Here is a 54575-nt window from a genome sequence, read left to right on the forward strand (position 1 = left end):
CGCCCGCCGCGGAAAACAGGCGGCCCAGGACGCGGCCCACGTGGCCGCCGCCAACTACGGTCAATCCGCGCATCAGAAACTCGACCCCGGCTGCTTGAGGAATTCAATTTCCTCCGGCGTCGACTCGCGGCCGAGGATGGCATTGCGGTGCGGGAAGCGCCCGAAGCGGCGAATCACCTCGTAATGCTTCTTCGCGAAGTCCAGCATGCCTGCATAGCCCGTCGAATCCGCAGCGAGCATCTCGAACAGATCGACACAGCGCATCTGCATCGACAGGTTCTCCGAATGCTCAAGCGGCATGTAGGAAAACGCACGCTGGGCCGGCGGCAAGGTCTGGTTGGCGCCTGAATCATCCAGTGCCTTGGCCGCCTCCAGCGCCAGTTCATCGCCGGCAAAGGCCTTCGGCGTGCCGCGATAGACGTTGCGCGTGAACTGGTCCAGCACAATGATGCGCGCCAGCGTACCCTGCGTACCTTCATCGTCCCACTGCCGCAGCCCGCCCAGCAGCCCCTCTTCGACCACATCGCCGAATTGCTGGAAAATCGCGCGGTCGAATGCATCGTCCTTGCGCCACCACTCGGGGCGCTGCATATTGTGGCCCTTGGCGCCGATCGGCAGGAACCAGAAATCGAGAACGTCTTGTGAATGGATGACCAAACCTGTCTCCTAGTTGCGTGCGTGGGTGACCTGGAAGCTGTCGATGCCTTCGTAATGGGTCATCTCTTCCGCGATGCGCGACAGCGGCGAACCGCTGCGCTTGCTCAATGCCAGCGCGACAAAGCGCCATTCCAGTTTGCCCTGGTCCATGCCGATGGTCAGCGAGCCGCCGGCGATCTGGTAACCGCGTTCCAGCGCCATGGCGCGCAACTGGTCTTCCTTCGGCTCAAAGCCCGGCTTGAAGCGCATGGTGATTGCGATTGCGTGGCGCGACGGCAGCCACGCCTCAACCTTGGACAGGAAGATCATCGACATCGCGCACAGGAAAGCCAGCCCCATGGCGCCCAGGTAGAAGCCCAGCCCCACCGACACGCCAATCACCGACGAAGCCCAGATCGACGCAGCTGTCGTCAGGCCCGAGATATTGAAGCCCTCGCGCATGATCACGCCCGCGCCCAGGAAACCGATGCCGGTTACGATACCCTGCACCACGCGGGTCGGATCGGTGCCCACCAGCTCGGACATATGGCCGCCGAACCACAGCGACGGGTAGCCGCATACCACCGTCAGCGCGGCCGACGCCATGCACACCAGGCCATAGGTACGCATGCCCGCCGCTCGGCCGTGGTACGAGCGCTCATAGCCGACCAGCAGGCCAAGCAGGAGCGCACCGCCGATATTCATCAAGATCACGAGGTTGGTCGCCAGTTCGCCGGACGACCAGTAAGCACGCAGGAACTCTATGCTGGGCATAGCCGCCTCACTTTATGGTTTTGGTGTTTTCTTGGCTGCGAGCTGCTTTTCGAATGCTACATCGAGTTTGCTGACGCGTTTCACTTTTTGCGGTCCTTGCGCGTTGACGAAGGCGACAAAATCGTCCAGCTCCATCGGCGCGCAAAGCGGCGGCTGGCCAGGTCCTTCCGTCAGGAAGAAGTGGCCGCTGCCGGTCATGGTCAGCGAATAGGCCTGGTTGCCGGAGCGCTCTTTCAGGCGGGCCAGCGCGTTGGATGCTTTGGTGGAGCGGCTCATATTGCCTCGGTCTTTTCATTCAGCCAGCGCAGCGCGTCGCCGCTGACATGCCTGGACAGTCGTTGACGCACTGTGGCGTGATATTCATTCAGCCAGCGCACTTCGTCTTCGCGCAGCAGGGATTTGTCGATGCAGCGCGTATCGATCGGGCACAGGGTCAGGGTTTCAAAGCGCAGGAATTCGCCGAATTCCGATTCCGGCGCCGGCACGTTCAGCACCAGGTTTTCGATGCGGATGCCCCACTTGCCGGGTCGGTAGATGCCGGGCTCGTTGGAGGTGATCATGCCCGGCTCCATTGCGGTATGCGCATCCGGCGGGGTGGAAGGCGAAATCGACTGCGGGCCTTCATGCACGTTGAGGAAGAAGCCGACGCCATGGCCGGTGCCGTGGCCGAAGTCGATGCCGGCCGCCCACAGCGGCGCACGGGCGATCGCATCCAGCATCGGCGACTTCACGCCGCGCGGGAATCGGGCGACGGATAGCGCCAGCATGCCCTTCAGCACCAGGGTGAAATCGCGCTTGTGCTCCGCACTGATGGCCCCCACCGGCACCACGCGCGTAATGTCGGTGGTGCCGCCAGTGTACTGGCCGCCGGAATCGAGCAGCAGCAAGCCATCGCCTTCCACTACGGCGCTGCCTTCCGCCGGTGCGCGATAGTGCATGATCGCGCCGTTGGCATTGAAGCCTGCGATGGTGCCGAAACTTGGGCTGACAAAGCCGGGACGGCGGCGGCGTGCTTCCAGCAGATGCTGGCCGATGGCGTATTCAGTCAGCGGCTCGCGCTTCTGGTCAGCCAGGGTTTGTTCCAGCCAGCTGAAGAATTCGCACAAGGCCGCGCCATCCTGCTCCATCGTCGCCCGCACATGATCGGCTTCGCGTGCGGTCTTGCGGGACTTGGCGAAGGTGGTGGGATTGACCGCTTCGATTATCTTCACGCCCTCGGGCACGGACTGGCGCGTGCCGAAAGTAATGCGGCGCGGGTCCAGCAGCAGCGTGCTGCCGGCAGGGATCGTGGCCAGTGCCTGCGCTGCTGCTTCGTAGGGCTCGACAAAGACCTGGTCGGCCGCCAGCAAGCCCGCCAGGCCTGGCTCAATCTTGCCGGCGCCGACGAACAGCATGGCGCGCTCCCGGTCGACCAGTGCATGTGAAAGGAAGATCGGGTTGTAGTTGACGTCCGAACCGCGCAGGTTGAACAGGTAGGCGATATCATCCAACGTCGAAATGATGTGGTGGGTCGCTCCCTGGCGCGCCATTTCGGCCCGCAATGCCGCCAGCTTGGCCGCGCGGGTCATGTCGGCATAAGGACGCTGGTGCTCGAAGATCGGGGCATCCGGCAGGTGGGGACGATCGGTCCACACCTCTTCCAGCAGGTCCAGGTCGGTGCGCAGGGCAATACCGCGCGCCTGCAGCAGGCGGGCAATCGACAGGCCCAGAACCGCACCATCCACGGCCAGCACCTGGCCCGGCTTCAGGGTCTCGGCCAGCCAGTCCACATACTGCACACTTGCGCCCGATGATATCTTCATCAGCCGCACGCCGGTACCGGCCAGCTCCGCTTCCGCCTGCGTCCAATAGCGGCCGTCCGTCCAGACGCCGGCAAAATCCTGGGTGACGATGAAAGTGCCGACCGAGCCGGTAAAGCTCGACAGCCATTCCCGCCCCTGCCAGCGCGCCGGCAAATATTCGGACAGATGGGGATCGGAGGAAGGGACCATGCAGGCATCAACCTGATGGCGGCGCATCGCTGCGCGCATGGATTCAAGTCTGGTGCGGATTGATTCTTTCATAGCGCAATCATACCCCGATTGCGCCATAATGCCTGGCTGCCGCTGCTTCCAAGCGGAAATGGAGAGAGAATTGATACCTGAAGATGTGCGGGCCTAAATCATGCGCCGGCTCGCGGCTGCGGAAGCCGAACACAATGTACGCGTCTTGCTGGCAGTAGAGTCCGGCAGCCGAGCCTGGGGCTTTGCCTCGCCGAACAGCGATTACGACGTGCGCTTCATTTATGCGCACCCGCGCGACTGGTACGTGGCAGTCGACCTGGAAGAGAAACGCGACGTCATCGAATACGAGATCGTCGATGAGATCGACATCAATGGCTGGGACATCCGCAAGGCGCTGCGTCTGTTCCGCAAGTCAAACCCTGCATTCGTGGAATGGCTCCAGTCTCCAATACTGTACCGTTCGCACGGCGGTTTCGCAGACAGTGCCCGCGCGCTGCTACCCAAGGTGTATTCCTGCGAAAACGGCACTTACCATTATAGGAGCATGGCAAAGACCAACTATCGAGGCTATTTACGCGCCGATATGGTGCCATTAAAGAAGTACTTTTACGTGCTGCGTCCTCTGCTGGCAGTTCGCTGGCTGGAGCGTTATGGCACCCCCGCACCGATCGAGTTCGGCAAGCTGCTGCATTTGCTGGAAGGCGAGACGGAACTGCTCGATGCCATCGCAGCACTGCTGGAGAAGAAGAAAGGCGCGCCGGAAATGGGACTCTCCGAGCCAGTCCCATGCCTTAACCGCTTTATTGAGACAGAACTCGAGCGGCTTGAACGGCCGGATGTGGTCCGCTTCCGGAGCAGCGACGTGAACGGCGAGCTGAACCAGCTATTCCACGCTGTGCTCGCCGAGCAGGCCTGATCCAGCTACATGCGCGGCACGCCATCACGATTAACCGTGATGGTGCGCCCAGGTTCCGTCGAGAGTTGGGCGCGGTGTTCAGTGCCGCGGAAGTCGTAAGTCACGTCCCAATATTGCGGCGTGCGGCTTGGAATCGATTCGCAGCGCTGGACGTTCTGGGCGTATTGGTTGCCGGTGTTGCGGCCGACGTTGGAGCCGACAGCCGCACCTGCAATCGCGCCGCCGACAGTGGCGATATCGCGGCCGGAACCGCCGCCCACCTGGTGGCCCAGCACACCGCCGATGAGGGCGCCTGCAATGGCACCCGCGGTGCCGCTGCCGCCCGAGGCTTCAACCTGCTGGCGCTCAACCCAGCAGCGCTGTTCCGGCGGGCCGACAACGGCGCGGGCGGAAGTGATCGGCGCTTCATACACGCGTTCGCTCGGCCGCATGCGGTATTCATAATTTGGCTGGGCTGCCGGTTCAGGAGCATACGCCATTTCATCCACTCGACGGCGTGACGACACGGCGCGGATCGACGAGATATTGTCATTCAGGCCCATGCCTTCCAGCGACTCATAACTGCCGCGCCTCAGGATCCTGCATTCGCCTTCGAAGTTGGGCAGCGGGCAAACCTCCCAGCGGCCACGTTCAACCACCACGGACGAAGCGCGGTTATCGAATCCGGCACTGCGCAGGTCGCTGATAGAGCGCGTAACGTTAACCGGGCGGCCGCGCCAGCCTTCCCGTGGATAAAGCGTGATTTGTGCAAGAGCTTGCGCGCTGAAGAGAGCGATCATGGTCGCCAGCGCAGTTCTGATTGGAAAATTCATGATGTCCTCCGATACAGATCAGGTACGTGCAGCATGCCCCGGCTACAAGGGCTGGTCTGTTCGGGAACGCGCGTTACTTAGTAAACTGAACCTCCCGGCTGGGGCACCCGTGCGCGGCATTTCCTGGCAACAACATATAATTACAACAACATTACTCACCTGCGGCCAACTCCATGAAATTGAAAAGCAAATTCGCTGTGCTGGCCATGTCGGCACTGTGCATAACCGTCCCTGCCTGGGCCGCAACCGTCAATCCAGTTGCCGCAAAGACCGAACTGAAGCTGAAAGACGGCGTGAACGACATCAAAACCGGCGATATGGTTGTCCGGATCGTGAAGAGCTATGTCTCGACCGCGACTGCGAGCAGCCACAACGTATATACGGTTTTCATCCTGCCAGAGAAAAATGAGACCCAGTGGCTGCTTGTCACCAATTCAGCCATGGATGGCGATGACTTCAACTTCTCGAACTCCGAATCCGGCGACTCCAATCGCCGGGCAGTGACCTTCTATAAGACCAGCGAGGGACTGTTCGCTGTACAGGCTGAAAAGGAAGGACTGGGCGAACCTGCCAACAACATGAAAAAGACCAGCGTGAAAATCCGTGTGTTCCAGTTCAATCAGAATTGGGACGTCCCCATGTTTAACGGCACCGGTGAAATGAAGTCGAAGGCGCGTTATATGGACGCCAGCGATGCTCTGCAAAAAGAGTTCTTCATCAAGTAAATCTGGAAAATCGCAAATGAAAAAATTCGCTGCACTTGCCGGGCTGGTCAGCGTTCTCGCCACGGCCCATGCTCAAGAAGAACCCGTGGTCGGGATCTGGCAGAAACTCGCGGTTAGCGACAAGGGTTTCAAGCTGGTGGCGCGGACCAACTATATCTTCACCAACAAGCCGCTTGCTAAGGAAACCGTCTTTTCGGCAATCCGGGTTGCAGACCCGCTGGACGTTATCTGCTGCCTCAAGGTGAAGAACCTGAAACCGCTGAAGCTCCAGGATGTGATCGCCAAATACAGCATGGACGAGGAGTTCGTCTCGCACATGAACAACGTCAAAGGCGCCGAGTTCGTGTACGAAGCCGTCCCGGTGGACAAGGCAGAATGGAATCCTCTGATGACCACTATCATGAGCGGAGAAAAGAACCCGGACGATCACTCGCCATACACGGCGCCGGTCATTTCGGCCAAGCTCGGTGCGGCAGATGAAAAGCTGAAGAAATTGGAGCTTGGCCCGACCAAAGCCAAGCTAAAAATCACCTATCCCAAGAACGACGATAAGGCGATTTATCAATTCACGATCAATAACAAGAAGGTCGTCCTCTCCGAAGAAACCTTTCCGCACGATTGAGCAGCCCGGCTCACGCTTCAAAGCGACGCAAGCCGTCCAGGTCGAGAATGCGGATACCGCCGTAGTCCACGCGCAACAAGCCCTGCTTTTCGAGGACTTGCAGCGCCTGGTTGGCGCGCTGCCGCGAGGAACCCGACAGCAGGCCAACCTCTTCCTGCGAAATCTGCACCAGCCGTTCAATGCCGGGATACAGGTGGGAATTAAATAGTGATGCAAGGCACCGTGCAACGCGCGTGTCCGGGTCCAGCAAGCGCTCGTTTTCCACCATGCCGATGAACTGACCCAAACGTTCGTTGAGCTGCATCAAGAGGAACCTGGTGAAGGGTAGGCTATTCTCGAGCAGGTAGTGGAAAGTGACGGCCGGCATGCGTGCAATGCGGCTGTCACGCAGGGTCATGGCGTCATATCGGCGGCATTCATCTTTGAGTAATGAACCTTCGCCGAACCAGCCTCCGGGCGGTACCCCAGTAAATGTGACGCTTTTTCCGTTTGGCGAAAAATTATTCATTTTCACCATGCCCGAAATAATGCCGATCCAATTATCGACAATTTCGCCTTTATGGCAAACGAAGCCTCCTTTGGGAATGAATTCCTCGTAGCAGGTCGCCTCTACCCGCGCTAATTGCTCCTCGGTGAGCACTGGCGCCCAGGTGGAACTGCGTATGGCTTCGATCAGGCTGGGTTCATTTTTCATTGTTGTTGCGTCGCACCATCAAAAGTCGACGAATTGTCTTTGAAATGACAACTTTGCGACATAGCTCACGCTAATATCATCACACAAAAAGCGCACTACTACTAAAAAGCGCAGCTAATAATCCAAGGAGACACCGTGCAGGATAATCTGACGACCTTCCCTCGCAGGCTGCTTCAGCATGGCAAGGAGCGGCCGCACAAGCCTGCGTTCCGCGAAAAAGACCTGGGCATCTGGCAAACCTGGGACTGGCAGCAGGTCAATGCCGAAGTGCGCGCGCTGGCATGCGGGCTGGCCGCGATCGGCTTCCAGCGCGGCATGAATCTCGCCATCATTGGCGACAACCGGCCGCGCCTGTATTGGTCGATGCTGGCGGCGCAATGCCTGGGCGGTGTGCCGGTGCCGATGTACCAGGATGCTCCGGCGGCCGACCTGGCCTTCGTGCTGGAGAACGCGGAAATCCAGTACGCCATCGTGGAGGACCAGGAGCAGGTCGACAAGTTGCTTGACCTGTGCGAGCAATGCCCGGGTATCGCGCACATCGCTTACGAAGACGAGCGCGGCATGCGCAATTACACGCACCAGCAGCTGATGTCCTACGCTCGCCTGCAGGAATTGGGACGCGAGTACGACAAGGCGCATCCAGCTTTTTACGAAGCATCGATCGCCAAAGGCAAAGAGAACGACAACGCGATCATCCTCTACACCTCGGGCACCACCGGCAAACCGAAGGGCGTGTGCCAGACGCATAAAGCTTTGCTGTCGGCGGCCACTGGCGGCATCGGCTTCGACAAGCTGACAGATTCGGAAAACGTGCTGTCCTACCTGCCGATGGCTTGGGTGGGCGATTGCCTGTTCTCCTTTGCGCAAGCGCTGACAGCTGGCTTTACCGTCAATTGCCCGGAATCTTCCGATACCGTCACCACCGACTTGCGCGAGATCGGCCCCTCGTACTACTTCGCCCCGCCGCGCATCTTCGAAAACATGCTGACGCAAGTGATGATCCGCATGGAAGACGCGGGCACCATCAAGCGCAAGATGTTCCATCACTTCATGGAGGTGGCGCGCCGGGTGGGCTCCGATATCCTGGACGGCAAGCCGGTGCCGCTGGGCGAGCGTATCAGTTACGCCATCGGCAATGTGCTGGTGTATGGGCCGCTGCGCAATGTGCTGGGGATGTCGCGCACCCGTGTTGCCTACACGGCGGGGGCTGCAATCGGGCCCGACCTGTTCCGCTTCTACCGCTCCATTGGCGTCAACCTGAAACAGTTCTACGGTTCGACCGAAACCTGCGCCTACATCTGCCTGCAACCGGATGGCGAAATCAAATTCGATTCGGTCGGCAAGCCGGCACCGGGGGTGGAAGTGAAACTGGCGCCCACCGGCGAAGTGCTGGTCAAGTCGCCAACGCTGATGCACTGCTATTACAAGCGCCCCGACGCAACAGCTGAAGCAATCGACGCCGAAGGCTACTTCCACACCGGCGATGCCGGCATCTTCGACAGCGACGGCCACCTGCGCATCATCGACCGCGCGGCCGACGTGGGCAAGATGAGCAACGGCGCCATCTTCGCGCCGAACTACATCGAAAACAAACTCAAGTTCTTCCCCTTCATCAAGGAAGCCGTGGCCTTCGGCCATGAGCGCGACAGGGTAACCGCCTTCATCAACATCGACATGGAGGCTGTGGGCAACTGGGCCGAGCGGCGCGGCATTGCCTACTCCGGCTACACCGACCTGGCCGCGCACGAACAGACTTACGCGCTGGTCAGGGAATGCGTGGAAAAGGTCAACGCCGACCTGGCTCAGGAGGCGTTAATGGCGGACACCCAGGTCCACCGGTTCTTAGTGCTGCACAAGGAGCTCGACCCTGACGATGATGAACTGACCCGTACCCGCAAGGTGCGCCGCAAGTTCATCGCCGAGAAATATGCTGTGCTGATCGAGGCACTGTACGGCGGCAAGGCTTCGCAATACATCGAAACCCAGGTCAAGTTCGAGGATGGCCGCACCGGTATGGTGGCGGCTGACCTGCGGATCATGGACCTCAAGGCAGCATAAGCGAGAAAGCCACCATGCAAATGAATGAACCGGAAGCCATCACGGCTGGACGCAAGATCGGCGACGTGATCCTGGACCTGCGCAATATCTCGCTGTCGTTCGGCGGCGTTAAAGCACTGACCAACATCTCCTTCGATGTGCGCGAGCACGAAATCCGCGCCATCATCGGCCCGAACGGCGCGGGCAAAAGCTCGATGCTGAACGTGATCAACGGCGTGTACCGCCCGCAGCAGGGCGAGATCATGTATCGCGGCCAGCAACGCAAGAATATGGATTGCTACGCGGCGGCCAAGTCGGGCATCGCGCGCACCTTCCAGAACATTGCGCTGTTCAAGGGCATGACGGTGCTGGACAACATCATGACTGGCCGTAACCTCAGGATGAAATCCAACTTCCTGCTGCAGGCGCTGTACTGGGGTCCGGCGCGGCGCGAAGAGATCGAACATCGCCGCAAATGCGAAGAGGTGATCGACTTCCTCGAGATCCAGCATATCCGCAAGACGCCTGTCGGCCGCCTGCCATATGGCCTGCAGAAACGCGTGGAACTGGGCCGGGCCCTGGCCGCCGAGCCGAAAATCCTGCTGCTGGACGAACCCATGGCCGGCATGAACGTGGAAGAGAAGCAGGACATGTGCCGCTTCATCCTCGACGTGAACGAACAATTCGGCACCACCATCGTGCTGATCGAGCACGATATGGGCGTGGTGATGGATATCTCGGACCGCGTAGTGGTGCTGGATTACGGCAAGAAGATCGGCGACGGCACGCCGGATGAAGTCCGCACCAACCAGGACGTGATCGACGCTTACCTCGGAGTGACCCACTGATGGATATCAATTTCTTTGCCGAGGTCCTGATCGGCGGCTTGTTGTCCGGCGTGATGTATGCGCTGGTGGCGATTGGCTTCGTGCTGATCTACAAGGCGTCCGGCGTATTCAACTTTGCCCAGGGCGCAATGGTCTTCTTCGCGGCACTGACCTGCGTAGGCTTCATGGACAAATTCGGGCTCTCGCTGTGGCTGGCGATACCGGCTACAGTCCTGGCGATGATCGTCCTCGGCCTGGCTATCGAGCGCGTCGTATTGCGGCCCCTGGTCAACCAGCCCGAAATCACGCTGTTCATGGCCACTATCGGCCTGGCCTTCTTCATCGAGGGCTTGGCGCAACTTATCTGGGGCTCGCAGGTGCACAAGCTGGATATCCCGATCGAGGACGTGCCGAGCGAGTACCTGATGGAGAAATTCAACATCATCGTTTCCAAGTTCGACCTGACGGCGGCGGCAATTTGCGGCGTGATGGTGGCCCTGCTGGCGGTGATGTTCGCCAAGACCAAAGTTGGCCGCGCCCTGCGTGCAGTTGCGGACGACCACCAGGCCGCGCAGGCAGTCGGCATTCCGCTGCAGCGCATCTGGGGCATCCTGTGGGCGGTGGCGGGCATGGTGGCACTGGTGGCCGGCCTGCTGTGGGGCGCACGCAATGGGGTGCAGTTCGCGCTGACCTTCATCGCACTGAAAGCGCTGCCGGTGCTGATCCTGGGCGGCTTCACCTCCGTTCCAGGCGCGATTGTCGGCGGCCTGATTATCGGTGCCTCGGAAAAGCTGGCGGAAGTGTATATCGGCCCGCATGTGGGCGGCGGTATCGAAGGCTGGTTCCCTTATGTGCTGGCCCTGCTGTTCCTGCTGGTGCGCCCGGAAGGGCTGTTCGGCGAAAAAATCATCCGGAGGATTTAAGCGATGTTCTACCGCGAAGCAGGACAATTCAAAACCAGCTACGAGGCAGACGGCCAGATCCTGCCAATCCGCCAGGACCGTATCGCGCTGTTCACCACCTTGGCCGTCGCGCTGCTGGTGCTGCCGCTGGTGTCGTCGCCTTATATGTTGTCGGCCATCTTCATCCCCTTCCTGATTTTCGCGCTGGCGGCACTTGGCCTGAATATCCTCACCGGTTACGCGGGCCAGCTGTCGCTCGGCACCGCCGCCTTCATGGCGGTCGGTGCGTTCGGCGCATATAACTTCATGCTGCGCGTTCCCGGCATTCCGGTGCTGGTGGCATTCGTGCTGGGCGGCCTGTGCGCTGCAATGGTCGGCATTGCCTTCGGCCTGCCTTCGCTGCGCATCCGCGGCTTCTACCTTGCCGCGTCCACCCTGGCGACGCAGTTCTTCGTGGTGTGGTGCCTGACCAAGATCGGCTGGCTGACGAATTACAGCTCCTCCGGCGTGATCACAGCGCAGAAAATGGAAATCTTCGGCTACGCCTTCGATACGCCGGAACGCAAATACCTGTTGGTGTTGATGGTGGTGGCGATCATGGCCCTGCTGGCCAAGAACATGATCCGCTCCAATGTGGGCCGCTCCTGGATGGCTGTGCGCGACATGGATGTGGCGGCGGAAGTGATCGGCATCCGCCTGATGCGCACCAAACTGCTGGCGTTCGCGGTGAGCTCCTTCTACTGCGGTGTGGCCGGCGCGTTGTACGCCTTCGCCTACCTCGGCACCGTGGAACCGGAAGCCTACAACCTGGACCTGTCCTTCCGCATCCTGTTCATGATCATTATCGGCGGCGTCGGTTCCGTGCTGGGCTCTTTCCTCGGTTCGGCCTTCATCGTGCTGCTGCCTGTATTCCTCAACATCGTTGCTCACGGCCTGGCGCTGCCGACCACCGTGGCATCGAACCTGGAGCTGATGGTGTTCGGCGCCCTGATCATTTTCTTCCTGATCGTGGAACCCCACGGCTTGGCGCGTTTGTGGCAAATCGGTAAAGAGAAACTCCGCCTGTGGCCTTTCCCGCACTGAGCGGCAACTATAAAACCTGGAGACATTACATGAAATCGTTCGTACTTGGCATTGCCGCAGCAAGCAGCATCGTCGCCGGCAGCGCATGGGCACAACCAGCGGAACAATTCGTCGCCCTGCCCTCCTATCGCGTCGGTCCCTATGCGGCGGGCGGCTCCGGCTTTTACGGCGGCATCATCGACTACTTCAACCTGGTCAATGCCAACGGCGGCGTGAATGGCGTGAAAATCAGCTGGGAAGAATGCGAGACCGAATACAACCCTTCGCGCGGCGTCGAATGCTATGAAAGGCTGAAAACCAAGAATGGCGGCGCAACCGTGGTCGAACCGCTGTCGACCGGCATTGCCTACGGCATCCTGGACCGCATCCCGCAGGACAAGATCCCGATGACAACCCTGGGCTACGGCCGCTCCGACGCAGCCAACGGCAAGGTCTTCCCGTATGTCTTCCCGCTGATCTCCAACTATTGGAGCCAAGCCGCAGCGATGGTGAAATACCTCGGAGAGAAGAGCGGCGGCATGGACAAGCTGAAAGGCAAGAAGATCGTGCACCTGTACCACGATTCCGCCTTCGGCAAGGAGCCCCTGCCCGTCTTGGAAGCGATGTCCGCGCAATACGGCTTTGAACTGGTCAAGATCCCGGTCGCGCCACCTGGCAGCGAGCAGCAGTCGCAATGGCTGCAGATCCGGCAGGCAAAGCCCGATTACGTGATCCTGTGGGGCTGGGGCGTGATGAACTCCGTCGCCATCAAGACCGCGCAGCGCAATGGCTTCCCGCGCGAGAAGATGCTGGGCGTCTGGTGGGCCGGCTCTGAAGAAGACACCGTGCCTTCCGGCGATGCCGCAAAAGGCTACACCTCGATGACCTTCAACACCCCTGGCAACTACCCGCTGCTGGATGAACTGCGCAAGAAGGTGTATGCCGGCGGCAAAGGCAACCTGGCCGACCAGGGCCGCATCGGTTCGGTCTATCACATGCGCGGCCTGACCGCTGGCGTGATGTACGTGGAAGCGATGCGCGCCGCGCAGGATAAATTCGGCAAGGGCAAGGCTGTCAATGGCGAGCAACTGCGCTGGGGCTTCGAAAACCTGAACATCGATGAAACACGCCAGAAAGCCCTAGGCGTCTACAACATGTTCCCTACTGTGAAGACCTCCTGCGAAGACCATGAGGGCTCTGGCGCCGTGAAAGTCCAGCAATGGGACGGCAAGGCCTGGAAGGCTGTCACGCCGAACTGGGTGGTGGGCGACAAAGTCCTGCTGCGCAAACTGGTGGATGAATCGTCCGGCAAGTACGCCGCTGAAAAGAAAATCACGCCTGCCTGCATGAAGTGAGCCGCTTATGAGCTACCTGTCGGTAAATAACATCGAGGTCATTTACGACCACGTTATCCTGGTGCTGAAAGGCGTGTCGCTGCAGGTCCCCCAGGGCAAGATCGTTGCCCTGCTGGGCGCCAACGGCGCCGGCAAGTCCACCACGCTGAAGACCATCTCGACCTTGCTGCGCGGCGAGCGCGGCGACGTCACCAAGGGCGAGGTGCAATTCAAGGGGGAGCGCATCGACCAGCTGACGCCCAATGAACTGGTCAAGCGCGGGCTGTCGCAGGTGATGGAAGGCCGTCATTGCTTCGGCCACCTGACCATCGAGGAGAATTTGCTGACAGGGGCTTATACGCGCAGCGCATCGCGTGGCGAGATGAAGGAATCGCTGGAAAAGGTCTACCACTACTTCCCACGCCTGCGCGAACGCCGCAACAGCCAGGCCGGGTACACCTCGGGTGGCGAGCAGCAGATGTGCGCCATCGGCCGCGCGCTGATGGCCAAGCCTTCCATGATCCTGCTGGATGAACCTTCGATGGGCATCGCGCCACAGATCGTGGAAGAGATCTTTGGCATCGTCAAAGACCTGAATGCAAAAGAGAACGTGTCTTTCCTGCTGGCGGAGCAGAACACCAACGTGGCGCTGCGCTACGCGGATTTTGGCTACATCCTGGAGAACGGCCGGGTGGTGATGGAAGGCGAGGCCAGCGAGCTGGCCAACAACGAAGACGTGAAGGAGTTCTATCTCGGCATGTCCGGTGCCGGTCGCAAGAGCTTCCGCGACATGAAATTTTATCGCCGGCGCAAGCGCTGGTTAGCTTGATCAATATGAATCTGACTAAAGCCAAAGAGTTCTGCCGCACCCTGCCCGGCACCACCGAAGACATCAAATGGGAGTGCAACCTCGTGTTTTCGGTCGGCGAGAAAATGTTCGCCGCCATGGATGCCAAAGACAAGGCAAAGGCCATCAGCTTCAAAGTGGACGACGACCGCTTCCTGGAATTGACAGACCGCGAAGGCATCATCCCCGCGCCTTACCTGGCGCGCGCCAGGTGGGTGATGGTGGAAGACTTGTCGAAACTGCCGGATGCGGAAGCGAAAGCGCTGCTCAAGCGCTCACACGAGCTGGTGTTCGCAAAATTGACCAGGAAACTGCAACGCGAGATTGAAGGAGCGGCATGATGGCCGAAACCCTGGACAGCCTCGAGACGCGCCCGCACGCCGAGCGTGAACGCGATCTGATGGAGCGCCTGCCGCTGTTGATAGCGCAAGCGCAAGCGGCACCTGGCTGGGCGCGCATCCTGTCCGGCATCGATGCCCCACGCATCGACAGCCGCGACGCGCTGGCGCAACTTCCGGTCACACGCAAGTCCGACTTGAAGTCTTTGCAGGCGCAGCAGCGTCCCTTCGGGGGCCTGAACAGCACCCCGTCCGGCAAGCTGGGTCGCATTTTCATGTCCCCCGGGCCGATTTTCGACCCGGAAGGCCGCTCGATCGACTGGTGGCGCTTCTCGCGCCCGATGTTCGCCACCGGCGTGCGACCCGGCTGCCTGGTGCAGAACTGCTTCTCTTACCACTTCACGCCGGCAGCCTTCATGGTGGAAGGCGGTGCGGCACGCATCGGCTGCACGGTGATCCCGGCCGGCGCCGGCCAGACCGAATTGCAGGTGCAGGCAATGGCGGAACTGCGGCCGGATACCTATATCGGCACGCCCTCCTTCCTGAAAATCATCATCGAGAAGGCCGCCGAGATGGGCGCCGACATCAGCAGCGTGAAGCGCGCCATGATGGGCGCCGAGGCGCTGCCTGAATCGCTGCGCCAGTGGTTCGCGGCTCATGGCGTGCCGGAAGTGATTTCAACCTACGCCTCCGCCGACATCGGCAGCATCGCTTACGAGACACGCAGCAACGGCAAGCTCAATCCCGGCATGGTACTCGACGAAGATGTGCTGCTGGAGATCGTGCGTCCCGGCTCCGGCGAACCTGTAGCGCCAGGCGAAGTGGGCGAGGTGGTCATCACCCTTTTCAACCCCGACTATCCGCTGGTGCGCTTTGCCACCGGCGACTTGTCCGCAGTGCTGACCGACGCCGCACCGTCGGCATGCGGCCGCACCAATACCCGCATCAAGGGCTGGCTGGGACGCGCCGACCAGACCACCAAGGTGCGCGCCATGTTCGTCCACCCATCGCAGGTGCACGAAATCGCGCGCCGCCATCCCGGCATGGGCAAGGCGCGCCTGGTCGTTTCCGGCAAAATCGCCGATGAAATCATGACGCTGCATTGCGAAACCGACGATCCCGCGCTGGCGGCGCAAGCCACCGAAATCGTTGCCACCATCCGCGACATCACCAAGCTGCGCGGCGAAGTATGCTTCGCGCCGCGCGGCAGTTTGCCAAATGACGGCAAGATCATCGACGATGTGCGCGATTACAGTTGAGATACCGAAGCGTGTGGCGTAAATCCAACTGTTCCTAGGGCGGGCGGCGGAATGGCGGGATAATTGAGCCATTCTTGACCTGCCTCAGAAACATCATGCAAGATTTTCACCACAACCGCGCACGCGCCCTGCTGCAGAACGCAGAAGAGCTTTTCGACAAGGAAACGGTACAGGTGGCGGTCAGCCGCATGGCCGACACCCTGAACGACCGCTTCGGCGATCCTTCCAAACAGGAATTCCCGCTGGTGCTGGGGGTAATGGGTGGCGCCGTGGTCTTCACCGGCAACATCCTGCCGCAACTGACCTTCCCGCTCGAATTCGACTACATCCACGTCAGCCGCTACGGCGACGAAGACCAGGGCGGCAAGGTAGTGTGGAAGGTCGTTCCGCGCCCGACCGTCTCCGGCCGCACCGTGATCGTACTGGATGACATCCTCGACGAGGGCGAGACTTTGGCGCATGTCAAAGAGCGCCTGCTCGAAATGGGCGCCAAGGAAGTCATCATCGTCGTCTTCTGCGACAAGGATATCGGCAAGACCAAGCCGGTGAAGGCCGACCTGGTCGGCATCACGATTCCCAACCGCTTTGTGGTCGGCTTTGGCATGGATGCTTACGGCTACTGGCGCAACCTGCCGGGCCTGTGGGCGATCAATCCGGCGGACCTGAGCAAAGGCTGAGCTCAGGCCGGCAGCCGGATCACAGCATTCAGGCCGCCGTCGGGGTGATTGGCCAGCACCAGCTGGCCGCCATGGCCATCCACGATTCCCTTGGCGATGCCCAGGCCAAGCCCCATGCCCGTGTCGTTGCGCTCACGGCCATGGGACAAGCGCACATAAGGCTCCAGCAGGCTTGGTATCGCTTCTTCCGGAACGCCGGGGCCGTGGTCGCGTACCGCGATTTCCGTCCATCCCTCCATTGAATGCACGCTGATTTGCGCGCGCTCGCCGTAAAACAAGGCGTTGTCCAGCAAGTTGCCGATGGCACGCTTGAGCGCCAGGGGCTTGCCATGCACGGCAATGCCGCTTTCTTCGTACGCCACGTTGTGACCCGCCAGTTGTGCGCTGCGGACCAGGCGACGAATTAGCGGGTCCAGTTTCACTTCGGTGGGGTTTTCGTGGATATCGCTGTCTTTCACGCATTGCAGCGCGCCCTTGACCATCATGTCCAGTTCATCCAGGTCTTCCTCGAACTCGCCGCGCAGGGCATCGTCGTCAAGCAGTTCGGCGCGCAGTTTAAGGCGGGTGATCGGCGTGCGCAGGTCATGCGAAATGGAAATGAACAGGCGTTCGCGGTCCTTGATGTATTTGGCGATACGCTCGCGCATGGCGCCGAAAACGCGCGCCGTGTTGACGAACTCACGGCTGCCCGATTCGGGCAAGGCTGGCGCATGTTCGTCCTTGCCAAATGCCTCGGCGGCATCCGATAGCGCCGCCAGCGGGCGCGTGATCGAGCGCACGACCAGGAAGGAGAGCAGCAGCAGCACGGCCAGCGATACGCCCTGCACCACCAGTTTGTCCGGCGACAGGGGGTCGTTGCTGTTCAGGAAATAGGGATTTGGCATCAACGTCGCGAGGTAGAGCCAATTGCCCGGCTCAAGTTCGGTCTGGATCACCAGGATCGGCGCCGGATCGGGCTTGAGCAGCAGGATATGGCGCACCCACGCTTCCGGCAGCTCGCCAACGCGTACTCCGTCCGGCGACACTGCCAGTTGCTCGGGCCAGGCGAAGTCCAGCCGCAGGCGATTATCCCCTGCCAGGTCCTTGCGCAGCGTGGTCTCCAGCGTTCCGAGCGCAGTCTGCGTCAGCGCGGTCTGCGCAATTTTCTGCACCTCGACCTCATCACGATTCAGCGCAACGTAGAAGCGCGTGCCGCCCATTTCGCGGAACTGCTGGATCAACAGGCTGCGGTAGCTTGGCGGCAGGCTGCGGAAGAAACGGATCGAGGCGGCGGCGCCCTGGCCCAGGTATTGCGCGGCCGATTTGACGTCCGCCTGGGTCTTGTCGCGCAGCTGCAAGGTCCACAGCGCACTCACGGCCACCTGCGTCAGGAGCAGCCCCGCCACCATCACCAGCGACAGGCGTGCCAGCAGCGATTGCGGCCAAAGCCTAAGCATGCGTGACCGCCACTGTGGCGGAAAACACGTAGCCAGCGCCGCGGACAGTCTTGATCAGCATCGGTTGCTTGCCATCGTCGTTAAGGCGCAGCCGCAGGCGGCTGATCTGCACGTCCAGTGAGCGATCTAACGGCCCCGAATCGCGGCCGCGCGTCTCCTCGCACAGCACGCTGCGGTCCAGCACCGTGCCGGGATGTTCGACAAAGTATTTAAGGAGCTGGAAATCGAGCCCGGTCAACGCCAGCGGCACGCCATCGCCATCGACCACCGTGCGTTCCGCCAGGTCCAGCGTGAAGCCGTTGAAGTGGTAAGCGCGCACTGTCGGCGCCGGGTCGGCCCCGGCGCGGCGCAGGATCGCCTTGATGCGCGCCAGCAGTTCGCGCGGGCTATACGGCTTGGCGATGTAATCGTCAGCGCCCAGCTCCAGCCCCACCACGCGGTCGGTTTCGTCGGAGCTGGCGGTCAGCATGATGATCGGCAGGTTGGAGCGCTGGCGCACGATGCGGCACAACGCGAAGCCGTCGGTATCCGGCAGCATCACATCGAGGATCACCAGCGACAGCTGGTCCGCATGCGCGTGCAGCTCTGCCAGGAAACTCTCGCCGTTGTGGGCGAGGATCACCTCGTACTGGTTCTTCTCCAGGTACGTCTTGAGCAGCAGCCGGGTTTTTTGGTCGTCATCGACGATCAGTATCTTGCGTGGCATGTTGGCTTCCTTGCTGTTTGTGGGTGCGCAGATTCAGGGTACGCAGCAGGCTGCCCAGGCGGCGCTGCGTTTCCGCCGCCGTCACCCCGTCATCCATATAGAAGCGATGCAGCTCGGCGATGATGGCGTCGCGGCTCTCTTCGTCAGCCGCCATGCGGTGCACCAGGCTTGGAGCTTGCGCTGCCGCGCCCCGCGCGAAACTGCGCCACGAGGAGCGCGCGCAGCTATCCATGGCGGCAGGACTGGCGTCGCGGCGAACCGGGACCGAACCCTTGGCGCTGCTGTATTGCTGCTGCGCGAGCGGAGACATCACAGCCTTCGCCAGCTTTTCCTGCGCAGCCTGGTGGGCGTAGTCGTTGACGAACATGGCCAGCGTGTCCACGCTGTAGAGATGGTAATTGTCGGTGCCGGGCAGCGGGACGCAGGAGAAATCCGTGTCGATGGCCTGTCCCAACTCATTCAGTTCGGCCTTGGCCCAGTCGCCCATCACGAACATCGCCGCCTCGCCGCGCGAGAAGCGTTTTACCGCCTCGGTCCATGGCTGTTCCTCGCCGGGGCTGAGCATCCATCCCTTCATGGCGCGCAGCCGCTGCAAGGCTTGCGCCAGGCGCGGATCGGCAGCCGCCTGCGGGCTTTGCCGCACAAACAGCTCGCGATAATATTCAGGCCCGCCGGTCGCCAGCAGCAGGTTTTCGAACAAGGTGGCCACCTGCCACGGTTCGCTGCTCTGTACCAGCGGGGCGATTCCCGCGGTGCGCAGCTGGCGTGCGGCTTTTTCGAATTCGGGCCACGTCGCAGGCGGCGCCAAATTGAGGCGTTCGAACAGCTTGCGGTTGTAGAACAGGGTATTAATGCGGTGAATGCCCAGCGGCGCCGCGACCACATGGCCGCGATGCCGGACCAGGTCGCGCACGGTGGGGAAAAGCGCTTTGTTCCAGTTGCCTGTGCTGGCGACACCATCCAGTTCGAGCAGCAGGCCAAGTTCCGCCCATTCACCGATGGAAACGCCGATGATCTGCGTGGCGTCCGGCGCATCGCCTGCCAGGACCCGGCTGCGCAGGACCTTGCCGGCGCCCAGGCCTGCACCGCCCGGAATCGCAGCATCCTGCCAGGTAATGCCTTCATCCCCCAGCCGCGCCGCCAGCACATTGGCGGCATGGCGCTCCCCGGCCGACGTCCACCAGTGCAGCACCTGCAAGGATGGTGCTGCCGCCTGGACGGGCAAAGACATCAGCATCAGGGGAAGTGCGAGCAGGCGCGCCAGGCGCGCAATCTGCAAACGCCGGTGGGACTTGGGCACCTACTACTCCAGCAGATAACGATCCGGCAATTCTATCTCCATGAAGTCATTTTGTGTCCTTTTACCGCATAGAACAGGATCAGCGCATAGCACGGCAGCAGCATCCAGTATGCCGACTGCGATCCGGAGACGTCGGACAGGTACCCGTACAGCATTGGCAGCAGCGCGCCGCCGGCAATCCCCATGATCAGCAAGGCCGAACCGCTGGCCGTGTAGCGCCCCAGGCCGTCCAGCGCCAGCGGCCAGATCGCCGGCCATACGAGGGCGTTGGCGAAACCCAGCATGGCGAGGAACATCACCGTATCCGGCACCGCCGGCACGCCGAACGCGCCAAGCATCGCTTGCGACAAACCGCTGCCGCTCGCCGAGCCCTCGATCACGCCAAAGGAGAACACGATGCCGCACAAGGCCGACAGCAATAGCGCCTGTTTCTGCGACAGCCAGCGCGGAATCGCCACGATGCCGACGATATAGCCCGCCACCATGAAGCCCATGGTGTAGGAAGTCAGGATGCCGAATTTCTCCACATGCAGGTTGTGACCGTACAGGCCGATGGTGTCGCCCGCGATCACTTCCACGCCCACGTAGACAAACAGCGCCAGCGCCCCCAGCACCAGCTGCGGGAATTGCAGCACACCCCAGCGCGAAGTGCCCTCATCGCTGCCGGCCTTCTGCTCCGGGATCTCGCTTAGCGGCGCAAAACGCACGATCAGCGCCATTGCCAGCAGGCCGGCAGCCATCAGGCCGTATGGCAGCACCAGGCGTTGCGCGAGCTGGCTGCGCAGCAAAGCACCATCAACGGCACTCATGGCGGCCAGCGTCGCATCAGAGTATTTGCCAAAATCGGACAGCATCATGCCGCTGAACGCCAGCGGCACCAGTACGCCGGCAGTCTTGTTGAACAAGCCCATGATGCTGATGCGGGTCGCCGCACTCTCGCGCGCCCCAATGCAGACGATGTAGGGATTGATTGCCGTCTGCATCAAGGTCATGCCGCTGGCCAGCGTGAATAGCGCCAGCAGGAACAGCGGGTAGGACGCAGCGCGCGCCGCAGGAATGAACAGCACCGCGCCGAACGCCATCACGGCCAGCCCGATCGACATGCCGGCACGATAGCCGGTGCGCCGCAGCACCGCGGCAGAAGGCAATGCCATCAGGGTATAAGCGATATAGAAGGCGAAAGTGACCCACAGCGACTGGAAATTGTTCAGGTCGCAGGCGATCTTGAGGAAGGGGATGAGCGAACCATTCAGCCAGGTAGCGCAGCCAAGAATGAAAAACATCAGGCCAATGAAAGTCATGGCCACCGCCACGCTGGCGCCGGGCACGGCCTGGGCGCCGGCCATCTCGAGAGTCTGTTCTTTGTGCATGTGAATCCGAAGGGCGAAGATGAAGAAGCGCCCTCCCGGCCGGGAGGGGCGCGTTGCGGCAAATCAGAACTTGCCGCGCAGGCCGACGCTGTAACGCGCGCCGTTTTCATACACACCAACCGGCAAGCCGTCGGTGGTGTTGGTGCGGATCAGCTCATTGCCGATGTTGACGGCGCTGGTAAAGATGCTCAACTGCGGCGTGATATCCCAATTGGCGGTGGCGTCCCACTGGCCGTAAGCGCTGGTCACGTCCTGGCCACCCTGGTCCAGGCCACCATAGGACTTGGAGCGATAGTTGTACGACAGGCGCACGCTGTAGCTGTTCTTCTCGTAGAACACGCTGGCATTCATCTGGTTTTTCGAGTTGCCGATCACGTTCAGCTTGCGGCCGCCTGCCACCGCCCCGGTCTTGGCATCGGTGTAGGTGAAATTGACCACCGTGCCGAAGCCGCTGCTGCCAAACGCTTGCTGCCACTGGATTTCCAGGCCGTTCACCTTGGCGCCATTGTCGGCGTTATGCGGACGGGTTACGGGGCGCTGCACGCCCGCCACATTCTCCATTGCAGTCGAGGTATAGATGAAAGTATCGAGCTGTTTGGAGAAAGCGGTGGCCGACAGCAGCGAGGCATCGGCAAAGTACCATTCGGCACCGAGCTCGAACTGGTTGGCGTGGTATGGCTTGAGCAGCGGATTGCCCGCGGTCGCGGCATTGGTGGTGCCGCTCACCTCGGTACTGGCACTCAGGTCGCTGAAAGTGTTGCGGGCCATGACGCGCGAGGCGGCCGCACGCAGCAGCAGGTCCTTGCGGAAGTCGTACACCACGTTGATGTTCGGCAGTGCGTCCGTGTAGCTGCGGCCTACGCTGCCCAGCACGTAGTTGCCGGTGCCATCCAGGTCCTGGTAAGCATCCGAGGCCTGCTTGGTGCGCACCAGGCGCACGCCGAAGTCGCCGCGCCATTTATCGAAGGCGTAATCGGCACGCACATAAGCCGCCGAAATTTTCTCCTGGATGCGGTAATACTCGCCCTTCGCCTCCTTGTAGACCATGCCTTTGTCGTACATGGCGAAGCCCTTGCTGGCCGCAAGCCCGTCATCCACCCAGGCAAACTGGGTCAGCGAGCCTGCGGTCGCGGCTTCCTGGCTGATCATCGGCGACGGACCGCTCGACAGGTCGGCCAGGGTATAGGGAATCCAGCCGACGCTGCCCGGGCCGACGCTGCCGATGGTGCGGCGGTTCTGCACCTTGTTGTCGCGGTACTTCAGGCCAACCTTGACCGACTTGATATAGGGATTTTCCAGGTCGAACGTCAGGTCGGCCTGGCCGTAGTTTTCCTTGCTTTCCATGCGGCGGATCCAGTCGCGCGCGCTCTGCAGCGTCAGCTTGGTCGGATCGAGGGGGCTCATGTCGAGGTATTTCACCTCGTAAGTATCCGGCGCGATGTTGATGGTGGCGCGCGTATTCCCGGTGAACCAGAAATTGCGGTCATGCTTGCTGCCGCCGGAACCGGAAGTCGTACCGGCCTGCGCATGCAGCTTCCAGTTGTCGCCGTCGTAGCTGCCCTCCAGGTCCAGCACTTTCGACTTCACATAGGCTTCGCGGTAGATCGGCTCGAACGACACGCCATTCACCGGACCTACGGTGCCGCCCACCACCGACTTGCCGCCGTCGGAGTTGTTGATAAAACGCGGGTTGTCCACACGGATATTGTTGTTCGCGTCCGCCAGGCCGCCAATCTGCCACAGGTAATTCTGGTTGCTGTTATCCATCTTCATATCGGAATTGAGGTAATTCAGCGATATGTCGGATTGCGGGGTCGGGCGCAGCTGCAGGGTGATGTTGCCGGTGGTGCGCTGGCGATCCTGGCGGAAGATCGGCGTGCCGCCGCCCCAGGATGCATAGGCATTCGGCGTCACAACGCCATTCTGGTCGACGATGTTGTACTTGGTGGCGTCGGTAAAGTTCTCCAGGCCGTCGCGGCGCATGGTGCGCTCCTGGCGGCTCAGGGCCACCAGCACGCCGAAGGTCTTCGCTTCATTGACCCAGTTCACCAGCCCGGAAAACTGCGGGTCGGTTTTTTTCGGCAAATCACTGTAGGTTGCTTCCGCCGAAACCTGCGCAGTAAACGGCTTCTTGAATTGCAGCGGCTTGCGGGTACGGACGATCACCAGGCCGCCGATGCTGCCTTCATCCAGGTCGGCCGAAGGGCTCTTGAATACATCCAGGCTGCCAACCAGCTCGGACGGCAGGATGTCGTAGTTGAAGCCGCGGCTTTGCGCGTCGTTCTTCCACCAGTAGGCGGAAGCCACCGACTGGCCGTTCAACTGCGTCATGTTCAGGTTCTTGTCGGTACCGCGCACGAAAATGTCGCGCCCTTCGCCCCAGGTGCGGTCGACCGAAATGCCGGGGATGCGCTGCAGGGAATCGGCCACGTTCTTGTCCGGGAATTTGCCCAGGTCCTCCGCCGTGACGGAATCCACCACATTCAGCGCGTCGCGCTTCTCGGCCAGGTTGCGCTTCAGGGTTTCGCGAATGCCGCGAACCTCCACCGATTGCAGGGCCTCATTGCCGTCTGCAGTCTGCGCCTGCACGTTATGCAGTGCCAGCGTGCCGAACATCAGCGCGATCAACTGCGGTAGTTTCTTCCTTCCTAGCGGTGCTCCGTTCATTTCTTTTTCCTTATCGTCTCTAAAGCGCTGCAAAAAATTCCCCGGCATACTCCCCATGCCGGGGCCAACACACTGCTTGGGGGAGTGTGATCATTCCTGCTGTGGCAAATACCACTTTGCAAAACCGTTCTGTATGCGGGCCGCCGCCTCGCGCGCGCCCAGCTTTCCGTTCAAGACCTGCGCATTCACCGACCACAGCTCGCTCTCCATATTGGGCAAGCCGCGGTTCATGATCAGCGCATTGAGGCGAAAGTTCGAATCGCAGGTCGTGCGCCAGGCCGCCATCTGCTTGGCCAGCGGGTCGCGCACGGCGATCAGGTGGTTCGACAGCGTAAAAAAGCCGATGACGCGATTGGTGTACAGGTCCGCAAACTCCTGGGAGCCGAGCCAGGCCAGGAACTTGTAGGCGTCGGCCTTGTTGCGCGACTTGCGGTTGATGCCGATGCCGATGTCCATGTGGTCGGAAATCTGGCAGCGGTCGCCCGCCTGCTGTACCGGCGGCGCGAAAACGCCCAGTTCAAGCTCCGGGAACTGGTTGAAATACGAAATGTCCCAGGAGCCTGCCGGGTAGATCGCGGCGCCGCCCTGTGCAAACAGCAGCTGGGCATCGCGGTAAGTCTGCACCGGGGCCGATTTGGGCAGGTATGCGGCAAGGCGTGCTTCGAACTCGAAAGCGGCTACGAAAGGCGCATCGGTGAACTTGGCCTTACCGGCTATCAGCGCACGCCGGCCCTGCTCCCCGCGCCAATAATTCGGCCCGATATTGGTAAACACGGTCTGGCTGGACAACCATTCATCGGCCGTGCCCAGCGCCAGCGGCGCGTACTGGCTCTTGCGAACCGCATCCAGCACCCCGAAAAATTCCGCTTCCGTCGCAGGCGGCTGCAAGCCAAGCTTGCGGAAGATCTTCTTGTTGTACAGGAAGCCATGGATCACTGAGGCGACCGGCAGGCAGAAAATCTCCTTGCCATCATCGGTCTGCCAGGCAACCAGCGAGCCGGGCGCGAAGTTTTCCATGCCGGCCTTGCCGTTCAGCTTTTCAAGGTAGCCGCGGCGGTACAACAGCAGCGAAGTATCGAAAGGGCGGCAGGCCAGCATATCGCCTGCAGTGCCGTTGCCCAGGCGCGCGGCCAGGCTGGTGTCGTATTCGGTGGGAGCGGTAGGCGAGAACTTTACCGAGATGCCGGGGTGCTTGCGTTCGAACGCCGGCAGCAGCACGGTTTCCCATAAGGCCTTGTCGTCAACCCGCCAGCTCTCCAGCACCAGCGTACCGGCGCGTGCGGCGCTGGTGCAGGTCAGCGCCAGGATGAATGCAGCTCGCAGGATACGACTGGTTGGCACGGCGGATTCTCCACGGGGTGTTGTCGATCAGTAAATTCATGCTAACACCGTGAAAAATGTGACACCAGCGACACCCTCGCGTGTGCTGCGGGATCGCAAATCGTTGATTCTTATGAGGATTTTGCAGAAGGACTGCGGCGGCGCTTACAAAACTTTACAGAGCAGCGGCCGCAGCCCGATGATTACGTAAAGGCCCTGGCATGAGCACTTACAAAACATTACGAAACGCGCGCATTTATTACGTGCGAAGCTGAAGGCGGGCGCGCGCAGCGTTGTATTCCGTCTTCAGTCGCTCCACCAGTTCGGCCGTCGTCGGCACATCGTGCATCAAGCCGACGCCCTGGCCAGCACCCCAGATATCGCGCCAGGCCTTGGCCGTGCCGCTGTTGAAGCTCATTCTCGTTTTGTCCGATTCCGGCAGGTTCTCCGGATCGAGGCCGGCCGACACGATGGATTTCTTCAGGTAGTTGCCATGCACGCCGGTGAACAGGTTGGTATAGACCACGTCCGCCGCCGACGATTCGATGATGGCCTCGCGGTAGTCTTGCGTGACGTTGGATTCCTGCGTGGCCAGGAAGCGCGAACCGATATAGGCAAAGTCGGCGCCCATCGCCTGCGCCGCCAGCACCGCATCGCCGGTAGCGATCGAGCCAGACAGCGCCAGCGGTCCGTCGAAGAAGCGCCGCACCTCCCCCACCAGCGCAAAGGGCGACAATGTGCCGGCATGGCCGCCCGCGCCGCTGGCAACCAGGATCAGGCCATCGACGCCCGCTTCCAGCGCCTTTTGCGCATGGCGGATATTGACCACGTCATGCAGTACGATGCCGCCGTAGCTGTGGATAGCATCCAACATTTCCACAGGCGGCGCGCGCAGCGAGGAAATGATGATTGGCACCTTGTGGCGCACGCACACGTCCACGTCGTGCTCCAGCCGCTCATTCGAATGGTGGACGATCTGGTTGACCGCAATCGGGCCAACGCGCACGCCTGGATTCTCGGCCTGGTGGACGGCAAGCTCCTTCTGCAGGTCGGTCAGCCAGGTATCGAGCAGCTCCTTCGGCCGCGCGTTCAGCGCCGGAAAGGAACCGACAATACCCGCCTTGCACTGGGCTGCCACCAGCGCGGGGCCGCTGGCGATGAACATCGGCGAAGCAATGACCGGAAGCGTCAGATTCTGCAATACGGCGGGTAGTGTCATGGCCCTGTCCTTAGAAATTGTGCATGCCGCTTACTGTACCTTCTTTGGGATAGCTGATGGTGTAGCCGACGCTGATCTTCATGGTCTCATTCGGCGCCATGGTTTTTTCCCAACCAACCACGCCCTGGCGCTGCTCCCATGCTGCAATACCCGGCTGCGGCGAGAAGGCCTGCTTCACTTTGATCTCTTCCGATGCGCTGACCGGCGTTGATTCCAGCACCAGCAATTCAACCGGCGTCTTGTGGAAGCTGCTGATCGTGAACACATCGGCGACCTGCTGCTCGCCGCGCTGCGACAGGAAGCCGCGGCTGCCCGACTGCTGGTCGGCGCGGTCAACCGTGACGCGCACCAGTTCATCGCGGCCGAAAGACAGCGCCAGCTTGTCCGAGCTCTGGGTATTCCAATGGGTCGCGCCGACATAGCCGCCATCGCGGAACAACTGGATATTCCCGCTCAACCAGACGCCGGCCGGGCGCTCGGCTTCCGCCGTGATCACGGCGAATTTCTCCTGGCGCGGCACAACGCGCACGCGCTGCCTGGCCGCGACCTTCAGTGTCGACAGGGGCAAGGTAATTTCGCGGCCGTCGGATGCCAGGGTGACCCGGTTCGGCACCGCGAATTCGGTATCGAAGGTGCCTTGCGTCTCGAGCACCGGCGGGATGAAGTTGTCCGATGCAATGCGTGATCCGGTAACCGCTACAGGGGCGGCAGGCGGAGCCGCTGCGTACATCGGTTCCGGCATGGGGCGCGATTCCTGCGGCGGACGCGGCGGGTAATAGGTCAAACGCTGCGGCACAGGTTCAGGCGCTTGCGGCGAAAGGCGCGGCTGGCCGGTGGACAGGCGCATCTCGACACCACTCCAGTCTTCGCCGGACTTCTGCGCCACCACTGCCATGCGCTCCAGCTCAATGGTCGACGTGGCGGAATTCAGGGACGCGCGGTAAGCCGGTTTCCAGCCCGCGCGGTTCACCTGGTAGGACAGCTGGATGCTGCCGGCCTGCTGTGCCGCGATGGCAATGGTAATGCTGCGCTGGTCGCGCGCCCCGCTGCGCACCTTCTCCAGTTCGCGCTGCACCGTCTTGAGCTTCTTGTCGATCTCGCGCAATTGAACCTGGGTGCGCTGGATCTGCGCCAGCGCCTCACGGCCGCCGCGCTTGATCGTGTCGACGGCGGCAGCAAGCGACTTGCCATCAAGCTGGCTCGGAACGCCCTCGCCGCCATTCAGCTTGGACAGGTAGTTCTTCACCAGGACAGACGACTCGATCTCCACGTTCAGCAAATCGCGGCTGTCCTCCAGCGCCTGCAATTTCGCCTCCAACTCCGCCTCGCGCGGACTGACCGCATCCGCCTGCCCCACGTCGCGCGTCACGACCTGGCCGACCTGCACGCCTGGCGAAGCCTGGATGCGCAGTGTCTGCGCATCGAAATTAGCCGGCAGGCCGGTGATTTCAAGCTCCTTCAAGCCGGGGGAAACCTGGGCGCTGCGCTCCACGGTAGCGATCCCGGAATACAGGGTCACGCGCGAGATCGGCGCATTGCTGGCGCAGGCGAAACCCTGCAGGGTGAAACAAAGGGCCACTGCGGTGGCGATGCGGCTTGGCTTCATAAAGGCTTCACGGGCGATGAAAAACCTGATCTTGCAGCGCCCGCAAAACATTGTCAATTTAGGAACGCCACACCGAGGCCAGGACCTTCACTTTGGTCCATATCGACAAGCGTTCGTCCGACAGCGCATCGAGGAAGTCGGACAGGCGCTTGGACTTCGCCATGGTGTACACCGTCAGGGCAGTAGTAATGACGAAAACCGAGCCAAATATCCACACCCGGCGCGACATCGGCGCATCGGCTTCGGCCAGCAGGTTCATGCCGAGGAAGCCGGTGGTGATGGTACCGATCATGCCGAAGATGGTGACCACCGTCAGCCGCACGACGGTGTTGGCCTGGCGCCGCAGGCTGTCGGCCTCCAGGTAGCCGTTCATGTCGGCCACGCGGGTTTTCACCTCCGCATAGGCGCGCTCGATGTCGAGGTGCTGGCTGCTCATGCGAAACAGGGCGCGGATCTGCTGCTGGTCCGATATTTCGGTGAACCAGTATCGATGCGTGAAGCGCAGGAAGCTCTCGAAGGCGTAGCGGATACGGCGCTTGAAGGAGCGCACGCTGTCGGCATCAGTCACCTGCAGCTCCGTCAGCGCTTCTGCCAGGCGATCGGAGAACATCAGCAGCGACGCTTTCTGCAGGTGGGCGATCATGAATAGCAGGAAGTGCTGGTGGCGGAACTGCGACAGTACTCCGCGCTCCTTACAGCAGAAAAATTGCGAAGCCGCGTCGCCGACGACAACCAGCGCGTAGCCGCTGCAGATGTAGCGCGTGTAGGGCGCGGCGCCGCCGTTGCACCAGAAGCGGTCATAGAAATAGCGGCGGTCGACGCCGTCCGACTGCGTGCGCTGGGCGTCCGCCGGAGCGGAAGAAGTACCGGCCATCGTGCCCAAGGCCGCGAAATCGGCTGGCGACAGCTCGCTCGGACGCTCGACGGCAAGGTAGGCCATCATCGGCATGCGGTAGTACTCCACCTGCCGGTAGCGCAGTGCCGCCCTGGCGCCGGGGCCATCGGGCTCCATCGGCTCCAGCAGGTAGCGCCAGTGCGAAGCGATACGCGGCGTTTGGTGGCGCACCACCTGGTCGATGAAGGCTTGCCGCTCCTGCGCATCGGATTGCACCAGCAGGCGGCCGTCGGCATCGAGCCACTCGACGCCGTGCATGCAATGCAGGGCATTGCCCGCGTCATCCCAACCAGCGGGGTAGGCACGGCCGAAGCGGTACAACAGATCCTGCGCCTCATCGAACTGCAGGTCGTTGGCGCCGACCTCCATCACCAGCAGCACGATATCGACGTCGAAGAAGAAATGCAGGCAGAGGTTATGCACATCCAGCACGCGCGGTTCGGCGCCGGGGAGGGTCGTCACGCGAACCCGGGCGATGTCCTTGCGGCGGAAGATGCGGCGCTGGCCGGCGCCGAACAGGAAGCGCTGCACATAAGGCAGGAAGCTGACGAATTCGGTGTAATAGCGCTCCTGGAAAGCAGCGCTGGCATCCTGCGCGGAAGTGACTTCGCGCCACGGCGAATCGGCGCCCAAAAGTTCCCAAGGCCGCGCATGCGCACGCTCTGCCCCATCGGGCGGCATCAACCGCAAGGGCCATAAAAGAACCTGCCTTACATGCTGGACATGCGGGGATTGGGCGCTCATGCACCCAGTATAGCCGAGCCCGTGTCACACCCTGGGGTCACACCCCAGGGTGTGACACGAAGTCAGCCGTCGTTCAGGAGGATGTCGTTTTCGACGCGGGCGCTGCAGGCGCGCACCAGTTGCTTGATGGCCCAGGCGGCCAGCTCGTCGATGCTCATGCCAAGGTGGCGGCTGGCGATTGCCTGCATCAGGGGGATGGAGGCGAACAATGGCACTACGTCGGCTACCGGCATGCTTTGGCGCTCCAGCAGCAGGAATTTGAGCAGGACTTTGACAGCATACTCGGCATTGCGTTTCGGGTCGGCCGACAGGAAATCCAGGCGGCGGCGGGCGCGCGACAAAGCGGCTTCCACGTCGTCAAATACCGCGCCGTGGCCCGGGATCACGACTTTCACATCCAGGCCGGCAATCACGTCCAAGGTGGCCGCCGCTTCGGCAAAGCCTTCATCGCCTTCCAGCTCGGGGAAAATCACGCCGAAACCGTTTTGCCACAGCGCGTCGGCCGACACCAGTACCTTCTCCGACGGGCAATAGAAGATTACGGAGTGGGCATGGTGGCCTGGAGCGCCCAGCACCTGCCATTCCAGGTCGCCCAGCGCCAGCATTTCGCCGGCGGTGATCACGCCGTCGATGGAAAATCGTTCGCACTGCTGGCCGGTGGCCTTGAAACTGAGCGCGTCCTCGTCCCAGTGCCGCACTTTGTCCGCTTCCGGCTCGGGGATATAGGTGTCGCAGCCGAAATGCGCCTGCAGCGCCGCGTTGCCGCCACAGTGGTCGGAATGCAGGTGCGTGGTGTACAGGCGGTCCAGCCGGCGGCCGTGCAGGGCGTGCCGCACCAGGTCGAGCGTCTGCTGCTGGTGCGCGACGTAGCCGCTGTCGATCATGGCCGCGTCGTGTCGGCCCAACAGCAGGACGTTATTGGATGAGAGCCAGCCGCGTTCGAAAACGTGGATGGATGGGTGTAGCTTCATTGCGTCAGTCAAAGTCGATCAGTTGCTCACGGCGGCGCAGCTCGGCCCACACGGCGCGCTTGTAAGCGTCGTCGGCACGCGACCAGGCGACGATTTCGTCGATGGTGCGCAGGCAACCTTCGCAAAAACCGGTGTCCTGGTTCATCTTGCACAGGCTGATGCAGGGGGATGGCACGGGCGTGGCCAGTTCCGGCGCGCCTGGCGGCAGTTCAGTACTCATGGCCGACATTTTACCGCAGTGCGGCAAAAATGCCCGGAATGGCCATATACTGATGGGGCACCAGAACAAAAAAAATGGCGAGGAGACACCCTGACCAACCAGCTCCGAGGTGCTTATGAAGCTCGATCGCCATTGGTTTTCCCGCGCGCTGGGCCAGTTGGCGCGCAGCCGCCTGGGCCCTCCTGGCCCAGGCCAGCCGCAATTTATCGGCGGCGATTTCAATTGCCGCGCCGGTAGCCGCAGTTACAAGCTGTACGTGCCTTCCTGCTACCAAGGCCAGCCCATGCCGCTGCTGGTGATGCTGCACGGCTGTCTTCAAGATCCCGACGATTTCGCCGCCGGCACGCAAATGAATGCGGTGGCCGAGGAACGCGGCTGCCTGGTGCTGTACCCGGCGCAAACGCCGGATGCCAACCACACCCGATGTTGGAACTGGTTCAGCGCCCTCGACCAGGAACGCGGCCAGGGCGAGCCAGCCATCATCGCCGCCATGGCGCGCGACGTCATGGCCCACTACCCGGTGCTGCAAAGCGCGGTGTACATCGCCGGACTGTCGGCGGGCGGCGCTATGGCGATCATTGTTGGCACGCTTTATCCGGACCTGTTTGCCGCCGTTGGCGTGCACTCCGGCCTGCCTTTCGCTGCGGCGCGCGACCTGCCATCGGCCTTGCTGGCCATGCGCCGCGGCGCTGCACACGCACAGGCGGCACTGACAGCGGGCCAGCCGGTCATCGTGTTCCACGGGGACCAGGACCGCACCGTGCACCCGGCGAATGGCGAAGAGGTGCTGGCGCAGGGCTTGCGCAGCCACCCGCTGGGCGAGCAGGCCAGTCCGGCCACGCTGGCAGGCCAGGTGCCCGACGGCCACGCCTTCACGCTCAAGGCGCACTGGCTGGAAGACGGCTCGCCGCTGGGAGAACATTGGGTAATCCATGGCGCCGGCCACGCCTGGTCAGGCGGCAGCGCGGAAGGCAGCTACACCGACCCGCGCGGGCCGGATGCCAGCCGCGAGATGATGCGCTTTTTCAGCGCCGCGAAAAGTGCAGTTTCATCGCCAGCACGCACAGGGCCAGCACCAGGGTGATGCCGTTGGCGATGATCACCGGCCAGGCGTTGGTTTGCAGGCCGTACAGCAGCCACAGAAGCACGCCGATGCTGAAGATCAGGTACATGCCGGTGGAAATGCCTTCGGCGCTACGCTGGCGCCAGACCAGCAGGACTTGGGGTACAAAAGCGAAAGTGGTGCAGAAGGCGGCGATAAAGCCGAGCAGGTCAGGTTCAAGCAACATCAGTTGGAGTTTCCAGGGTGGCGATATGGGCACGCAGGCATGCAGGACACCAGCATCCGACCGCCTCGGCTCCGGGCACCGGAATGGCGGGCGGCAGGAAGGTGCACCAGCACGGTGTCTCGCCAGGCGCGCCAGTCGGCTCCTGGCCCGGCGGTGCATCGGCCATCGCGCACAGGAACTCGGCGCCGCAACGCTCACAGGTGCTCATATCATCAATGCAATCATGCGTAAGGGAGAAGGCCAGACTAGCGGATCAAACCGTAAATTACAACTCGATTGGCCCTATAATGCGCAGCATTGACCTTAAATCTAATTTTCTGGAACCCCGCCATGACCAACCTGCCTGTCCACGACCCGGATATGTCCACTGACCTGAGCGGCGTCACGCCCCAAGTCAAGGCCCAGATCCTGGCCGAGGCGCTGCCGTATATCCGCAATTACCACGGCAAAACCATCGTCATCAAATACGGTGGCAATGCCATGACCGAAGAGCGCCTGAAGCATGGCTTCGCGCGCGACCTGATCCTGCTGAAACTGGTGGGCATGAACCCGGTCGTGGTGCACGGCGGCGGACCGCAGATCGACAATGCGCTGAAGAAGATCGGCAAACAGGGCACCTTCGTGCAGGGTATGCGTATTACCGACGAAGAAACCATGGAAGTGGTGGAATGGGTGCTGGGCGGCGAAGTACAGCAGGACATCGTGATGCTGATCAACCACTACGGCGGCCAGGCAGTGGGCCTGACCGGCAAGGACGGTGGCCTGATCCGCGCCCGCAAGATGGCCATGCCGGACAAGGAAAAGCCAGGCCAGTTCCTGGACATCGGTTTCGTCGGCGAGATCGAGGCAATCAACCCGGCCGTGGTAAAAGCCCTGCAGGACGATGCCTTTATTCCAATTATTTCCCCGATCGGCTTCGGTAAAGATGGCCAGGCTTACAACATCAACGCTGACGTTGTAGCCGGCAAGATCGCCGAGATCCTGAAAGCTGAAAAGTTGATCATGATGACCAACATCGCCGGCGTGCAGGACAAGAACGGCAACCTGGTGACCGACCTGTCGGCGCGCGAAATCGACGAGATGTTCGCAGACGGTACGATTTCCGGCGGCATGCTGCCGAAAATTTCTTCCGCACTGGATGCCGCCAAGTCGGGCGTGAACACCGTGCACATCATCGACGGGCGAATTGAACACAGCCTGTTGCTGGAAGTCTTGACCGAACAGGCTTTTGGCACTATGATCCGGTCTCACTAAAAATTTTGGCGGCTTTCAACAGCCGCCGAAATCGTGAATGCCCTTGTAGCTCAGTGGTAGAGCACTCCCTTGGTAAGGGAGAGGCCACGTGTTCAATCCACGTCAAGGGCACCATTCTCCTTAGTAGATCCGCTCTACTTTCACGCCACGCTGGCGCAGCAGTTCCGCAACATTCCCCGATCCGACCAGATGCAGAGTGCCGATAGCGGCAAAACTGTGCTGTTCTTTTTTCATCATTTCCACGATGCCGTCGGCCAGCACGGGATTGCGCTCGTCCAGCAACACCCGCTTCATGAACTTGCCTGAGAAGGTCTTGTCCTCCTCCACCTCGCGCGCCAGCGCGTCGAACTTCGCGGCATCGGCGGAAGCCCAGGCATCGACCAGGTCGCGCGGCTGCACGCCCTGCTTGCTGTCTTCGAAGGTATCCAGGCTGTCTTCCAGGAAGCGCGCCTGCTCCTGCGGCGTCAGGCGGCCGAACAGCGCGGCCTGGCCGCCGACCGATTCCAGCTCCACTACGCGCTGCTTGCGGCCGTGCGCTGCACGTGCCAGTTGCAGGTCGATGCCCAATTCCGGACGGTAGCCCAGGGCACGGTATTCGCCGACGGTGATCATCATGACAATCAGCCATGGCTTCATCGACGCCACCATTTCAGGCGCGATGCCGTGCTTCTTCAACATGCTTTCCAGGCGCGGGCGGTATTCGGGACGGATGTCGGCCATGGCATTGCCGGCGCCGGGCGCGTACAGGCCATACTCGCGCATGACCGCCATGGACTTGGCCGGGTCGGCGGCGGGATCGACTTCCAGCGCAACCGCCGTGGCACGCTCCATGGCCTGCGTCACGCGCGGTTCGAGCGGATAAAAGTCGGGCAGGCCGACGTGGATAGTGCCGAACAACCAGGACGTATGGCCGGCGTATTCCAGCTTGTACAGCGCACCGCGCGCAGGCGGGGCGGCAGTGGCCGAGAAGCTCAACCCAAGCAGCAGGCAAAACATCACTATAATCGTGCGTCGCATAGTCTCTCCAAGTAGAACGTGAATATTAAACCTTTGGCACCGGTCTGGCTCTTCGACCTGGACAACACGCTGCACAATGCATCGCATGCCATCTTCCCCGCCATGGTGGAGAAGATGAATGCGTACATGGCGCGCGTGCTGGGCGATGGCGAAACGCCGGCCAGCGCAGAGGAAATCAGCGCCACCCGCGCCCTCTACTGGCAGCGCTACGGCGCCACCCTGCTCGGACTGGTGCGCCATCACGGCGTCGATGCGGCCCACTTCCTGCGCGAGACCCACGACCTGCCGGAAATCGAATCGATGATCCGTTTTGAGCGCGGCCTGGGGCAGTTGCTGCGCCGCCTGCCGGGCCGCAAGATCCTGCTGACCAATGCGCCGCGCGACTATGCGCGCAAGGTGGTCGGACACATGGGCATCGGCCGCCATTTCAGCGACCAGATCACCATCGAATCGATGCATGTGCATCGCCAGTTGCGCCCCAAGCCGTCGCGCATCATGCTGCGGCGGCTGATGCGCCGGAAGGGATTGAACCCGCGCCGGTGTATCCTTGTCGAAGACACGCTGGATAACCTGCGATCGGCTCATGCGCTGGGCATGCGCACGGTGTGGGTCACGCAATACCTGCTGAAACCGGGGAAAAAACCGGCGTGGCTTGATGTCAAAGTAAAATCGGTTAAAAAGCTGATAGAAATTTAAATAAACAGGTCCAATACCCATGGCAAGTACACAGCCCGGACAGCGCAAGCTGCAAATCCTCCAGGCACTGGCTGAAATGCTGGAGCATCCTAAAGGAGAAAAGATCACCACGGCTGCGCTGGCGCGCAAGCTGGATGTATCCGAGGCGGCCTTGTACCGCCATTTCGCCAGCAAGGCCCAGATGTTCGAGGGGCTGATCGAATTCATCGAGTCCACCGTGTTCGGCCTGATCAACCAGATCGCCGACAAACAGGCGGACGGCCTGTCCCAGGCGCGCGACATCCTGGGCATGCTGCTGCATTTCGCCAGCAGTAATCCGGGCATGACCCGGGTGCTGATCGGCGATGCGCTGGTCAACGAGGACGAGCGCCTGCAGCAGCGCATGAACCAGTTTTACGACCGCGTGGAACTGGCACTGAAACAGGCGCTGCGTGCTGCAGCGGCCGAAGGCCAGGCCCATGAGGCTGACGTGACTGCCCGCGCCGGGCTGCTGGTCAGCTTCGTACTGGGCCGCTGGCACCGTTACGCCAAGAGCGGCTTCAAGTCGAATCCTTCGCAGGATGCCGCCATACAGATTGCATTGCTCTTGAATTGAACTGCTTGTCCTTTGCTTTGCTGGACGACGCTAGCGTCGATCCAGCCAGCGGCGCTGGCCGTCCATCCCGCCTCTACACCGGACATAAGGCCACCCTCGCCTGCAGCGATTTCGCCGGCTGGCCGGGTGTATTGGCAGGGATGGAGCAGGCGCTCGCCCGCGGCTTGCATGCGGTGCCGGTGCTCAGCTACGAATTGGGCCACCATATCGTGGGGGTGGCGCCGCGCGCCGCCGCGCCCGGCGCGCCGCCGCTGGCGCAAATACTGCTGTTCGAGCGCTGCGACGAGCTGTCGCAATCCGAGGTGGCCGATTGGCTGGCGGCGCAGGCCGGTCCCGCTGCAGCTCCCGCCGGCGTGGCGGATATCCGCCCCAACGTGAGCGAAGCGCAGTTTGTCGACGCCATCGAGCGCATCCGCGATTACATCGCCGCCGGCGACACCTACCAGGTCAACTACACCTACCGCCTGCACTTCGACGCCTTCGGCTCGCTATTCGCGCTCTACCAGCGCTTGCGCGCCCGCCAGCCCGTGCCATATGGCGCCCTGATCGGCTTTGAAGACGGCCGCGCCGTGCTGTCGCTGTCGCCGGAACTGTTCGTGCGCAGGGAAGGCTGCACGCTGACCGCGCGCCCGATGAAAGGCACCGCCCCTGCAGCACCCGACGAACCGGAAAACGCACGCCGCGCAGCCGCCCTGGCAGCCGACCCGAAGAATCGCGCCGAGAACCTGATGATCGTCGACCTGCTGCGCAACGACATCGGCCGCGTGGCCGCTACCGGCAGCGTCGAAGTACCTAAGCTGTTCGAGGTTACGCGTTTCAGCAGCGTGCTGCAAATGACCTCCACCGTGCAGGCCCGCCTGCGCCAGGGCGCCACGCTGCAGGACATCTTCACCGCCCTTTACCCATGCGGCTCCATCACCGGCGCGCCCAAGAAGCGCACCATGGAAATCATCGCCGAGCTGGAGCCGGAGGCGCGCGGCATCTACACCGGCGCCATCGGATGGTTCGCCCCGGATGGGGATTTCTGCCTGAACGTCCCGATCCGCACGCTCACGCTGCAAGCGCAGCAAAACGGTATTCGCGAGGGTGTAATGGGGGTCGGCGCCGGCATTGTCTACGATAGCGAACCGCACGACGAATTCGCCGAATGCCAGTTGAAGGCCCGCTTCCTGACCGGCCTGCCGAATGATTTCGAACTGTTCGAAACCATGTACGCCACGCGCGAAGCCGGCCCGCGCCACCTGGGGCGCCACCTGCAACGCCTGCAGGCCTCCGCACGCTACTTCGGCTTCGCCTGGGACGAAGCAGCCGCGCGCGCCTACCTCGCACTGGCCTGCCAGGCCCTGCCCGCCGGCCAAGCACACCGCCTGCGGCTCGCCATGAACAGTGCCGGTGCTTTCGCCGTCCAAACCGCTGCTCTCACGCCCTTGCAGGAACCAGTACGCGTGCTGTTGTCCGACGACGCAACCGACAGCAGCGACCTTTTCCTGCGCCATAAATCGACCATTCGCGAACGCTATGACGCGGCATGGAAAGCCGCCGATGCCCAGGGCGCCTTCGACAAGCTGTTCTTCAATGAGCGTGGCGAGTTGACGGAGGGAGGTCGGAGCAATGTCTTCCTCCGCATCGACGGCATGTGGATAACGCCGCCTTTATCCACCGGCATCTTGCCGGGCGTGATGCGCGCCGTGATCCTCGAAGCCTGGGGCGCGCAAGAACGCATCGTCACGCGCGGCATGCTGCTGGCCGCGGAGGAAATCATGGTCTGCAATTCCCTGCGCGGCGCGATGCGCGCCAGCCTACAGGTCGATTAGCATCTCGAAGCCGCCATAGATCAACCGTTTGCCGTCAAACGGCATCTTGGCGGGATCCATCATTTCCTTCATGCGCGGGTCTGCCATCACCTTCTCGTTGCAGGAATCGCGCACCTGGCGCGAGGGATAGATAATCCACGAGAACACAACCACTTCGCCGTCCTCCAGCTTGACCGCTTGCGGGAAGGAAGTGTGAACGCCCACTTTCACGTCGTCAGCCACAGTTTCGCGGTATTCCGTGGCGCCGTATTCGCGCCACACCTTGGCACACTGGCGCGACATCTCCAGGTATGCATCCATTTTGCTGCGGGGGACCGGCACAATGAAGCCATCGACATAAGCCATGTGAATCTCCTTGTGAAGTGAGCCCTCAGCTTATGCCGCACGATTGGCCGTGACAAGGAAAGCACGCCGGTATGCGCCCGGCGTGGTCGAGGCAATGCGGCGGAAATGGTGGCGCAGCGACTCTTCCGACCCGAAACCCGCCCGCTCGGCTACCTGGGCCAGCGCAATATCGGGTGATTCCAGCAAATCCTTCGCAATCGCTACCCTCTCGCGTGACAGCCAGTCGACCGCTCCCATGCCGGTAGCGTCCTGGAATTGGCGCTGCAAGGTGCGCGGGCTCATGGCCGCGCGCTCGGCCATGCTGGCCACGGTGTGGGGCTCGGCCGGATGGCTGCGCAGCCAGTCCATCAGGCGCGACAGCCTGCCCTGCTCATCATGGGCCATAGGCCGCGGCAGGAACTGCGCCTGGCCGCCTTCGCGATGCGGCGCCACCACCAGCCGCTGCGCCACCATATTGCCGACGCGCGCGCCGTAATCGCGCCGCACCAGGTGCAGCAGCATATCCAGTCCCGCGGCCGAGCCGGCCGAGGTAATGATTTGCCCTTCGTCGACATACAGGTCGTCCGCCAGCGCACGGATGCGCGGATAACGGCGCTCCAGACGTTCAACGTAGCGCCAGTGGGTGGTGGCGCGCAGCCCATCGAGCACGCCGGCAGCAGCCAGGATGAAAACGCCGGAACAGATGGTGCACAGGCGAGCGCCGCGTGCGTGGGCAGCACGGATTTGCGTCAGAAGGGCTTCCGGCGGCTTTTCGTCGGCATCGCGCCAGCCTGGAATCACGATGGTGTCGGCGCGCTCCAGCAGCGAGGGGTCGTAAGGTGCCTGCACCACAATGCCGCCCGCCGCGCGGATCGGCCCCTGCTCGACAGCGCAAACGGCAAAGTCGTACCAGTCAACGCCCAGCTCCGGACGATCGAGGGCAAACAATTCGACCGTGCAGCCGAATTCGAAGGTGCACAGGCCGTCGTAGGCCAGCGCCACGACCAGGTGTTTTTTCGCGCTCATGGCGCAATCTTAACGCAATATGGCATTCGCGCCACTGCCTGGGGCGGAGCCGGCGGCCGACAATGGAGCCACTTTCAACCGCTACAGGAGAATCCAGATGCCATCCATCGTCACCGAAATCGCCGCCGCCCCGAGTGCCGACGCCCTCGCTCACTTCGAAGATTCGCTGCGATTTGAAACCGATTGCTGGGATGTCCACAGCGTGATGGGCACCGCGCAGCAGGATTTCGTGCTGCTCGACGTACGGGGAACGGAGAAATTTGCAGCCGGTCACGTGCCCGGCGCGGTGGACCTGGCGCAGCGCAAGATTATCGGCTCCAAACTGGCCGGATACCCGCCGGAGACCGTGTTTGTCACTTACTGCGCCGGCCCGCACTGCAACGGCGCAGCGCGGGCGGCAATCCGGCTGGCCAAGCTTGGCCGTCCGGTGAAGATCATGACCGGAGGGATCACCGGCTGGCTGGATGAAGGCTTCGCCCTCGCCTCCGCGCCGGTGGCCGCCGCCGCGTAATCAGCCCGCGAGGGCCTTCTCGAGCGCTTCAACCAGCGCCTTGTCATCCGGTTTGACCTTGCTCGGGAAGCTCTCGACCACATTGCCCTTGCGATCGATCAGGTATTTATGGAAGTTCCAGGCCGGCGTCCTGCCGGTCGCCTTGATCAGCTTCGCATAGAACGGATTCGGCGCCTCGCCCGACACCACGGACTTGGCGAACATCGGGAACTTCACGCCATAAGTGTTGTAGCAGAGGTCAGAGATCTCCTTGCTGCTGCCAGGTTCCTGCCTGCCGAAATCATTCGACGGGAAGCCCAGCACGACCAGACCTTTTCCCGAGTATTTCGCATACACTTCTTCCAGTCCTTTGTACTGCGGGGTATAGCCGCAAAAACTGGCCGTGTTGACCACCAGGATCACTTTGCCGGCGTACTGGCACAGGTCCTGCGGCGCATCGTCCTGCAGGCGGTTGAAGGACTGTTTCAGGATGGCGGGGCAGCTCGCCGCCGGCGCATTGGCGCTGGGGGCGGCTGCAGGTTGCGCGGCAGGTGCCTGTGCAAAGGCAGCAGCAGCGCTTAGGCTCAGCGCGGACAGCGCTGCAAACTTGGTGAGGATAGATGGCATGGGTAGTCTCTTCCGGTACGTTCGAATTTCCGATTGTATGACAATTGCAGGCTGCACGTTGACGCTGGCCGCCGCACAAGCCGTGGCCGGGCCGGCGCCGCTGCCCGCGATGAAAGCGCAGCAGGTATCGATATCCGGCCTGTCGTCGGGTGCCTTCATGGCGGTGCAATACCAGGTCGCCTACTCCGGCAGCGTGGTTGGCGCAGGCATCATCGCCGGCGGCAGTTATTACTGCGCGCAAGGCAGCATGATGAACGCCATCGGAAGCTGCAAAGGCGCCGACGTCGGCGAGCTGGCGGCGGTGACCCGCAAGCGCGCCGAGGCCGGCCAGGTCGATCCGGTCGCGAAACTGGCCTCGCATCGCGTATGGATGTTCTCCGGCACCCTCGACAAGCTGGTGCCGCCGGCCGCGATGGCCGACCTGGCGAAATACTACGCAGCCTTCATTCCCGCCGCACAGCTTCAATACAAGAACGACCTGGCCGCCGGCCATGCCATGCCGACCGACAGCTATGGCAACAAGTGCGACGCACTGGCCGCGCCGTTCATCAGCAATTGCGGCTTCGACGCGGCCGGCGGCCTGCTGCAATGGATTTACGGACCGCTGAAAGCGCGCGCCGACAACGCCGCCCCGGCGGGCAAGCTGCAGGAATTCGACCAGTCCGAATTCCTCCCTTCGCCCACCACGCACGGCATGGCCAACACCGGCTATGTCTACATTCCACCGGGTTGCGAAACCGGCGGCGCGGGCTGCAAGCTGCACATCGCCCTGCACGGCTGCATGCAGGACATCGGCACCTTGAAAGATACCTATGCCCGCCACGCCGGCTACAACGCCTGGGCCGACACCAACCGCATCGTGGTGCTCTATCCGCAAACGGCGGCAATCAGCCCGATGCCCAATCCCAAAGCGTGCTGGGACTGGTGGGGCTACGACGATCCGGACTACTCGGTGCAGGGCGGCCGCCAGCTGCGCGCCATCAAACGGATGGCTGACCGCCTGACGGGAGCGTAACCCGGAAGCACGCGCCATGCTCGCCGTTTGGCAGGCATTCGACCTCGCCGCCATGGCGGCGGACAATCTGGCGCACCAGCGACAGGCCCAGCCCGACGCTGCCCGCCTTCTCCGATGCCCCGGGAAGCCGATGGAACGGCTGAAAGATGCGCTCACGCTCGGCCGCCGGTACACCCGGACCCCGATCGCAAACATCGAGCATGGTTCCGCCCGCAGCGCCGGCCAGCATCACGCTCACCTCGGCCTCGCCGCCATGGCGCCGGGCGTTTTCGAGCAGGTTGCGCACCATGCGGCGCAACAGCGTCGCATCGCCGCGCACGACGCCTGCGCCCCCGTCCAGCGCAGCATCAAGCCGCGCGCACTCTTCGGCGACGATACCGGTAAAGTCCACCTCTTCCGGTGCCGCACCATCCTGCGGCACCGCATCGAGCCGGCTGGCCAGCAAGACTTCATCGATCAACTGGTCCAACTCCGCAATATTTCGTGCCAATTCCTGGCGTATCGACGGACTGGCTGAATCCTGCAGCAGTTCGACCGCCATGCGGATCCGCGCCAAAGGCGACCGCAGTTCATGCGACGCGTTGGCCAGCAAGGATTTTTGCGCCTCCACCAGCGCCTCGATGCGCGCGGCCGAATCGTTGAAGCTGGCCGCCAGTTGCGCCACTTCGTCCGAGCCCTTGGCATCGACGCGCGCGGCCAGGTCCCCACGCCCCCAAGCCTGCACACTGCCCTGCAGTTGCTCCAGCCTGCGCGTTATCCGCCGCACGACCGGATAGGCGCCCGCCGCAATCACAATCGCGATCATCAGTAGCAGCAGCGTCACCGCCATGGTGGCATTGCGCGGCATATGACGCGGCGGAGCGAACCAGAAGTGGATGTAGCCGAACATCAGGACGGCCAGCAGGATGCAGGCCAGCAGCGTCGCGTAAATGCGCACGTACATGCGCGAGCCGAGGCTACGCATCCTGGACTTTCGCGAAGACATAACCGGCGCCGCGCACGGTGATGATGCGGCGCGGTGCCTTGGGATCATCTTCGATCGCCGCGCGCACTCGGCCCACATGAACGTCAATGGAACGGTCAAATGGCTCCAGCGCGCCGCCTTTGAGCGCATCGATCAACTGTTCGCGCGACAACACGCGGCCGGCGCTGTGGGCGAAGGCCATCAAAAGATCGAACTGGTAAGCCGTCAGCGGGCGCTCGGCGCCATCGACACGCGCAATGCGTGCGCCGGGGTCGATTTCAAGGCGCCCGAAGCGCAACGGCGGTTCGGCGCCCGAGGCCCCGGCCGGGCCTGCCAGGGTCGGACGGCGCAACAGGGCACGCAAGCGCGCCAGCAACTCGCGCGGCTCGAATGGCTTGGGCAAATAGTCGTCGGCCCCAAGCTCCAGGCCGATGACACGATCCAGCGGATCCCCCTTGGCCGTCAGCATCAGCACGGGCAGGCTGCGCAGCGGTTGCGGCATGCCGCGCAGGCGGCGGCAGACCTCCAACCCATCGAGGTCGGGCAACATCAGGTCCAGGATCAAGGCGGAGAAACTGCCCGGCGCGGCCTGCGCCAGCCGATCCAATCCCGCCTGCGCGGTACAGGCATGCTCCACGCGCAGGCCATTCTGGGCCAGGTAGGTTTCAACCATGGCCGCCAGGCGCTGGTCGTCGTCGATGATGAGGACAAGGGGTTGGGACATGGTTGAAACTATAACTTAATGACTCCCCATATGGCTCGTCGCCATCATGTGCAAGGCCCCATTGAACCTGGTGCGCTGTTCCGGCGAGAGCACTTCGGCGGCATCCATCGCCGCCGCCAGCACGCGGCGCGACATCAGGTCCATTTTCTGCACATGGTCGGCGCGCAGGGCCTCCAGCGCAGCGCGGTCGATCGCCGGCTGGGAGAGCTGGCGCGACATCGCCTCATGCCCCTCCTGCAATTGCTGGTGGATCGGCTTCACGTCGTTGAAGCAGGCCTTGGCGATTTCGGCCAGGCGCGATTTCTGGGCCTCCGTCGCATCGGGCAGGATGTGCGCCACCATTGTTTGGATGTGCTTGTCCGCCTGTGCGGCATCCATCGTCCACGGACTATGGCCATGGCCGTGGACGTGGCCCTGGCCGCCTGCATGGTCTGCACCGGCATAAGCTCCGGAACCACCCAGGGCGGCAACAACAGCGGCAATTGCGATCCAGGACTTCTTGTTCATGACATCTCCTGATAAAGGTTTGTGGGTAGGGCCACTTTAGGGAGCCGGCATGTCGCTTCGATGAGTCCTGCGTAAAGTTTTGTAAATCTGCGACAAATGTAAGGGTTTGTAATGACGGTCAACACACTGCTGAGTGAACCCGTTTTCAGCTCAGTGACACAGGAAACAGTGCGCTACACAAGATCAACTAAATAGTGAGGATTTAAAAATGAAAAAAGTCATCGCAACCCTGATCGCCGGCCTGTTCGCAAGCGCCGCATTCGCACAACAAACTCCTGCCCCAGCTACCCCAGCGGTCCCGGAAGTCAAAGCTGAAGTCAAGGCCGAAGTCAAAGCCGAGGTCAAACAAGAAGTTAAGCAGGAAGTTCAAAAGCCTGCAGCTGAAAGAAAGTAATCGAATAATTAGCTAAACGATTTATACAAATTCTTCCAAAGGACACGCACCATGAAAAAGACCATCGCTACCCTGATCGCCGGCCTGTTTGCTACCGCTGCCTTCGCTACCACTCCGGTTGCCCCAACCACTCCAGCGCCAGCAGCAGCTCCTGCGGCAGCCGTGGCAGCCACCAGCGCCAAGGCTGAAGCCAAGGTAGACGCGAAAGTCGAGAAGAAAATCGAACACAAAGGCACGCACAAGAAGGCTGAAAAGCCTGCTGAAACCAAAACCGAAGTGAAGGCGGGCGCCACCCCCGCAGCTGCGCCTGCGCCATCCGCCGCTCCAGCAGCCAAGTAATCCTCGCCAAACCGAATTTAAGACTACTGATTAAAAGGACACATACCATGAAAAAGACCATCGCTACCCTGATCGCCGGCCTGTTCGCTACCGCTGCATTCGCTACCACCCCTGTTGTTCCAGCCGCTCCGGCGCCGGCGGCAGCTCCTGCGGCCGAAGCCAAGGTAGAAGCAAAAGCAGAAGCCAAGACCGAAGCAAAAGTCGAGAAGAAATCCGTGCACAAAGCAGCACACAAGAAGGCGGAAAAGCCTGTTGAAACCAAGTCTGAAGTGAAGGCGAGCCCGGCTGCGACCACGGCCGCGGCGCCTGCACCGGCTGCAGCTCCTGCTCCTGCTCCAGCTCCTGCCGCAACCCCGGCAGCCAAGTAATCTTTGCCAATCGCGCAGCCCCAAACTCGACTTAAAGGACACACACCATGAAAAAGACCATCGCTACCCTGATCGCCGGCCTGTTCGCTTCCGCTGCTTTCGCTACCACCCCGGTTGCTCCAGCTGCTCCGGCGCCGGCAGCAGCGCCAGCCGCTGAAGCCAAAGTAGAAGCCAAAGCAGAAACCAAGACCGAAGCAAAAGTGGCAAAGAAAACCACTCACAAGAGCACCCACAAGAAGGCCGAAAAGCCTGTTGAAACCAAGTCCGAAGTGAAGGCGAGCCCGGCCCCAGTCACGGCCGCGGCGCCTGCACCGGCAGCAGCTCCTGCAGCCAAGTAATCCCGCCTCTCCCCAAAAAGGCCTCTTCGAGCACGAAGAGGCCTTTCTTCATTTGCCCGTCACATTCGGAAAATACATTGATGTACCGTCCAACATCAATGAGGTTTCAATATGACGAATCCCGGCTATACCCGCCGACGCTTCCTCACCCACAGCGGGGCATTCACAGTAGGCAGCGCAGCGTTCGGCCTGGCAGGTTGCGGCTCCGGCAGCTCCACGGCAGCGCCGAACATCATTGCTTCCGAATCCGAACGTCCCAAGCTGCCGTATGGATTCCAGATCGGCGACATCGCTGATGGCCGCGCCATGGTATGGGCACGTTCCGACCGCCCGGCCCGCATGCGCGTGGAGTTCGATACCACTGAAAGCTTCCTTAATCCACGCCAGGTGATCGGCCCGACTGCCACCGAGGCAAGCGATTTCACCAGCCGTATTGAGTTGACCGGACTGCCTTCCGGCGAGAAGATATTCCTGCGCGTCTCCTACGACAGCGCCACCGACCTGAAAATCGGCAGCGAACTCGCGACAGGCAGTTTCCGCACCCTCCCATCGCCGGACGGCAAACGCCCGGTGCGTTTCGTGTGGAGCGGCGATACCGCAGGCCAGGGTTGGGGCATCAATCCCGAATTTGGCGGCATGAAGATCTACGAAGCCATGCGCAAGCGCCAGCCGGACTTCTTTGTCCACAGCGGCGACAATATTTATGCCGATGGGCCGATCAGCGCCGAAACCAAAGCGGAAAATGGCCGCATCTGGAAGAACATCGTTACCCCGGAAGTGTCGAAAGTCGCCGAAACGCTCAATGAATTCCGCGGCCGCTACCGATACAACCTGATGGACGAGAATGTCCGCCGTTTCAACGCCGAAGTAGCGCAGATATGGCAGTGGGACGACCACGAAGTCACCAACAACTGGTCGGCGTCGAAGGACCTGGGAGGCGACACCCGTTACACCGAGAAAAATATCCAGACGCTGATCGCGCGCGGCAGACAAGCCTTCCTGGAATACGCCCCGATGCGCTGGGGCGACCAGCCTGAATCGCAGCGCGTCTACCGGCGGATTCCCTACGGCCCCTTGCTTGACGTGTTCGTCCTCGACATGCGCTCGTATCGCGGCCCGAACAGCACCAACCTGCAAGCCGTCGAGAGCGACGCAAGCGCCTTCCTTGGCCCGGCACAAGTCAAATGGCTCAAGGACTCGCTCGCGCAATCAACCGCAACGTGGAAAGTGATTGCCGCCGACATGCCGATCGGCCTGCAGGTGCCCGACGGCAAGGACGCCGGCGGCACCGCACGCTGGGAAGCAATCGCCAACGGCAATGATGGCGTGCCTTTGGGCCGCGAAATCGAAATGGCCGGCCTGCTGCGCGACATCAAGCCGATCAAGAACGTGGTGTGGATAACTGCCGACGTGCACTACTGCGCCGCCCATTACTACGATCCGGCGCAGGCCCAGTTCACCGACTTTTCGCCATTCTGGGAGTTCGTTGCAGGCCCGCTGAACGCAGGTACTTTCGGCCCCAACGCCCTGGACGCCACGTTCGGGCCACAGGTCAAATTCCAGAAAGCCCCACCCGCCGGACAGTCCAACCTTTCACCATTCGCCGGTTTCCAGTTCTTCGGTGAAGTGAACGTCGACCCATTGACGAAAGCGTTCACCATCGACCTCAGGGACCTGGACGGCGCTTCGGTCTACTCCAACACCTTGCCGCCGGCGGCCTGACCCGGCAGCTAACCGCGCAGTGCCCGCTGCGCTGCGCGGTATCCCCACCAGGACGCTTCCTCGAACACCGAGAAGCCACTCAGGTCCGAGTGCGCAAACAGCACCGGACCGTCCATCTCGCGTAACGCCTTCAGACCCGCATCACCGCGGAATCCAGGCACCGGCACTGCCATCGCATGGCCGCGCAAGGTAATGTCCACACGCTCGACGCAGCGCTCGAATTGCGCGCCGTAGGCTGCTTTCAGGTCAACGCTCGCCAGCGCCAGCAATTCGTCGCCGCTGGCAGCCGTCATCCACTTGCGTGCCTCGCGCGGATCGCGGTCGGCCAGCGCCACGTAGCTGGTGAAGACGGTTTTCTCAGGCGGCGCCACGCGAATATCCTGGTGGGTCGACACCACGTAACCCAGGCCCTTCGTGCCATGCACCACGTTATCCCAGGACAACGGCACCTCCGGCAACTCCCGTGGAAAACGCTTCATCAGGAAATTTGCCACCATCCAGGGTGCGTGGATCTGCTTGTGGACATCCGGCATGTTTTCCACAACCCTCGCCGCAACATGCAGCGGCATGGCCGAAATAACGCGCCGCGCACGAATCGTGAACGTGCGTGCCACGCCGCGTTCCAGCGCAAAGCAAAGCACCTCCACGCCAGCGGCGCCGTCCGTGTGCACTCGCACCGCGCTGCCCGCAAGCCGCTTTGGCCGCGCCAGCCGCTCCATCCCGCTTGCCAGCGCCTGCAGTCCCTCCGGCCAGGTCAGCCAGGAACCCGGCTCCGCGTTCTCCGCTTCGCCGCCGCGCCCGCAGAAATAATGCAACCCCGCCCAAGCAGATACCGCATCGACTCCCGCGCCGTAATCGTCGCGGCAGCAGTAATCCATGTACCAAAGCAGGGAGGGTGCCCGATAGCCGTGCTGCGCCAGCCACGTGCCAAAGCTCATGCCATCAAGCTGCATCGATTCCGCATCGGTCGACGAATGCTCGCTGGGGAAGGTAAATCGGCGCCGCCCATCCGCCCCGACCGCGCCGCGCAACACCTCCACCTGCGCAAAGAAGCGCTTGTGCTCGGCCAGGTCGGCATCCGGCACGCCTTCATGCGGCAAGACGCCTTCCTGCCAGACGCCGTTGAACAGCAGCCGATCTTCCGGTGCATGCAGCACGAAGCGCTCATCGTAGTAGGGCTTGCGCGACGTGGCCCCACGCTGGATCACCCCCAGGTCCGCCAGCAATTCGCGCACGTGGGCGCATTCCTCGGTCGGCAGCGGCAGGTAATGCGCACCCGTTGGATAAACCAGCGAACCAAAATGCCCGCCGGCCGCATTGCCATACGGTTCCGGCCCATCGAGCATCAGGAAGTCATCATGCCCCTGCTTGCGCAACTGCCAGGCCGCTGTCAGTGCGGCGATACCGGTACCGAGGATCAGCACGTCCGTCGACAGCGCCTGCGAAGGCGCAGGCAAAGGCTTGCGGTCGCGCAGGAAGTGGCCCTCCTCCCGCCCCGGGGCATTCACTGCCGGCGTTATCTCCTGCCAGCGCAGGTAGCCCGCCACGCTGGCCGCCGCGGTAGCGCCGCTGGCCGCGGCCCAGGCCAGGAAAGAACGGCGCAGCATCAGCGAATCACCCTGCGCCAGTCCTGTTCGAATTCATGCACCAGCGATTGGGTGTTGAGCCGGTTCGGCGCCATCGGCAGCGGTTTCATATCCGGCGGGAAGGCAAACATGGCGCGCGTGGTTTCCGCGTTCAGGAAGCGCATCGGAAGGCTGTACGACTCGGGCGGCCGGTATTCAAGCTGCGGCGAGGCCATGATGAAGCCCCATTCGCCAAACGATGGCACATACAGGTGATACGGCCAGGTGCGCATGCCCACGTCACGCAGCGTTGCATCGACCGTCCAGTAAGCATGCGGTGCAAAGAACGGCGATGTCGCCTGCACTACAACCAGCCCGTTAGCCGCGATATGCTTTTTCAGCACACCATAGAACGGCACCGAATACAGCTTGCCCAGCGCAAAACTGGAAGGATCGGGGAAGTCGACGATCGCCGCATCGAACATATCCTGGTTCTGCTGCAGCCAGATCGCCGCGTCGGCATTCACCACGGTGACGCGCTTGTCGCGGAAAGAGCCCTTGTTCAGCGCCACCAGCTCGTCGCGGCTGGTAAACGCTGCAGTCATCGCAGGGTCCAGGTCCACCAGCGTCACGTGTTCCACCTGTGGATAACGCAAAACTTCACGCAGCGCCAGGCCGTCGCCGCCGCCCAGGATCAGCACCCGCCTGGCCCACGGCAGCGCGCCCATCACCGGATGCACCAGCGCCTCATGGTAACGGTACTCATCGCGCGACGAAAACTGCAGGTTGCCGTTGATGTACAACCGCAGGTCGTCCTTCCATTTGGTGATGACCAGGCGCTGGTACGGCGTGCTGGTCGAATACACGATCTCATCGCCGAACAAGCCATGCTCGCCCCAGCCGGTCAGCCGGTCCGCGCCGCTGAAGCCGACCACCAGCGCCAGCATCACCGCGCTGGCGCGCAGCAAACGGCCTGTCACGTTCGCAAGCTCTGTGCGAAAAACGTAAATTGTCCACAGCGCGACCGCGATATTCAGCATCCCGAACAGGAAACCGGTGCGCACCAGTCCAAGTTGCGGCGCCAGCACCAGCGGGAACAGCAGCGACACGGCCAGCGCGCCAAGGTAGTCGAAGGTCAGCACCCGGCTGACCAGCTCACTGAATTCCGTCTGGCGCGAGTTCAAGGCCCGCATCACCAGCGGAATCTCCATGCCCACCATGGCCCCTACCAGGAATACCATCGTGTACAGCAACGTGCGGAACGGCGCGGAAGCCAATGCAAAAGTCATGAACAGCACCGCAGCCGACAGGCCGCCGACCAGGCCAACCGCCAATTCGATGTCGACGAAGCGCGCCAACACGTCTTCGTCCTTCACATATTTGGAAAAATGGGCCCCGACGCCCATCGCAAACAGGTAGCAGCCGATAATGGTGGAGAATTGCAGCACCGAGTCGCCCAGCAGGTAGCTGGAAAGAGCACCGGCGATTAATTCGTAGGCAAGTCCGCAGGAAGCGACGACGAAGACTGAAACAATGAGAATCTTTTTGGTCATTTGAGTGCTTTTGTTCTAATATGTTTCTTTTGCTACAAGCTTGTCACTTTAACCGGGGATCGACGTGAACGCCATCCTAAATTATCTGGTCCACTTGGCACTGGCCGCGCTGTTGTTGGTAGTCTTCTTCAAAGCCTATACCTGGCTGACGCCCTATGACGAAGTAAAACTGATCCGGCAGGGCAACCACGCCGCAGCCCTGTCGCTGGGCGGGGCCATGCTGGGCTTTTCGATGACCATCGCATCGAGCATCCTGCATACCAATAACTGGCAGCAGTTCCTGGCCTGGGCCGTCGGCGCGATGGTCGTGCAAGCGCTCGGCTATGCTGTTACGACGCACTGCCTGAAAATGGCGCAAGACCAGATTGAAGCCGACAACAGCGCCTTTGGCGGCCTGCTCGGCACTATTTCGCTTTCCATCGGCGGCATCAATGCCGCCTGCATTTCCTAAGAGGTCACATCATGGGTATCGGCAGCTTTATCAAGAAGCAGTTTATCGACGTACTGCAGTGGAATGAAGAAACGGAAGGCGTACTGTCCTGGCGCTACCCGATGCAGGACTTCGAAATCCAGAACGGCGGCGTGCTGATCGTGCGCGAGTCGCAGGTCGCAGTATTCGTCAACGAAGGCCAGATCGCCGACGTGTTCGGACCTGGTACCCACAAGCTCACCACGCAAAACCTGCCGCTGCTGACCAACCTGAAAAACTGGGACAAGCTGTTCGACTCGCCGTTCAAGTCGGATGTCTATTTCTTCAGCACCCGCGTGCAGACCGGCCGCAAGTGGGGCACCCCGCAGCCGATCACGATCCGCGACAAGGATTTCGACATGATCCGCGTGCGTGCCTTCGGCATGTACTCCTACCGCGTAACCGATCCGCGCAAGTTCTTCACCGAATTGAGCGGCACCCGCAGCACTTACACCCGCGACGACGTGGAAGACCAGCTGCGCGGCATCCTGCTGGCCTCCATGGCCAACTCGCTGGGTGCTTCGCAGATCGCATTCCTCGACATGGCGGCCAACCAGGCCCTGATGGCGCAGGAAGTCAAAGGCGGCCTGGCCGACGCATTCGCGCGCTACGGCATCGGCCTGGATGAATTCAATGTCGCCAGCGTCAGCCTGCCGGAAGAACTGCAAGCCGCGCTGGACGAGCGTATCTCCGCCGGCATGAAGGGCGGCATGAGCGATGCCAAGATGGCCGGCTACACCAAATACCAGGTGGCGCAATCGATCCCTCTGGCTGCCGGCAACGAAGGCGGCCTAGCGGGCATCGGCGCCGGCCTTGGTGCCGGCCTGACCGTCGGCCAGGTGATGGGCCAGGCCATGGGCCAGGCGCTGAACCCGGGCGCGGCACCAGCTCCTGCTCCAGAAGCAGCTCCGGCCGCGCCGGCGCAGGAATCGATCGAAGACCGCCTCGGCAAGCTGAAAGCCCTGCTGGACAAGGGCCTGATCTCGGCAGCCGATTACGACGCCACCAAGGCTGAATTGCTCAAGAAACTGATCGGATAAGCCAGGCCGCATGCAAACCGTTTCCTGCCCTAGCTGCGGCGCAGAGGTTAACTTCCGCTCGCACGCCTCCGTCATGGCGGTGTGCGAGTACTGCAACACGCGTGTACTGAAGGAAGCCGGCGCGGTCAAAGACCTGGGCAAGATTTCCTCCGTGCTGGAGGACTATTCCCCGATCCAGGTCGGCACCAGCGGCGTGCTGGGCGGCCGCAATTTCAATGTGGTGGGCCGCATCCAGCTTAAGTACGACGCCGGCATGTGGAACGAGTGGTTCATCGTCTTCGACGACGCCACCAGCGGTTGGCTGGGCGATGCGTCGGGCCAGTACACGGTAACCACCCTGCGCAAACCCGACTCGCAGCTGCCGGCCTTTGAAGACATCGTCCCCGGCAAGCCCTACCAGCTGGTTGGCGCGCGCTATATGTCGGCCGACGTCAGGACCGCGCAATGCGTTGGCGGCCAGGGCGAACTGCCGTTCAAGGTAGGCGACGGCTGGCAAGCGAAAGTCGCGGACTTCCGCCGCGCCGACCATTTCATCACACTCGACTACTCCGACGACGGCCCGCCGCTGATGTACACCGGTATCGCAGTCACACTGGAGGGCATGCAGGCCCAGTTGCTGCGCGATGTCGACGAAATCAAACGCACCACCGGCCGTTACCGCGGCAAGCTCGATGCGCTGGAATGTCCGAACTGCGGTACCCAGATCAAATACCTGCCCGGCTTGACGGCCAGCCTGGTTTGCCAATCCTGCCAAACCCAGATCGACGCGGGCGGCCCGAAAGCGGAAGTCATCGCAATGGGCGAGCGGCAAGAGAAGGAGCGCTTCACGCTGCCGCTGGGTTCCAGCGGCAAGCTGGGTAACCAGGACTTCACCGTAATCGGCGTGATGCGCCGTGCCGACGACGAAGGCAGCGGCTGGACCGAATACCTGCTGTACGGCAGCCGGAACGGCTTTACCTGGCTGGTAGAGACCGAGGACGGCTGGTCGCGCGCGAATGTGATGGACCAGTGGCCGGAGGCGAAAGTACTGGATTCCCAATCGGTCACCTTCGACAAGGCCGACTACAGCAAGCTGTATGACTACAACTCCGTCGTCACCTACGCGGCCGGCGCCTTCAATTGGCGCGTGCAGGTGGGCGACCATACCCACGTCTACGAGTTCAAACGCCAGCAAGTCACGCTGGCGGCCGAAATCACGACCACCGAACTTGGCTGGTCGCGCTCGACTCCGGTCGCCTGGGATCAGCTCAAAGCCTGGTTCGGCGATGCGGTCAAAGGCGAAGCGAAGGCCGGTAGCGCGGCTGCACAAGATTCCGGTAAGGGCCGCTATGCGCGCTCGGCCAAGAATTGGATCATCGGCATGCTGGTACTGAACGCGATTCCGCTATTGTTCAACTTTGGCGCCAGCTTCGGCGTCACTATTGTGGCCGCCCTGGCGCTTTACCTGCCGGCATTGGTGCTGGATGCAATCGACGAGCAAAACAAAAAATGAATAAATTCTTTGGCTACGCCGTGGTGGTGAGCATGTTCAGCGTGGGCACAAGCTGGGTCAAATTCATCAGCGAACCTTCGTCGAGCAGCGGCGGCGGCTATCGCGGCAGCAGCTGGTCCTCCAGCTCCGGCAGCTGGGGCAGCGGTGGCGGCGGCGGAGGCCACAAGTGAGCATTCACCAACCTAGTGGCACGCACCTGCTCGCGGACATGGCAGGCATCGATCCGAGCCTGCTGGTGGACTGCACAGCGATTGAGCAATTGCTGCGCAGTGCAGCAGCGGCGGCCGGCGCCCAGGTGCTGCACAGCCACTTCCACAGTTTCGGCGCAGGGCTGGGCGTGACCGGCGTGGTACTGCTGGCGGAATCCCATATTTCCATCCATACCTGGCCGGAAAACGGCTTTGCGGCCGCCGACATCTTCATGTGCGGTGCTGCCCAGCCCCACCTGGCGCTGGAAGCCATCGAGGAAGCACTGCAACCCGAGTGCTCGGAAGTCCGTACCGTCGACCGCGAGCCACCGCATTGACTTGCCTTGCCGCCAATGCGACACTGGCGGCTTACCCACCAACCCACAGGAGATTTGCCATGCGTTCGTTTGATATTGCCCTCCTGTCGGCTGCCTGACCTTCTGCGTTTGAGCTAGAGCGCCCCGCCGGGCGCCGACATTTCCAGACTATTCCTGCTTGCCACGCCGCGCGTGGCTGGCTGTGTTCACCTATGGAAAACGCTCATCATCATGATCGACTTCGACTACGAAGCATTACGCAGTATCGGACTTAACAACACCATCGTTTCGCGCCTGGCTGAAGCCCCTGCCGGCCGGCTATACCGCATCACCGAATACCAACGCGACCGTATCACCCTGCACGACGGCACGGCGGAACTGCACGCACGCGCCCTGCCCCGCCTGCTTGCCGATACACCGCTCTGTGTCGGCGACTGGGTAATCGCGGAGGTCAACTCATTAAACGAGGTGTGGATAAATCATCGTTTATCCCCAATGAATCAATTTGCACGCGCAGATGCTCCACCGATCGCCAGCAATATCGATACCGCTTTGCTGGTCATGGGGCTGGACGGCGATTTCAACTTGCGCCGTATCGAACGCTACCTTGCGTTGGCCGCAGCCGCCGAAGTCACGCCACTGATCGTCCTCAGCAAACCCGATCTCGGCGCCGACATCGACAGGCTGGTGGCCTCGCTGACGGAACGGCTCCCGCCGCGCACGCAATTCCTGCTGGTGAATGGCACTGATCCGGAGTCTGTCGCCCAACTGGCACCCTGGCTGGGCGCGGGCCAGACGATCTGCCTGCTCGGCTCGTCCGGCGCCGGCAAATCGACGCTGACCAATGCGTTGGCCGGAGCGGCGCAGGAAACCGGCGGCGTGCGGCGCACCGATCACCGCGGCCGCCACACGACAACAGCACGGTCGATGCACCTGTGCCCTTCCGGCGCCTGCATCATCGATACCCCGGGCTTGCGCAGCCTGAGTCCCGAATCCTTGTCGTCGGCCTTCGATGATATCGATTCGCTGGCGACAGGCTGCCAATTCCGCGATTGCCGGCATGAAGGCGAACCTGGCTGCGCTGTGCTTGGCCATGTCGATCCCGACCGCCTGCACAACTTCCACAAGCTGCGGCGCGAGGTACAGCGCAACCAGCAAACCGCACTGGAACGGATTGCCGAACGGCAGAAATGGAAATCCCTGATGAAGTCGGCCGCTGTGCGCAGCCGGCTGAAGCGGGGCTAGTTCTCCTGGACGGTGGCCTCGATGTTATTGCCGTCGAGGTCAATAATGAAGGCGCTGTAGAAGTTTGCATCGCTGATGCGTGGACCTGGCGGGCCGTTGTCTTCGGCCCCCAGGTCAATCGCCGCATGGTAGAACGCATTCACCGCGTCCCGGTTCGGAGCGGAAAATGCCAGGTGGACGGGACTGCGCGATGGTTCGTGACCGCTTTCCCAAAAGCTGGGAATTTCCGCGCCTACCCACAGGAAAGGATGGCCGGTGCCGGAGGCATAAATGGCCCAGTCCAG

At 61.9% G+C, this 54575-nt stretch carries 60 protein-coding genes and 1 tRNA gene (2 of these 61 cut by a window edge); 31 read left to right on the plus strand and 30 right to left on the minus strand.

The window, feature by feature from the left end; translation table 11 throughout:
- The 5 genes in view from ASD07_RS07090 to ASD07_RS07110 are tightly spaced (at most 12 nt apart) and all read right to left on the minus strand, a layout consistent with a single transcriptional unit that may run on beyond the window.
- Window positions 1–73, minus strand: the beginning of a protein-coding gene (locus ASD07_RS07090; protein WP_055927163.1) for a Rossmann-like and DUF2520 domain-containing protein. 758 nt of this gene lie to the left of the window's left edge; only the first 73 of its 831 coding nucleotides appear in the window; its start codon is at window positions 71–73; the stop codon falls past the left edge of the window.
- Entirely contained in the window at window positions 73–657 is a 585-nt protein-coding gene (locus ASD07_RS07095; protein WP_307143412.1) for a DUF924 family protein, read from the minus strand. The genes ASD07_RS07090 and ASD07_RS07095 overlap by 1 nt, the downstream gene beginning before the upstream one ends.
- A 9-nt stretch (window positions 658–666) precedes the next feature.
- A complete protein-coding gene (locus tag ASD07_RS07100; RefSeq protein WP_055927165.1) occupies window positions 667–1410 on the minus strand; it encodes an MgtC/SapB family protein in 744 nt (247 codons plus the stop codon).
- Window positions 1411–1422: 12 nt separating this feature from the next.
- Window positions 1423–1686: a hypothetical protein gene (locus tag ASD07_RS07105; protein WP_055927168.1), complete on the minus strand. Its 264-nt coding sequence runs from the start codon at window positions 1684–1686 to the stop codon at window positions 1423–1425.
- On the minus strand, window positions 1683–3473 hold the full coding sequence (locus ASD07_RS07110) for an aminopeptidase P family protein (RefSeq protein WP_200953773.1): 1791 nt from the start codon (window positions 3471–3473) through the stop codon (window positions 1683–1685). The genes ASD07_RS07105 and ASD07_RS07110 overlap by 4 nt, the downstream gene beginning before the upstream one ends.
- Window positions 3474–3573: 100 nt before the next feature.
- On the opposite strand from ASD07_RS07110, the gene ASD07_RS07115 reads away from it, so the two are divergent.
- On the plus strand, window positions 3574–4329 hold the full coding sequence (locus tag ASD07_RS07115; protein ID WP_055927174.1) for a nucleotidyltransferase domain-containing protein: 756 nt from the start codon (window positions 3574–3576) through the stop codon (window positions 4327–4329).
- Between the two features lie 5 nt (window positions 4330–4334).
- On the opposite strand, the gene ASD07_RS32150 is transcribed toward ASD07_RS07115, so the two are convergent.
- Window positions 4335–5141 (minus strand): beta/gamma crystallin-related protein, encoded by an 807-nt coding sequence (locus ASD07_RS32150; protein ID WP_055927177.1) that lies wholly within the window; start codon window positions 5139–5141, stop codon window positions 4335–4337.
- Window positions 5142–5338: 197 nt separating this feature from the next.
- On the opposite strand from ASD07_RS32150, the gene ASD07_RS07125 reads away from it, so the two are divergent.
- Window positions 5339–5866 (plus strand): hypothetical protein, encoded by a 528-nt coding sequence (locus tag ASD07_RS07125; protein WP_156397912.1) that lies wholly within the window; start codon window positions 5339–5341, stop codon window positions 5864–5866.
- A 16-nt stretch (window positions 5867–5882) separates the two neighbouring features.
- A complete protein-coding gene (locus ASD07_RS07130) occupies window positions 5883–6488 on the plus strand; it encodes a hypothetical protein (RefSeq protein ID WP_055927183.1) in 606 nt (201 codons plus the stop codon).
- 10 nt (window positions 6489–6498) lie between these two features.
- Here ASD07_RS07130 and ASD07_RS07135 read toward each other — a convergent pair whose 3' ends face one another.
- Window positions 6499–7182 (minus strand): Crp/Fnr family transcriptional regulator, encoded by a 684-nt coding sequence (locus tag ASD07_RS07135; protein ID WP_055927186.1) that lies wholly within the window; start codon window positions 7180–7182, stop codon window positions 6499–6501.
- A gap of 135 nt (window positions 7183–7317) precedes the next feature.
- Between ASD07_RS07135 and ASD07_RS07140 the strand changes: the two genes are divergently transcribed.
- From ASD07_RS07140 to ASD07_RS07180, 9 genes are all read left to right on the plus strand, one after another.
- A complete protein-coding gene (locus tag ASD07_RS07140) occupies window positions 7318–9240 on the plus strand; it encodes a long-chain fatty acid--CoA ligase (RefSeq protein ID WP_055927189.1) in 1923 nt (640 codons plus the stop codon).
- Window positions 9241–9254: 14 nt separating this feature from the next.
- On the plus strand, window positions 9255–10067 hold the full coding sequence (locus ASD07_RS07145; protein WP_055927192.1) for an ABC transporter ATP-binding protein: 813 nt from the start codon (window positions 9255–9257) through the stop codon (window positions 10065–10067).
- A gap of 5 nt (window positions 10068–10072) precedes the next feature.
- Complete coding sequence (locus ASD07_RS07150; protein ID WP_200953779.1) at window positions 10073–10969, plus strand: branched-chain amino acid ABC transporter permease; 897 nt, start codon at window positions 10073–10075, stop codon at window positions 10967–10969.
- A 3-nt stretch (window positions 10970–10972) separates the two neighbouring features.
- Window positions 10973–12031 carry a branched-chain amino acid ABC transporter permease gene (locus tag ASD07_RS07155; RefSeq protein ID WP_055927198.1) on the plus strand — a complete coding sequence of 353 codons (1059 nt, stop codon included), beginning with the start codon at window positions 10973–10975 and terminating at the stop codon, window positions 12029–12031.
- 29 nt (window positions 12032–12060) lie between these two features.
- On the plus strand, window positions 12061–13365 hold the full coding sequence (locus tag ASD07_RS07160) for an ABC transporter substrate-binding protein (protein WP_055927203.1): 1305 nt from the start codon (window positions 12061–12063) through the stop codon (window positions 13363–13365).
- 7 nt (window positions 13366–13372) lie between these two features.
- Window positions 13373–14173: an ABC transporter ATP-binding protein gene (locus ASD07_RS07165; protein WP_028103337.1), complete on the plus strand. Its 801-nt coding sequence runs from the start codon at window positions 13373–13375 to the stop codon at window positions 14171–14173.
- A gap of 5 nt (window positions 14174–14178) precedes the next feature.
- Window positions 14179–14532 (plus strand): MmcQ/YjbR family DNA-binding protein, encoded by a 354-nt coding sequence (locus ASD07_RS07170; protein WP_055927389.1) that lies wholly within the window; start codon window positions 14179–14181, stop codon window positions 14530–14532.
- Window positions 14532–15788 carry a phenylacetate--CoA ligase family protein gene (locus tag ASD07_RS07175; protein WP_055927393.1) on the plus strand — a complete coding sequence of 419 codons (1257 nt, stop codon included), beginning with the start codon at window positions 14532–14534 and terminating at the stop codon, window positions 15786–15788. Before ASD07_RS07170 ends, ASD07_RS07175 begins: the two co-directional genes overlap by 1 nt.
- A 95-nt stretch (window positions 15789–15883) precedes the next feature.
- The gene (locus tag ASD07_RS07180) at window positions 15884–16465 is read left to right on the plus strand and encodes a hypoxanthine-guanine phosphoribosyltransferase (RefSeq protein WP_055927206.1); all 582 of its coding nucleotides are present in this window, start codon (window positions 15884–15886) and stop codon (window positions 16463–16465) included.
- Between the two features lie 2 nt (window positions 16466–16467).
- On the opposite strand, the gene ASD07_RS07185 is transcribed toward ASD07_RS07180, so the two are convergent.
- The 11 genes from ASD07_RS07185 to ASD07_RS07235 form a co-directional block, all read right to left on the minus strand.
- Window positions 16468–17901 (minus strand): ATP-binding protein, encoded by a 1434-nt coding sequence (locus tag ASD07_RS07185; RefSeq protein WP_055927207.1) that lies wholly within the window; start codon window positions 17899–17901, stop codon window positions 16468–16470.
- The gene (locus tag ASD07_RS07190; RefSeq protein WP_055927211.1) at window positions 17894–18607 is read right to left on the minus strand and encodes a response regulator; all 714 of its coding nucleotides are present in this window, start codon (window positions 18605–18607) and stop codon (window positions 17894–17896) included. Before ASD07_RS07190 ends, ASD07_RS07185 begins: the two co-directional genes overlap by 8 nt.
- A complete protein-coding gene (locus ASD07_RS07195; protein ID WP_229207082.1) occupies window positions 18579–19907 on the minus strand; it encodes an ABC transporter substrate-binding protein in 1329 nt (442 codons plus the stop codon). Before ASD07_RS07195 ends, ASD07_RS07190 begins: the two co-directional genes overlap by 29 nt.
- A gap of 32 nt (window positions 19908–19939) precedes the next feature.
- A complete protein-coding gene (locus ASD07_RS07200) occupies window positions 19940–21277 on the minus strand; it encodes a sugar MFS transporter (RefSeq protein ID WP_055927213.1) in 1338 nt (445 codons plus the stop codon).
- A 63-nt stretch (window positions 21278–21340) separates the two neighbouring features.
- Window positions 21341–23944 carry a TonB-dependent receptor gene (locus ASD07_RS07205; RefSeq protein ID WP_055927216.1) on the minus strand — a complete coding sequence of 868 codons (2604 nt, stop codon included), beginning with the start codon at window positions 23942–23944 and terminating at the stop codon, window positions 21341–21343.
- Between the two features lie 90 nt (window positions 23945–24034).
- Window positions 24035–25285, minus strand: coding sequence for an ABC transporter substrate-binding protein (locus ASD07_RS07210; RefSeq protein ID WP_055927217.1), 1251 nt, complete (start codon window positions 25283–25285; stop codon window positions 24035–24037).
- Between the two features lie 238 nt (window positions 25286–25523).
- On the minus strand, window positions 25524–26483 hold the full coding sequence (locus tag ASD07_RS07215; protein WP_055927219.1) for a nitronate monooxygenase family protein: 960 nt from the start codon (window positions 26481–26483) through the stop codon (window positions 25524–25526).
- Between the two features lie 10 nt (window positions 26484–26493).
- Entirely contained in the window at window positions 26494–28089 is a 1596-nt protein-coding gene (locus ASD07_RS07220) for a DUF4139 domain-containing protein (protein ID WP_162246542.1), read from the minus strand.
- A 58-nt stretch (window positions 28090–28147) separates the two neighbouring features.
- Window positions 28148–29617 (minus strand): hypothetical protein, encoded by a 1470-nt coding sequence (locus ASD07_RS07225; RefSeq protein WP_307143425.1) that lies wholly within the window; start codon window positions 29615–29617, stop codon window positions 28148–28150.
- Between the two features lie 173 nt (window positions 29618–29790).
- On the minus strand, window positions 29791–30699 hold the full coding sequence (locus ASD07_RS07230; protein WP_055927227.1) for an MBL fold metallo-hydrolase: 909 nt from the start codon (window positions 30697–30699) through the stop codon (window positions 29791–29793).
- A gap of 4 nt (window positions 30700–30703) precedes the next feature.
- Window positions 30704–30928, minus strand: coding sequence for a DUF1289 domain-containing protein (locus ASD07_RS07235; protein WP_055927230.1), 225 nt, complete (start codon window positions 30926–30928; stop codon window positions 30704–30706).
- 106 nt (window positions 30929–31034) lie between these two features.
- On the opposite strand from ASD07_RS07235, the gene ASD07_RS07240 reads away from it, so the two are divergent.
- Window positions 31035–32003 (plus strand): PHB depolymerase family esterase, encoded by a 969-nt coding sequence (locus tag ASD07_RS07240; RefSeq protein ID WP_055927233.1) that lies wholly within the window; start codon window positions 31035–31037, stop codon window positions 32001–32003.
- On the opposite strand, the gene ASD07_RS07245 is transcribed toward ASD07_RS07240, so the two are convergent.
- Together ASD07_RS07245 and ASD07_RS29990 are read right to left on the minus strand one after the other, a co-directional pair.
- Window positions 31945–32208: a SemiSWEET transporter gene (locus ASD07_RS07245; RefSeq protein WP_055927236.1), complete on the minus strand. Its 264-nt coding sequence runs from the start codon at window positions 32206–32208 to the stop codon at window positions 31945–31947. The two genes, ASD07_RS07240 and ASD07_RS07245, sit on opposite strands and share 59 nt — an antisense overlap.
- Entirely contained in the window at window positions 32198–32416 is a 219-nt protein-coding gene (locus ASD07_RS29990; protein ID WP_082507176.1) for a hypothetical protein, read from the minus strand. The genes ASD07_RS07245 and ASD07_RS29990 overlap by 11 nt, the downstream gene beginning before the upstream one ends.
- Window positions 32417–32568: 152 nt before the next feature.
- On the opposite strand from ASD07_RS29990, the gene argB reads away from it, so the two are divergent.
- Both argB and ASD07_RS07255 read left to right on the plus strand, forming a co-directional pair.
- Window positions 32569–33462 carry an acetylglutamate kinase gene (argB, locus tag ASD07_RS07250; protein ID WP_154668170.1) on the plus strand — a complete coding sequence of 298 codons (894 nt, stop codon included), beginning with the start codon at window positions 32569–32571 and terminating at the stop codon, window positions 33460–33462.
- A 39-nt stretch (window positions 33463–33501) separates the two neighbouring features.
- Window positions 33502–33576, plus strand: a tRNA-Thr gene (locus ASD07_RS07255).
- A 6-nt stretch (window positions 33577–33582) separates the two neighbouring features.
- On the opposite strand, the gene ASD07_RS07260 is transcribed toward ASD07_RS07255, so the two are convergent.
- Window positions 33583–34479 (minus strand): TraB/GumN family protein, encoded by an 897-nt coding sequence (locus ASD07_RS07260; protein WP_055927242.1) that lies wholly within the window; start codon window positions 34477–34479, stop codon window positions 33583–33585.
- An 18-nt stretch (window positions 34480–34497) separates the two neighbouring features.
- On the opposite strand from ASD07_RS07260, the gene ASD07_RS07265 reads away from it, so the two are divergent.
- Genes ASD07_RS07265 through pabB form a run of 3 tightly spaced genes read left to right on the plus strand, consistent with a single transcriptional unit; the run spans window position 34498 to window position 37584 of the window.
- A complete protein-coding gene (locus ASD07_RS07265) occupies window positions 34498–35175 on the plus strand; it encodes a pyrimidine 5'-nucleotidase (RefSeq protein WP_055927244.1) in 678 nt (225 codons plus the stop codon).
- 19 nt (window positions 35176–35194) lie between these two features.
- On the plus strand, window positions 35195–35770 hold the full coding sequence (gene slmA / locus ASD07_RS07270) for a nucleoid occlusion factor SlmA (RefSeq protein ID WP_055927247.1): 576 nt from the start codon (window positions 35195–35197) through the stop codon (window positions 35768–35770).
- A complete protein-coding gene (gene pabB, locus ASD07_RS07275; RefSeq protein ID WP_055927250.1) occupies window positions 35767–37584 on the plus strand; it encodes an aminodeoxychorismate synthase component I in 1818 nt (605 codons plus the stop codon). Before slmA ends, pabB begins: the two co-directional genes overlap by 4 nt.
- Here pabB and ASD07_RS07280 read toward each other — a convergent pair.
- Window positions 37570–37929, minus strand: coding sequence for a DUF1428 domain-containing protein (locus ASD07_RS07280; protein WP_055927253.1), 360 nt, complete (start codon window positions 37927–37929; stop codon window positions 37570–37572). The two genes, pabB and ASD07_RS07280, sit on opposite strands and share 15 nt — an antisense overlap.
- Window positions 37930–37959: 30 nt before the next feature.
- On the minus strand, window positions 37960–38934 hold the full coding sequence (gene ftrA / locus ASD07_RS07285) for a transcriptional regulator FtrA (RefSeq protein WP_055927255.1): 975 nt from the start codon (window positions 38932–38934) through the stop codon (window positions 37960–37962).
- A gap of 97 nt (window positions 38935–39031) precedes the next feature.
- Between ftrA and ASD07_RS07290 the strand changes: the two genes are divergently transcribed.
- Window positions 39032–39445, plus strand: a complete 414-nt coding sequence (locus tag ASD07_RS07290) for a rhodanese-like domain-containing protein (RefSeq protein WP_055927258.1) — start codon at window positions 39032–39034, stop codon at window positions 39443–39445.
- Here ASD07_RS07290 and ASD07_RS07295 read toward each other — a convergent pair whose 3' ends face one another.
- Window positions 39446–40051 (minus strand): glutathione peroxidase, encoded by a 606-nt coding sequence (locus ASD07_RS07295; protein WP_055927261.1) that lies wholly within the window; start codon window positions 40049–40051, stop codon window positions 39446–39448.
- A 37-nt stretch (window positions 40052–40088) separates the two neighbouring features.
- On the opposite strand from ASD07_RS07295, the gene ASD07_RS07300 reads away from it, so the two are divergent.
- Window positions 40089–41066, plus strand: a complete 978-nt coding sequence (locus tag ASD07_RS07300; protein WP_055927265.1) for a PHB depolymerase family esterase — start codon at window positions 40089–40091, stop codon at window positions 41064–41066.
- On the opposite strand, the gene ASD07_RS07305 is transcribed toward ASD07_RS07300, so the two are convergent.
- Genes ASD07_RS07305 through ASD07_RS07315 form a run of 3 tightly spaced genes read right to left on the minus strand, consistent with a single transcriptional unit; the run spans window position 41032 to window position 43261 of the window.
- Window positions 41032–42051: a HAMP domain-containing sensor histidine kinase gene (locus ASD07_RS07305; RefSeq protein ID WP_229207083.1), complete on the minus strand. Its 1020-nt coding sequence runs from the start codon at window positions 42049–42051 to the stop codon at window positions 41032–41034. The two genes, ASD07_RS07300 and ASD07_RS07305, sit on opposite strands and share 35 nt — an antisense overlap.
- Window positions 42023–42754 carry a response regulator gene (locus ASD07_RS07310; RefSeq protein WP_055927271.1) on the minus strand — a complete coding sequence of 244 codons (732 nt, stop codon included), beginning with the start codon at window positions 42752–42754 and terminating at the stop codon, window positions 42023–42025. Before ASD07_RS07310 ends, ASD07_RS07305 begins: the two co-directional genes overlap by 29 nt.
- Before the next feature lie 15 nt (window positions 42755–42769).
- Window positions 42770–43261, minus strand: a complete 492-nt coding sequence (locus ASD07_RS07315) for a Spy/CpxP family protein refolding chaperone (protein ID WP_055927274.1) — start codon at window positions 43259–43261, stop codon at window positions 42770–42772.
- 208 nt (window positions 43262–43469) lie between these two features.
- Between ASD07_RS07315 and ASD07_RS07320 the strand changes: the two genes are divergently transcribed.
- The 5 genes from ASD07_RS07320 to ASD07_RS07340 all read left to right on the plus strand — a co-directional run bounded on the left by ASD07_RS07320 (window position 43470) and on the right by ASD07_RS07340 (window position 46422).
- On the plus strand, window positions 43470–43655 hold the full coding sequence (locus ASD07_RS07320) for a hypothetical protein (RefSeq protein ID WP_055927277.1): 186 nt from the start codon (window positions 43470–43472) through the stop codon (window positions 43653–43655).
- A 51-nt stretch (window positions 43656–43706) separates the two neighbouring features.
- On the plus strand, window positions 43707–43994 hold the full coding sequence (locus ASD07_RS07325; protein ID WP_055927280.1) for a hypothetical protein: 288 nt from the start codon (window positions 43707–43709) through the stop codon (window positions 43992–43994).
- A 47-nt stretch (window positions 43995–44041) separates the two neighbouring features.
- The gene (locus ASD07_RS07330; protein WP_055927284.1) at window positions 44042–44362 is read left to right on the plus strand and encodes a hypothetical protein; all 321 of its coding nucleotides are present in this window, start codon (window positions 44042–44044) and stop codon (window positions 44360–44362) included.
- A 47-nt stretch (window positions 44363–44409) separates the two neighbouring features.
- Window positions 44410–44700, plus strand: a complete 291-nt coding sequence (locus tag ASD07_RS07335; RefSeq protein ID WP_055927286.1) for a hypothetical protein — start codon at window positions 44410–44412, stop codon at window positions 44698–44700.
- Window positions 44701–44811: 111 nt separating this feature from the next.
- Window positions 44812–46422, plus strand: a complete 1611-nt coding sequence (locus ASD07_RS07340; RefSeq protein ID WP_055927288.1) for an alkaline phosphatase — start codon at window positions 44812–44814, stop codon at window positions 46420–46422.
- Window positions 46423–46430: 8 nt separating this feature from the next.
- Here ASD07_RS07340 and ASD07_RS07345 read toward each other — a convergent pair whose 3' ends face one another.
- Complete coding sequence (locus ASD07_RS07345) at window positions 46431–48029, minus strand: NAD(P)-binding protein (RefSeq protein WP_055927290.1); 1599 nt, start codon at window positions 48027–48029, stop codon at window positions 46431–46433.
- Window positions 48029–49540, minus strand: coding sequence for a polyamine aminopropyltransferase (locus tag ASD07_RS07350; RefSeq protein ID WP_055927292.1), 1512 nt, complete (start codon window positions 49538–49540; stop codon window positions 48029–48031). Before ASD07_RS07350 ends, ASD07_RS07345 begins: the two co-directional genes overlap by 1 nt.
- 64 nt (window positions 49541–49604) lie before the next feature.
- Here ASD07_RS07350 and ASD07_RS07355 point away from each other — a divergent pair, with 64 nt between their 5' ends.
- The 6 genes from ASD07_RS07355 (at window position 49605) to rsgA (ending at window position 54291) form a co-directional block, all read left to right on the plus strand.
- Window positions 49605–49991: a DUF350 domain-containing protein gene (locus ASD07_RS07355; RefSeq protein ID WP_055927296.1), complete on the plus strand. Its 387-nt coding sequence runs from the start codon at window positions 49605–49607 to the stop codon at window positions 49989–49991.
- Window positions 49992–50002: 11 nt separating this feature from the next.
- Window positions 50003–51049: an SPFH domain-containing protein gene (locus ASD07_RS07360; RefSeq protein WP_055927299.1), complete on the plus strand. Its 1047-nt coding sequence runs from the start codon at window positions 50003–50005 to the stop codon at window positions 51047–51049.
- A 10-nt stretch (window positions 51050–51059) separates the two neighbouring features.
- Window positions 51060–52541 (plus strand): DUF4178 domain-containing protein, encoded by a 1482-nt coding sequence (locus ASD07_RS07365; RefSeq protein ID WP_055927302.1) that lies wholly within the window; start codon window positions 51060–51062, stop codon window positions 52539–52541.
- Window positions 52538–52711, plus strand: a complete 174-nt coding sequence (locus ASD07_RS31370; protein WP_200953774.1) for a hypothetical protein — start codon at window positions 52538–52540, stop codon at window positions 52709–52711. The genes ASD07_RS07365 and ASD07_RS31370 overlap by 4 nt, the downstream gene beginning before the upstream one ends.
- Complete coding sequence (gene speD / locus ASD07_RS07370) at window positions 52708–53067, plus strand: adenosylmethionine decarboxylase (protein ID WP_055927306.1); 360 nt, start codon at window positions 52708–52710, stop codon at window positions 53065–53067. Before ASD07_RS31370 ends, speD begins: the two co-directional genes overlap by 4 nt.
- 210 nt (window positions 53068–53277) lie before the next feature.
- The gene (gene rsgA / locus ASD07_RS07375; protein WP_055927309.1) at window positions 53278–54291 is read left to right on the plus strand and encodes a ribosome small subunit-dependent GTPase A; all 1014 of its coding nucleotides are present in this window, start codon (window positions 53278–53280) and stop codon (window positions 54289–54291) included.
- On the opposite strand, the gene ASD07_RS07380 is transcribed toward rsgA, so the two are convergent.
- On the minus strand, window positions 54288–54575 hold the 3' portion of the coding sequence (locus ASD07_RS07380) for a VOC family protein (protein ID WP_055927311.1). The gene runs 102 nt beyond the window's last position; the window shows 288 of its 390 coding nt (coding positions 103–390); its start codon lies off the right edge, out of view; it ends in the stop codon at window positions 54288–54290. The two genes, rsgA and ASD07_RS07380, sit on opposite strands and share 4 nt — an antisense overlap.

Source organism: Duganella sp. Root336D2, from assembly GCF_001425005.1.
In the GTDB taxonomy this organism is placed as follows: Bacteria; Pseudomonadota; Gammaproteobacteria; order Burkholderiales; family Burkholderiaceae_D; genus Rugamonas.

Excerpts from the sequence above, each read along its gene's own strand:
- ASD07_RS07155 (WP_055927198.1), top strand. The coding sequence starts at position 10,973 with ATGTTCTACCGCGAAGCAGGACAATTCAAAACCAGCTACGAGGCAGAC.
- ASD07_RS07315 (WP_055927274.1), bottom strand. The coding sequence starts at position 43,261 with ATGAACAAGAAGTCCTGGATCGCAATTGCCGCTGTTGTTGCCGCCCTG.
- ASD07_RS07345 (WP_055927290.1), bottom strand. The coding sequence starts at position 48,029 with ATGCTGCGCCGTTCTTTCCTGGCCTGGGCCGCGGCCAGCGGCGCTACC.
- ASD07_RS07295 (WP_055927261.1), bottom strand. The coding sequence starts at position 40,051 with ATGCCATCTATCCTCACCAAGTTTGCAGCGCTGTCCGCGCTGAGCCTA.
- ASD07_RS31370 (WP_200953774.1), top strand. The coding sequence starts at position 52,538 with ATGAATAAATTCTTTGGCTACGCCGTGGTGGTGAGCATGTTCAGCGTG.
- ASD07_RS07350 (WP_055927292.1), bottom strand. The coding sequence starts at position 49,540 with ATGACCAAAAAGATTCTCATTGTTTCAGTCTTCGTCGTCGCTTCCTGC.
- ASD07_RS07230 (WP_055927227.1), bottom strand. The coding sequence starts at position 30,699 with ATGAAGCTACACCCATCCATCCACGTTTTCGAACGCGGCTGGCTCTCA.
- ASD07_RS07220 (WP_162246542.1), bottom strand. The coding sequence starts at position 28,089 with ATGAAGCCAAGCCGCATCGCCACCGCAGTGGCCCTTTGTTTCACCCTG.
- ASD07_RS07200 (WP_055927213.1), bottom strand. The coding sequence starts at position 21,277 with ATGCACAAAGAACAGACTCTCGAGATGGCCGGCGCCCAGGCCGTGCCC.
- ASD07_RS07105 (WP_055927168.1), bottom strand. The coding sequence starts at position 1,686 with ATGAGCCGCTCCACCAAAGCATCCAACGCGCTGGCCCGCCTGAAAGAG.
- slmA (WP_055927247.1), top strand. The coding sequence starts at position 35,195 with ATGGCAAGTACACAGCCCGGACAGCGCAAGCTGCAAATCCTCCAGGCA.
- rsgA (WP_055927309.1), top strand. The coding sequence starts at position 53,278 with ATGATCGACTTCGACTACGAAGCATTACGCAGTATCGGACTTAACAAC.
- ASD07_RS07245 (WP_055927236.1), bottom strand. The coding sequence starts at position 32,208 with ATGTTGCTTGAACCTGACCTGCTCGGCTTTATCGCCGCCTTCTGCACC.
- ASD07_RS29990 (WP_082507176.1), bottom strand. The coding sequence starts at position 32,416 with ATGAGCACCTGTGAGCGTTGCGGCGCCGAGTTCCTGTGCGCGATGGCC.
- ASD07_RS07310 (WP_055927271.1), bottom strand. The coding sequence starts at position 42,754 with ATGTCCCAACCCCTTGTCCTCATCATCGACGACGACCAGCGCCTGGCG.
- ASD07_RS07365 (WP_055927302.1), top strand. The coding sequence starts at position 51,060 with ATGCAAACCGTTTCCTGCCCTAGCTGCGGCGCAGAGGTTAACTTCCGC.
- ASD07_RS07320 (WP_055927277.1), top strand. The coding sequence starts at position 43,470 with ATGAAAAAAGTCATCGCAACCCTGATCGCCGGCCTGTTCGCAAGCGCC.
- ASD07_RS32150 (WP_055927177.1), bottom strand. The coding sequence starts at position 5,141 with ATGAATTTTCCAATCAGAACTGCGCTGGCGACCATGATCGCTCTCTTC.
- ASD07_RS07340 (WP_055927288.1), top strand. The coding sequence starts at position 44,812 with ATGACGAATCCCGGCTATACCCGCCGACGCTTCCTCACCCACAGCGGG.
- ASD07_RS07135 (WP_055927186.1), bottom strand. The coding sequence starts at position 7,182 with ATGAAAAATGAACCCAGCCTGATCGAAGCCATACGCAGTTCCACCTGG.
- ASD07_RS07110 (WP_200953773.1), bottom strand. The coding sequence starts at position 3,473 with ATGAAAGAATCAATCCGCACCAGACTTGAATCCATGCGCGCAGCGATG.
- ASD07_RS07185 (WP_055927207.1), bottom strand. The coding sequence starts at position 17,901 with ATGCTTAGGCTTTGGCCGCAATCGCTGCTGGCACGCCTGTCGCTGGTG.
- ASD07_RS07145 (WP_055927192.1), top strand. The coding sequence starts at position 9,255 with ATGCAAATGAATGAACCGGAAGCCATCACGGCTGGACGCAAGATCGGC.
- ASD07_RS07300 (WP_055927265.1), top strand. The coding sequence starts at position 40,089 with ATGACAATTGCAGGCTGCACGTTGACGCTGGCCGCCGCACAAGCCGTG.
- ASD07_RS07305 (WP_229207083.1), bottom strand. The coding sequence starts at position 42,051 with ATGTCTTCGCGAAAGTCCAGGATGCGTAGCCTCGGCTCGCGCATGTAC.
- ASD07_RS07290 (WP_055927258.1), top strand. The coding sequence starts at position 39,032 with ATGCCATCCATCGTCACCGAAATCGCCGCCGCCCCGAGTGCCGACGCC.
- ASD07_RS07335 (WP_055927286.1), top strand. The coding sequence starts at position 44,410 with ATGAAAAAGACCATCGCTACCCTGATCGCCGGCCTGTTCGCTTCCGCT.
- ASD07_RS07170 (WP_055927389.1), top strand. The coding sequence starts at position 14,179 with ATGAATCTGACTAAAGCCAAAGAGTTCTGCCGCACCCTGCCCGGCACC.
- ASD07_RS07160 (WP_055927203.1), top strand. The coding sequence starts at position 12,061 with ATGAAATCGTTCGTACTTGGCATTGCCGCAGCAAGCAGCATCGTCGCC.
- ASD07_RS07205 (WP_055927216.1), bottom strand. The coding sequence starts at position 23,944 with ATGAACGGAGCACCGCTAGGAAGGAAGAAACTACCGCAGTTGATCGCG.
- ASD07_RS07180 (WP_055927206.1), top strand. The coding sequence starts at position 15,884 with ATGCAAGATTTTCACCACAACCGCGCACGCGCCCTGCTGCAGAACGCA.
- ASD07_RS07100 (WP_055927165.1), bottom strand. The coding sequence starts at position 1,410 with ATGCCCAGCATAGAGTTCCTGCGTGCTTACTGGTCGTCCGGCGAACTG.
- ASD07_RS07240 (WP_055927233.1), top strand. The coding sequence starts at position 31,035 with ATGAAGCTCGATCGCCATTGGTTTTCCCGCGCGCTGGGCCAGTTGGCG.
- ASD07_RS07165 (WP_028103337.1), top strand. The coding sequence starts at position 13,373 with ATGAGCTACCTGTCGGTAAATAACATCGAGGTCATTTACGACCACGTT.
- ASD07_RS07175 (WP_055927393.1), top strand. The coding sequence starts at position 14,532 with ATGGCCGAAACCCTGGACAGCCTCGAGACGCGCCCGCACGCCGAGCGT.
- ASD07_RS07115 (WP_055927174.1), top strand. The coding sequence starts at position 3,574 with ATGCGCCGGCTCGCGGCTGCGGAAGCCGAACACAATGTACGCGTCTTG.
- ASD07_RS07190 (WP_055927211.1), bottom strand. The coding sequence starts at position 18,607 with ATGCCACGCAAGATACTGATCGTCGATGACGACCAAAAAACCCGGCTG.
- ASD07_RS07215 (WP_055927219.1), bottom strand. The coding sequence starts at position 26,483 with ATGACACTACCCGCCGTATTGCAGAATCTGACGCTTCCGGTCATTGCT.
- ASD07_RS07235 (WP_055927230.1), bottom strand. The coding sequence starts at position 30,928 with ATGTCGGCCATGAGTACTGAACTGCCGCCAGGCGCGCCGGAACTGGCC.
- ftrA (WP_055927255.1), bottom strand. The coding sequence starts at position 38,934 with ATGAGCGCGAAAAAACACCTGGTCGTGGCGCTGGCCTACGACGGCCTG.
- ASD07_RS07330 (WP_055927284.1), top strand. The coding sequence starts at position 44,042 with ATGAAAAAGACCATCGCTACCCTGATCGCCGGCCTGTTCGCTACCGCT.
- ASD07_RS07130 (WP_055927183.1), top strand. The coding sequence starts at position 5,883 with ATGAAAAAATTCGCTGCACTTGCCGGGCTGGTCAGCGTTCTCGCCACG.
- argB (WP_154668170.1), top strand. The coding sequence starts at position 32,569 with ATGTCCACTGACCTGAGCGGCGTCACGCCCCAAGTCAAGGCCCAGATC.
- ASD07_RS07360 (WP_055927299.1), top strand. The coding sequence starts at position 50,003 with ATGGGTATCGGCAGCTTTATCAAGAAGCAGTTTATCGACGTACTGCAG.
- ASD07_RS07280 (WP_055927253.1), bottom strand. The coding sequence starts at position 37,929 with ATGGCTTATGTCGATGGCTTCATTGTGCCGGTCCCCCGCAGCAAAATG.
- ASD07_RS07325 (WP_055927280.1), top strand. The coding sequence starts at position 43,707 with ATGAAAAAGACCATCGCTACCCTGATCGCCGGCCTGTTTGCTACCGCT.
- ASD07_RS07260 (WP_055927242.1), bottom strand. The coding sequence starts at position 34,479 with ATGCGACGCACGATTATAGTGATGTTTTGCCTGCTGCTTGGGTTGAGC.